This window comes from Mesorhizobium sp. M0491, from assembly GCF_040321265.1.
In the GTDB taxonomy this organism is placed as follows: Bacteria; Pseudomonadota; Alphaproteobacteria; order Rhizobiales; family Rhizobiaceae; genus Mesorhizobium.
Window position 1 is genome coordinate 1 of the sequence record NZ_JAMYRE010000007.1, and the last position, 55,710, is coordinate 55,710.

Here is a 55,710-nt window from a genome sequence, read left to right on the forward strand (position 1 = left end):
CCCCCCCGCCCCCCCCGCCGGGGGGGCGCGCGGGCACCCCCCCCCCCCCCCCCCCCCCCCCCACAACCACACCACCAACACCCCCGGCCCGCCCGGCTGGCCCGCTCCCTTCCCCCCGGGCCCCCCCCCCCCCCCCCCCACCACTTTAGACCGGCTCCGGCTCCTCGAGAGCCTTCAAACGGGCGAGATTTGTGGCTGACCAGACTTCGACCGCGAACCAGTGGCCGGCAGATGCCGGCCCTTCCGATCTGATCTCTCCAGGCCGCAAGCGGCTCGGCTGGGCGCTGATGGCCGTTGCGACGCTTGGCCTGCTGGCGGTCATCGTGCTGGAAATCCTCTACAAGGGCAGCGCCGATACGATCGGCTTCGAGACCTGGCGCCCCGTCGTCTATGCCTATGTTCTGTGGGGCGTGGCGATCGGCGTCGGCCAGGTGCTGACGCGCGGCGAGGACGGCCAACGTGCCCTGTTCCTGCTGCCGGCGCTGCTGTTCACCATCGCCATGGTGATCTTCCCGACGCTGTTCGGATTCTACATCGCTCTCACCGACTGGAACCTCAGTTCCTTCAGTGGCCGCAAGTTCAACGGGCTCGACAATTTCTGGCAGATGCTGGCCGATCCCTACTACCGCAACGCGCTGTTCAACATGGTGCTCTATGTGCTGGCGGTGGCGGTCGAATATGTCATCGCCTTCGGCCTGGCGCTGCTCCTCAACGCCCAGATCCGGGCGCGAAAATTCTTCCGCGTCGTCTTCCTGATGCCGCTGATGCTGTCGCCGGTCGCCGTGTCGTGGATGATCGGCAAGTCGCTGATGGAATACCGGTTCGGACCGGCCGCAACGCTGGCGCGCCATCTCGGCTGGGAAAATCCGGCCTTCTTCTCCGACCCGATCATCGCGCGCATATCGATCATGATACTGGATGCCTGGACCTTCATTCCGTTCATGATGATCATGCTGCTGGCCGGGCTGCAGGCGATGTCGCGCGAGGTGCTCGAAGCCGCACGCGTCGACGGCGCCAGTGCGTGGCAGACCTTCTGGCAGGTCACTTTTCCGCTGATGCTGCCGGTGTCGGTGACGGCGGTGATCCTGCGCATCATCTTCAAGCTGAAGCTTGCCGACATCATCATCACGGTGACGTCGGGCGGCCCGGGCGGCGCCACCGATTCCGTGTCGAGCTTCATCTACCGCGAATATCGCGACCGTTCGAATGTCGGCTACGGAACCATGCTGGCGATGGCCTATCTGGTGATCATCGTCGTGTTCGTCACGTGGCTGTTGAAATTCGCCAATCGTTTTGTCCGAAATGTGAATTGAGCTGAGATGAGCGTTCAGACCACCGAATATGTCGCCTCAGAGATCCGCTCGCCGGCGAGCTTCCTCGCCAGCCGCGTCTTCATCTATGGGGCGCTGGCCTTCTGGGCGTTCATCTGCCTGTTCCCGATCTACTGGACGATCACGACCTCGTTCAAGACCGCGGTCGACGTCACCCAGGGCCATCTCATCCCCTTCGTCGACTTCCAGCCGGACTGGAAGGGCTGGCGCTCGCTCGGTCTGTCGCCGGACTCGATCTTCCAGACCTCGACGGTGCGCGAGGAGTTCCTCAAGCGCTTCATGAATTCGGTGATTACCTCGGTCGGCGCGTCGAGCCTCGCCATCGTCATCGGCAGCCTCGCCGCCTACGGGCTCACCCGCTATCGCTATCATTTCGCCTGGTTCAGGAACGAGGACATCTCGTTCTTCTTCCTGTCGCAGCTGATCCTGCCGCCGGTGGTGCTCGCACTGCCCTTCCTGGTGCTCTACCGCGAGGTCGGCCTGCTCGACACGCGCGTCGGGCTGATCCTGCTCTACACGCTGATGGTGCTGCCGATCGTCATCTGGATCATGCGCGACCAGTTCAACTCGATCCCGGTCGAGCTCGAGGAAGCAGCGCTTGTCGACGGGCTGTCGATCTGGGGCGCCTTCTTCCGCATCGTCATGCCGATCGCGCTGCCGGGCATGGTCGCCGCCTTCATCCTGGCGATGGTGCTGTGCTGGAACGAGTATTTCTTCGCCGCCCTTTTGACCTCGACCGACGCCAAGACCATCCCGGTCATGGTGGCAAGCCAGACCGGCTCGCAAGGCATCAACTGGTGGTCGATGGCGGCGCTCGCCACGGCGGCCATCGCGCCGCTCGCCGTCATCGGCATCGCGTTGGAGCGCTATCTGATCATGGGCATGACCGCGGGTGCGGTGAAGTAGGGCGAGTGGCGCCAGGCTCCATCACTTCGTCATCCTAGGGCGGAGCAAGGAGCGAAGCGACGCGGCGCAGACCCTAGGATCCATGCCGTGACATCGGCGCTCCGCCACGGTGAAGAAACTTTTGACGCGAGGAAAGGCCGCTGCGAACCGCTTCTATCCTGCGCCGCAGCGTTCGTTGGCTGCGGTCACGGCATGGATCCTAGGGTCTCCGCGACGTCGCTTCGCTCCTGCTTCGCCCTAGGATGACGAACTACCAAAGCCGCCCGACAATCTCGTAGCTAGCTCCTCAGAATCATCCGCAGGTGATCGAGGATCATAGCCACACCCTTCTGCCCAAGCTCAGCCGAAGCGTCCTTGGCGCTCGCCGTATACCAGCTCTTGTTGTCGTCGAAGTGACCGGCGTCCACCGCCTCCGGGCATAGCGCCAGCATCAGCGATGTCTCGCCGATGCCGGCATGGTCGAACGGGTACTTGCCGTTCATGTCAGCCGGCATCAGCGGATGAACCTGTACCCAGTTGAAGAAATTTTCACCCGCGGCGTGCCCGGAATAGTAGTCGGCCATCGCCTGCGACCCCCACCAGCCCTCGCCGCGTTCCTTTTCGAGAAAGCGGAAGATCGCCTGGCGACCGGCGGTCTTGAACGCCAGATCGGTCGGCATGCCGGCGGCGAAATTCTCGGTCTGGTGGTGGATGATGGCGTGGATGTTGCGAAAGCCGATGCGCAGCAGGCTGTAGAACAGCTCCTCGCCGAACGGCGCCAGCGCATTGCCGCCGACCTGCACCGAGCCGCTGCCTTCCGGCGGCGCCACCGCATAGCTTGCCGCGCCGTAGTAGAAGGATGGCAGGATGACGACGTCCTTCTCCTTTTCGAACAGTTCCAGCGTCTTGACGACGGCCAGCGTGTCCATGCCGACGGCCATGTGCTCGCCATGGTATTCGAGCACGCCAAGCGGCAGAGCGACCGGCCAATTCTCGGCGATCGCCCTGCGGATCTGGTGTGGCAGCATCAGTTCGTAGCGCATGATCTATTCCATGTTGGTGTGGCGGGCGCGCATTGCTTCAGGCGACGCGCCAATCAATTCCCTGAGCTTCAGCACCATCACCTCGAACAGCAGGAACAGTGCGCCTTCGAACACCGAGCCCATCGGCAGGACCGATGTTTTTTGCGCCCCCTGATCGTTGGCCATGGTCTGCGCGGGAATGAGCAGGGTGAAGTCGGCAAGCCTTGCCGCGCTGGCTTCGGCCTGGGCGGTCAACAGGAGATTGGTTGCACCTGCTTGGCGCGCGACCTGCATCAAGGTCAGCACGGTCGAGGTCTCTCCCGGCCCGGAACTGACCAGGAAGACATCGCCCTGCCCCAGCGGCGGTGTGTTCATGTCGGCGACCACGGAAACCGGTAGGCCCAAATGGTAGAGCCGCATGGCAAAACCCTTGACCTGCAAGGCCTCGCGGCCGCAGCCATAGACGACGATCTGTCGCGCGCCGGCCAGCATTTTGCAGGCGGCGTCGATCCGGCTTTCGTCGATGCGTGCCAGCACGCCGCCGAGCTCCTCAAGCGCGGTCTCGAACAGGCTTTTGCTCTTGTTGCTCACCGCAAACCTGCCATTGAAAATTACCCTGGGATTTGCCGCTCTTGCTGCTACGAACAGCTTGATTTCGTTCATGCTAGCAACCGCGAAAATGCGTGTCCAACGCGCAGCGATGCTTTTGCCGGACCACAGGCATGATAGTGTCATGTCAGACAAATCAAACGAGGCAAACGGCAGCATATGAAGACACGGCATTTCGACCGCATCGGCAATGGCGGCATCAGTTTCACCGAGCTCGGCTTCGGCACGGCGCCGCTCGGCAACCTCTACCGTGCCGTCTCCGACGAGGACGCCAACGCCACGCTGGAGGCCGCCTGGGCGACCGGCTGCCGCTACTACGACACCGCGCCGCTCTATGGGCTCGGCCTCTCGGAAACGCGGCTCAACCCGTTCCTGCGCGGCAAGAAGCGCGACGACTATGTGCTGTCGAGCAAGGTCGGCCGCATCATGCGTGCCTGCCCGCCCGAAGAGCGCACCGGCATCGGCAAATTCTTCGACACGCCGTCGCGCCGCGAGGTGTACGACTACAGCTATGACGGTGTCATGCGCTCATTCGAAGCCTCGCTTGAGCGCCTCGGCGTCGACCGGATCGACATCCTCTTCGTGCACGATGTCGACATCTTCACCCATGGCAGCAAGGAAGCCTCCGACCGGCGCCTCGAAGAGTTCATGCGCTCGGGCTATTACGGCTTGCTGTCGCTGCGCGACCAGGGCGTGATCAAGGCGTTCGGTGGCGGCATCAATGAGTGGCAGGTCGCGCAGACGCTGGCCGAGCGCGGCGACTTCGACCTGTTCCTGCTGGCCGGTCGCTATACGCTCTTGGAACAGGAGGCGCTGACGTCCTTCCTGCCGCTCTGCCAGGCACGCGGCATCGGCATCGTTCTCGGCGGCCCCTACAACTCCGGCATCCTGGCGACCGGACCGAAGCCCGGCGCCTACTACAACTACTCCGAAGCGCCGAAGGACATCCTCGACCGCGTCGCCGGCATCGAGAGCGTCTGCAAGCGCCATGGCGTGCGGCTGATCGAGGCCGCCCTGCAATTCCCGCTACTGCACCCTTCGGTCGTCTCAGTGGTCCCCGGTGGCCAGCGGCCGAGCGAAGTCGAGAGCAATCGCTCGCTGCTCGATGCGAAACTGCCCGCAGCCCTTTGGGCCGATCTCAAGAAGGAAGGCCTTATGCGCCCTGAAGCGCCGACCGCATAAGCCGGCCGCCGTCGCGTCAGCGTCTGGCACAAAAATGAAAAGCCGGGCAAGCCCGGCTTTTCTGGTCGTGTGTACGTGCGTAGGCCACGAAAATGAAAAGCCGGGCAAGCCCGGCTTTTCTGGTCTCTGAAAAGAAAAAGGCGCTTAGTTGACTGCGTCCTTGAGGCCTTTGCCGGCCGAGAACTTCGGCACGGTACGCGCCGGGATCTTCACTTCGGCGCCGGTCTGAGGATTGCGGCCGGTCGAGGCGGCACGCTTTGACACGGTGAAATTGCCAAAGCCGACAAGCCGGACATCGCCGCCCTTCTTCAGTTCGCCGGTGATGGTGGAAAATACCGCATCGACCGCCGACTGCGCGTCACCCTTCGAAATGCTCGCGGCGTCGGCGACAGCGGACACCAGTTCGTTCTTGTTCATAAAAATTCCCTTCCATGAGAACACCGGAACTATCGACTCATCCGGCAGGAAACGGACTGTAGAAAGAAGCGTTGCCGCAACCAAGCCGAAAAGGCAGGAAAAAAACGGAAAAAGCCCGGAAATGCTGGGTTTTTCACATGAAAAAGCCGGGCGCTAGGCCCGGCTCTCCGTTTGTGCGCTGCAACCTTGACGAAAACCAATGCATGGCCCTGAAAACCGTAGCCGGTTTTCGGCAGGGGCCATGCACAAGTCTGAGCGTTAGAGCGTCCTTTGTGCGTCCAGATGGACGCCCGGAGCTCTAATGCGCCAGGGATTTTCCAGCGTCGTCGGCACTGTCTGTCGCGGCCGGCGGATTGACCGGTTCGACCCATTCGATCGGCTCCGGCATACGCACCAGCGCGTGCCGCAACACCTCGCCGACACGTGAGACCGGAATGATCTCCATGCCGTTCTTCACATTGTCCGGAATCTCCGCCAGATCCTTGGCATTGTCTTCCGGGATCAGCACCTTCTTGATGCCGCCGCGCAGTGCGGCGAGCAGCTTCTCCTTGAGCCCGCCGATCGGCAAGATGCGGCCGCGAAGCGTTATCTCGCCGGTCATCGCCACATCCGCCCGGACCGGAATACCCGTCAGTACCGACACAATGGCTGTCGCCATGGCAGCACCTGCCGACGGGCCGTCCTTCGGCGTGGCGCCTTCCGGCAAGTGCACGTGGATGTCGCGCTTGTCGAACAGCGGCGGCTCGATGCCGAAATCGACGGCGCGCGAGCGGACATAGGAGGCCGCCGCCGAAATCGATTCCTTCATCACGTCGCGCAGGTTGCCGGTCACCGTCATGCGGCCTTTGCCGGGCATCATGACGCCTTCGACCGTCAGCAGTTCGCCGCCGACTTCCGTCCAGGCAAGACCTGTGACGACACCGACCTGATCGTCAGCCTCGACCTGGCCGAAGCGGTAGCGCTGCACACCAAGGTAATCGGAGAGGTTCTCCGCCGTGATGCTCACCGTCTTCTTCTTCGTCTTCAGGATTTCGGTCACCGCCTTGCGCCCGAGCTTCATCAGCTCGCGCTCCAGGCTCCTGACGCCCGCTTCACGGGTGTAGGTCTGGACGATGGCGCGGATCGCGTCCTCACCGACGGAAAACTCCTTCGGCTGCAGCGCATGATCGCGGATCACCTTCGGCATCAGGTGCCGCTTGGCGATCTCGATCTTCTCGTCCTCGGTGTAGCCGGCAATACGGATGATCTCCATGCGGTCCATCAAGGGCGCCGGGATGTTCAGCGTGTTCGCCGTCGTCACGAACATGACGCTCGACAGATCGTATTCGACCTCGAGGTAATGGTCCATGAACGTCGAGTTCTGTTCCGGATCGAGGACCTCGAGCAACGCCGATGACGGATCGCCACGGAAGTCCTGGCCCATCTTGTCGATCTCGTCGAGCAGGAAGAGCGGGTTGGACTTCTTGGCCTTCTTCATCGACTGGATGACCTTGCCGGGCATCGAGCCGATATAGGTGCGCCGGTGGCCACGGATCTCGGCCTCGTCACGCACGCCGCCAAGCGCCATGCGGATGAATTCGCGACCGGTCGCCTTGGCGATCGACTTGCCGAGCGAGGTCTTGCCGACGCCGGGAGGGCCGACGAGGCACAGGATCGGCCCCTTCAGCTTCTTCTGGCGGCTTTGCACGGCGAGATACTCGACAATGCGCTCCTTGACCTTGTCGAGGCCGAAATGATCGGTGTCGAGCACGTTCTGCGCAAAAGCCAAGTCCTGCTTGACCTTGGAGTTCTTGCCCCACGGAATCGACAGGATCCAGTCGAGATAGTTGCGCACGACGGTCGATTCAGCCGACATCGGCGACATCGTCCGGAGCTTCTTCAACTCGGCTTCCGCCTTTTCGCGGGCCTCCTTGGAGAGCTTGGTCTTCTTGATGCGCGCCTCGATCTCGGCGGCCTCGTCGCGGCCGTCCTCACCTTCGCCGAGTTCCTTCTGGATCGCCTTCATCTGCTCGTTGAGGTAGTATTCGCGCTGCGTCTTCTCCATCTGGCGCTTGACGCGCGAGCGGATGCGCTTCTCCACCTGCAGGACGGAGATTTCGGCTTCCATGAAGCCCATAGCCTTTTCCAGCCGCTCCTTGACCGAGAGCGTGGCCAGCATTTCCTGCTTCTCAGGGATCTTGATGGCGAGATGCGAGGCAACCGTGTCGGCGAGCTTGGAATAGTCGTCGATCTGGCTGGCAGCACCCACCACTTCGGGCGAGATCTTCTTGTTCAGCTTGACGTAGTTCTCGAAGTCGGTGACGACCGAACGCGCCAGCGCCTCAACCTCGACCTCTTCCTCTTCCGGCTCGACCAGCGCCGCGGCGCGGGCCTCGTGGAAGTCGGGACGGTCGGTGAACGAGACGATTTTCGCACGCGAAGCGCCTTCGACCAGAACCTTGACGGTGCCGTCGGGCAGCTTGAGCAATTGCAGCACATTGGCGAGCGTGCCGATGTCGAAGATGGCATCGGGCTCGGGATCGTCGTCGGCGGCATTCATCTGGGTGGCAAGCAGGATCTGCTTTTCCTGACCCATCACCTCTTCCAGCGCCTTGATCGACTTCTCACGCCCGACGAAGAGCGGCACGATCATGTGCGGGAACACCACGATGTCGCGCAGTGGGAGAACTGCGAAGACGCCGTCGCTGGGTGCCTTGGATACTTTGGCCATTGTCCAACCTTTCATGTCGCGGCTGCCAATCAGCCAACCGCGAATCTTATATTAACGACCGGGGATCGTTCCGCCTACCACCGTTTGTGACGGGAGTTTTACAGCACAGAAATCGGGCACCTCGGCCTTCTCCAGTTAGTTGGATGCACGACCCCCAAAGATCAAGGGGCGCGTCCAAATCCGCACTTCCAACCCGTCCGCGAGTGACACATTTGCGACGCCAAGCCGTACGCCGCGCAAAACCCCTGCGCGACAGCAAAACGGCGCCTTGCGGCGCCGTTCCAGAATTTCGCTGCGGGCTCATGTCAGGCGCTGACATTGCCCTTCTTTTCCTTCTGCTCGGAGTAGATGTAGAGCGGCCGGGCACTGCCGGTCACCACCTCCTCCGAAATCACCACTTCGCGCACGCCTTCGAGCGCGGGAAGCTCGAACATCGTGTCGAGCAGGATCGCCTCCATGATCGAACGCAGGCCGCGCGCGCCGGTCTTGCGCTCGATGGCGCGCTTGGCGATCGCCGAAAGAGCGTTCTCGTGGAAGGTCAGGTCGACATTCTCCATCTCGAACAGCCGCTGATACTGCTTGACCAGCGCGTTCTTCGGCTCGGTCAGGATCTGGATCAGCGCCGGTTCGTCGAGGTCTTCCAGCGTCGCCAGAACCGGCAGACGGCCGACAAATTCGGGGATAAGACCGAACTTCAACAGATCCTCGGGCTCGACCAGGCGGAAGACATCGCCAGTGCGGCGATCCTCCGGCGAAGCGACGACCGCGCCGAAGCCGATCGAGGTCTTCCGGCCGCGATCCGAGATGATCTTGTCCAGCCCGGCGAAGGCGCCGCCGCAGATGAACAGGATGTTGGCCGTATCGACCTGCAGAAACTCCTGCTGCGGGTGCTTCCTGCCGCCTTGCGGCGGCACCGAGGCGACGGTGCCTTCCATGATCTTCAGAAGCGCCTGCTGCACGCCCTCGCCCGACACGTCGCGGGTGATCGAGGGATTGTCCGACTTGCGCGAAATCTTGTCGATCTCGTCGATGTAGACGATGCCGCGCTGGGCCCGCTCGACATTGTAGTCGGCCGATTGCAACAGCTTCAGGATGATGTTCTCGACGTCCTCGCCGACATAGCCGGCTTCGGTCAGCGTCGTCGCATCAGCCATGGTGAAGGGCACGTCGATGATGCGGGCCAGCGTCTGCGCGAGCAGCGTCTTGCCGCAACCGGTCGGGCCGATCAAAAGGATGTTGGACTTTGCCAGTTCGACATCGTTGTTCTTGCCGGCATGCGCGAGGCGCTTGTAGTGGTTGTGGACCGCCACCGACAGCACGCGCTTGGCATAGGGCTGACCGATGACATAATCGTCGAGAACCTTGAGGATCTCCTGCGGTGTCGGCACGCCTTCGCGCGACTTCACCATCGAGGTCTTGTTCTCCTCACGGATGATGTCCATGCAGAGTTCGACGCACTCGTCGCAGATGAAGACCGTCGGACCGGCGATCAGCTTGCGCACTTCGTGCTGGCTTTTGCCGCAAAACGAGCAGTAAAGCGTGTTCTTGGAATCGCCGCTGTTGTTGCCGACCTTGCTCATTTTCATGTCCTTTCATGGCCGCCCGCCGATGGTCTGGCTGAAAGGGCGCATACTCTATCTATCGCGGGAATCCGCCGCCGCCAGTGTGTTCCGGCTCCCGCAACGCATTCCGTACGAAACACAAATCAGAAAACGTGGCAATGATTCGCGACAACCCCGCATAAAGCTAAGCCGCCGAAACTCAACATAGCCTTAACGTAGGCAATCCTGTCCCCCGAGGGAACAGCCAATTGTGGCCGAAATGCCGCAAGACACACCAAAAGCGCGTGATGCCGCCATCCAACTGCCAATAAGCCCTTATGCCACAGCGCCTTCAGGCGGCTCGCGCGACGAAATGACCTTGTCGATGAGGCCGAAATCCCTGGCTTCGTCAGCGGTCATGAAATGGTCGCGGTCGAGCGTCTTCTCGATCTCTTCGTAGCTCTTGCCGGTGTGCTTGACGTAGACCTCGTTGAGGCGACGCTTCAGCTTGATGATATCCAGGGCATGGCGCTCGATGTCGGACGCCTGGCCCTGGAAGCCGCCGGAAGGCTGGTGAACCATGATGCGGGCGTTCGGCGTGGCAAAGCGCATATCCTTGTGGCCGGCGGTCAACAGCAGCGAACCCATCGAAGCCGCCTGGCCGATGCAGAGCGTCGACACGGCCGGCTTGATGAACTGCATGGTGTCGTAGATCGCCATGCCGGAGGTGACGACGCCGCCCGGCGAATTGATGTAGAGGTTGATTTCCTTCTTCGGATTCTCGGCTTCGAGGAACAAAAGCTGCGCGCAGACCAGCGTCGCCATGCCGTCCTCGACCGGACCGGTGATGAAAATGATGCGCTCCTTGAGGAGACGCGAGAAAATGTCGTAGGCCCGCTCGCCGCGATTGGTCTGTTCGACCACCATCGGAACGAGGTTCATGTAGGTTTCGACGGGGTTCTTCATCAGTTGTCTCTTATCTCGCGGTGGGATTCCGGCGCCGGGAATGCTGGCGGATCGGGCAGAATCGGTTCTGGATCGTTATTCCGTAAATAGGATGCCGGCTCATCCTTGTGCAAGGCCGACCCCTCCTAGCCATCTGGGTAAGTCGAATCAAGCTTTCTGACCAAGGATTCGCGGCGGCGGATGCTTCCGCGGGTCCGGAGCCGCATGGCCGGCCGCGCAAGGTAGCAGTTTCTTAACCGCGTCACTTAACGAAATGCGCCGAAACCGCTTTTCTCCGAAACGGCTTCCTCTACAATTCAACGTTGAACTTATGCGTAGAGTTCAACAGGGGGAGTGTCATGCCCGGGAAAACCGCATGCTTCACCATCGCCGGGCTGACCATGCTCGGCACGATTTCGCAGACGGCGGCCGGCGGCCGCGCCGTCGAATGTTATGAACCGGTCCGCAGTCCGGCCGTCTACGACACGGTCTATGAAGACGTGATGATCAGTCCGCCCGGCCAGCAGGTCGACTATATCGCCCCTATCTATGGCACGCGCGAGCGCGTCGTGATGACCGTTCCGGCGCAAGTGACCTACCAGATCGTGCCGGCCGTCACCCGCACCGTCTACCGCACGGTCCGGGTCGATGGCGGCGGCTACTCCTGGGAATGGCGCGTCATCCATGGCCGCAAGGTGCTGTGCAAGGTATGGCACAAGGCGCGCTACGAACGTGTTGCCAAAACCGTGGTGATCCAGCCCGAACGCACGCGGCGCGTGGTCATCCCCGCACAGTACGACAGGATCGCCCAGGAGGTGCTGGTGCAGCCCGAGCAAAGGCGCGTCATCGATGTTCCCGCCTCCTACCAGACCATCGCGCGCCGCGTGCTGGTTCGCGAAGGTTCATCGGGCTGGCGGCGGGTGCATATTCCCAGGCATTGCCAGGATTAGCGAGCATAGCGTAACCTGCGTCGCAGCGGATCTCCGTAGGGCTGAGGGCATGCGCGACCTGGAAATTTCCAATCAGGAATTGTCAGACCTTGCCGAAGAAGCCTTGGCGCTTGCCAAAGGTTACTGGGCCTCCCTCGAGGAACGTCGGACGTATCCCACGACCAGCGGCAAACAGACGACCGAACTGTTCTCGCGGCCTTGGCAGGAGAGCGGCCGCGGACGGGAAGTCTTGCAGGATTTCAAGTCGATCGCGGAGCATGTGCGGCCTTCAACCGGCAGATTCTTCGGTTATGTCGTCGGCTCCGGCGAACCGGTCGGCGCGCTGGGGGAGCTGCTGGCTGCGGTGCTCAATCAGAATGTGACGTCGTGGCGGTCGGCTCCGGCTGCGACATCGATCGAACGCGCCGTGATCGGGTGGTTGGCGGAGGCTGTCGGTTGCCCCGGATTTACAGGCAGCCTGTGCGGCGGCGGCTCGACGGCGAACCTCATGGCCCTGGCGATGGCGCGGGAAGCGAAGCTACCAGCCAACGAAACAGGCGTGCGGCCCTGCGTGATCTATGCTTCCGAGCAAGTGCACATGTCCATTCCAAAGGCCGTCGCGCTGTTGGGGATCGGTAGAAAAAATCTCCGTTTGATCCCTGTCGACGACAAATTCAGGATGCGGACGGATGCCCTCCAGGCGGCTATCACCGTCGACCGCGAGGCCGGAAACATGCCCATCGCCATCGTGGCCACGGTCGGCACCATCATCTCCGGTGCGATCGATCCCCTTCCCGAGATTGCAGACATCGCCCGGAGGGAGGCGCTGTGGATGCACGTCGACGGTGCCTACGGAGGGCTGGCGGCTCTTGCGGCGCCGGAAAAGTTCCAAGGGTTGTCTTCGGCGGATTCGCTGTCACTGGATGCGCACAAATGGCTCTATCAGCCACTCGATTGCGGCTGCCTGCTCTATCGTCACCCGGACATTGCGCGAAAGACTTTTTCGCACAGCGACGACTACGTCAGGATACTGAGCGATGACCCTACGGAAGCATTTGCGTTCTTTGAGGAGTCGATCGAACTCTCTCGACGCTTCCGTGCGCTGAAGCTCTGGATGTCGCTGCAGTATCACGGACGCCGTGCCTATCGCGAAGCCATCGCCCGCGATCTCAACCATGCCCAGATGTTGGCGCAGGCAATCGCGTCGCAGCCGGAGTTGGAACAGCTTGCACCCGTATCGCTAAGCGCAGTCTGTTTCCGCCACCGCTCAAAGAACAATGAAGCGATCCTGCGCCGCGTGATCGCGCGCGGCCGGGTGTATCTGTCGAATGCGACGATCAACGGCCATTTCGCGCTGCGCGCGTGTTTCGTCAATCACCGAACGACCCCAGATGACGTGCAGGCGATTGTGTCCGAAGTCATTGCCGCCGCAGACGAAATCAATCGCTGAGTGAGTCTTCAACCTGGCGGCGTTCAGGCCACTTCCGCCCGCAGCCATGTCTTCAGGCCGGCGATGTCGCCGTCGCCCACCGCGGCCGCAACGCGCCGGCCGACCGCAGCGCCGAATTTGTAGCCATGGCCGGAGCAGGCCGAGACGATCAGGCATTTTCCTCGCTCGTGAGCGAAGAACTTCTCATCTTCGGTGAAGGTGTAGGCGCAGGTGACCACCTCGGTCACCCTGTATTCCTCGATGCGCGCGATCGGCGGCGAAAACAGGTTGCGGATCGCCTCGCCCTCGCCCGCCACCGGCTGACGGTTCCAATCGGCGTCGCTGGTCGGCACCCTGTGCAGCCCGGACCCGAATTTCATGCCGGCGCCGCCGGAGGGCGGGATCACATAGCCGTCGATCGCGCCGCCGACATCGAGGACAACCGGTGCCACCCGCCAGGCGGCCTTGAGGTCGGCCGGCGGTTCGACATAGGCGAGTGCGGTTCGATAGGTCTTCAGCTCGCCGTCCAGTTCCGGAAACAGTTTCAGCACCCAGGCGCCGGCGGCGACAACGATACGGTCGGCCTGCATCGTCTCGCCGCTTTCGAGCACGATGTGGCCGGCTTCGGCGTCGACTTCGATGACCTTGCTGTTTTCGTAGACATTGGCGCCGTTGGCGCGCAGCCAGTTTGCCATGCCGGAGGCTATCTTGCGGCAATGCAGGGCGCCGCCTTCGGTCGAGAAATAGGCGTAGCGAAACGAGCCGGCTTCGAGAAACGGCCAGCGTTTCACTGCTGCATCGGGCTCCAGCAATTCGAACGGAAAATTGCCTTCTTCCAGGCCCTCGCGATATTCCTCGGCCTCGTCGCCCGGTTCGCGCGAAACGCAGACAAATCCGCGCGCATCAAGATGGCTTTCGCCGAGATCGGCCCACATCTCGTCCCAGGCCTGGTAGGCTTCGGTGATCAGCCGGCCATAGCCGGTCCCCGCGCGGTAAGCGCGGCGGATGATGCGATGATGGTCGCCCGACGCGGCCATCGGGTTTGGGATCGGCCCTTGCTCGACGATCGAAACGCTGTGGCCGGCCTTGACCAGCGACCACGCCGTGGAGAGACCGGCAATGCCCGCGCCGACAACGATCACATTCATCAAATCAGACTTTCCGCAGCCGGTCGGCTGGCTCAACGTATTCGATTGCGGGCGCCAACATACGGTCTGGAACCAGGCTGGCAAGCCGCGCTATTGGTCTGGCATGAGCAAATTGACGCCACCCGCCCTGGTCTTTGATCCAGCCACTCGACGCCTGCGGCTCGACCCGCACGAGCCGGCCTTTTTTCAAAACCCTTATGATGCCTATGCTTTCCTGCATGGCGTATCGAATGCATTCTTCTGGGAAGAATTCGGCTTCTGGTGCTTTGGCGGCTTCGACGACGTCAACCGGCTGCTGCGCGACCGCCGCTTCGGCCGCCAGAACCCGGCCGGCATTCCAGACAGCCGCGGCATTGGACAGGACCGCAGCCATCTCAGGGCCTTCGACAGGCTCGAAGCCAATTCGATGCTGGAACTGGAGCCGCCGGTGCACACGCGTCTGAGAACACTGGTCAACCGCGCCTTCGTCTCGCGCCAGGTCGAAAGGCTGCGGCCGCGTGTCGAGGCCTTGGCCAACGACCTGATCGACCGTTTCGAACCAGGCAAGACGGTCGACCTGTTGCCTGCTTTCGCGGCGCCCTTGCCGATCACCATCATTGCCGAAATGCTCGGCGTGCCGGTCGAAATGGGGCCGCAACTGCTCGACTGGTCGCACCAGATGGTTGCCATGTATATGCATGGCCGCACCCGCGAAATCGAAGAGACGGCCAACCGCGCCGCGCGCGAATTTGCGGATTTCCTCCGTGGCTACGTCACCGAACGACGCAGGAATCCCGGCGACGACCTTTTGTCGCTGCTGATCTCGGCGCAGGAGGATGGCCAAAAGCTGTCGGAGGACGAGATGGTGTCCTCGGCGATCCTGCTGCTCAATGCCGGCCATGAAGCGACCGTGCACCAGACCGGCAATGCCGTCCGCTCGATCCTTGCGCAAGGGGGCGATGTCAGCCGCTTCTTCGGCTCGCCCGAGACGACCGCGGCAACGGTCGAGGAATGCCTGCGGTTCGACGCGCCGCTGCACATGTTCACGCGCTACGCCTATCAGGAGATCGAAGTCTCGCCCGGCATCGTCGTGCAGCCGGGGCAGACGATCGGGCTGCTGCTTGGCATGGCCAATCATGACCCGCGCGCCTTCGCCGATCCCCTCGCTTTCCGGCCCGACCGTGCCGACCAGAAGAACGTCTCCTTCGGCGCCGGTATCCATTTCTGCATCGGCGCGCCGCTCGCCCGGCTCGAATTGCAGGTGTCGCTGAAAACCTTGTTCGAACGGCATCCGAAGCTGCATCTTGCCGAAAGCCCAAGCTTCCGCGACACTTACCACTTCCATGGGCTGGAAACGCTCGCCGTCGGCTTTTGACGATCGCGAACCTGGGGCTGCCTCAGCCAGTTTCCGGCAAAATAGGACGGCGACGCTTTGCCTGACATGACCGAGTTGAAATTCGCCTTCCTGGAAGAGCCGCCATTCTGCTTCACCGGCGCACCGGGCGAGGTCTCAGGCTGTGACGTCGAGCTTGCGCGCAGGCTCGGTGACATGCTCGGATTGGCGAGCTTTAAGCCGATCGAAACCGAATTCGCTGAGCTGCTGCCTGGGTTGGTCGAGGGCCGTTGGACCATGACGACCGGCCTGTTCTTCTCCGAAGAGCGCAGGCAGCTTGTCGACTTCACACGGCCGATATGGGCGTTGCAGGACGGGTTGCTGGTCGCGGTGGACAATCCGTGCGGCTTTCGCGGCTACCAATCCATTGCCGAGGACGGAACAGCGTTGATTGGTGTCATAAACGATCAGGTTCAGCACCTTACGGCGCTGCACAACGGAATTGCGCCTGGGCAGATCAGGATGTTTGCAACGCAGGCGGATGCGGCGGACGCAGTGGCCAACGGCGTCGTGCACGCCGATGCCAGCGTCGCCATGGCGCATCGAGGCTATCTGACCCGGCGGCCCGAAATGCGGCTTGGACTTGTCGAGGTTCCCTCGATTGAAAAGCAGCCGTCGGCCGGTGCCTTCGCGATCGCCAAAGGCAATTCAGCCCTGCTCCGGCGCATCGATGCTTGCCTCGATGAATTGGTGGGCAGCGACTGGCACCGACAGATGATGGCGCGATACGGATTCTCGGACAGCGATATCGATCGCATCGTTTGATCCGCACATCTGTTGTTGTTCGACCATGATCTTTACCCGAAAACCGGCCTCCACTTTTCGGGATCATGGTCTACAGCTTGATCACATATTCCTTGCGAGTCGTTTCAAGCACTTCCCAGCTGCCTTTGAAGCCGGGCCTCAGCACGAAGCTGTCGCCGGCCCGAACGGTGCGCGCTTGCCCACCGTCCTCCGCGATCACCGAAACGCCGGACAGGATGTGGCAAAACTCCCACTCGTCATAGACGATGCGCCATTTGCCCGGGGTCGATTCCCAGATGCCGGCGTAGAGGCCGCCGTCGCGCTCCTCGACATTCCAGGTGCGGAATTTGGGATCGCCCGAGATCAGCCGGTCCGGCGCCGGCGCGCCAGATTCAGGCTCGACGGCGTCAGTCGCTATTGTCAGGTAATGCGCGGACAAGAACTTGCCTCCATGAAAGAGCCGGCTTCGCGTCGGCTCACCCCCACCCCGGCGCTGCGCGCCGACCCTCCCCACAAGGAGGAGGGTAAAAAAGATCAGACCTTGGCAAGCGCCTGTTCGAGGTCGGCGACGATGTCGTTGACGTCCTCGATGCCGATCGAAAGCCGCACCGTGTCCGGTCCTGCGCCGGCCTTGACCTTCTGCTCGTCGGAAAGCTGGCGGTGCGTGGTCGAGGCCGGGTGGATGACCAGCGACTTGGTGTCGCCGACATTGGCCAGGTGCGAGAACAGTTCGAGCGCCTCGACGAATTTGACGCCGGCGTCATAGCCGCCCTTGAGAGCGAAGGTGAACACGGCGCCGGCGCCAAGTGGTGAGTATTTCTTCTGCAGGGCGTTGTTCTTGTCGCTGGGCAGGCCGGGATAGTTCACCGAGGCAACCTTGGGGTGGTTGGACAGCCAGGCAGCAACCGTCACGGCGTTGTCGCAGTGGCGCTGCATGCGCAGCGGCAAGGTTTCCAGGCCGGTCAGGATGAGGAAGGCATTGAACGGCGAGATCGCCGGGCCGAGATCGCGCAGGCCGAGCACACGCGCGGCAATGGCGAAAGCGAAATTGCCGAAGGTTTCGTGCAGGACGAGGCCGCCATATTCGGGGCGCGGTTCCGACAGCATCGGATATTTGCCCGACTTCGACCAATCGAAGGTGCCGCCATCGACGATGGCGCCGCCGATCGAATTGCCGTGACCGCCGATGAATTTGGTCAGCGAATGGACGACGATGTCGGCACCATGCTCGATCGGCCGGATCAGGTAGGGCGAGGCCAGCGTGTTGTCGACGATCAACGGCAGGCCGTGCTTGCGTGCGATGTCGCCGATCTTCTCGATATCGACGAAGGTGCCGCCCGGATTGGCCAGGCTCTCGATGAAGAGAGCCTTGGTCCTGTCGTCGATCTGGCTTTCGAAGGTCGAGATGTCGTTGGTGTCGGCCCAGCGCACCTCCCAGCCGTAATTCTTGAAGGCATGGCCGAACTGGTTGATCGAACCGCCATAGAGCTTGTTGGCGGCAACAAAATTGTCGCCAGGCTGCATCAGATTGTGGAACACGATCACCTGCGCGGCATGGCCGGAGGCGACCGCAAGAGCCGCCGTGCCGCCTTCGAGGGCCGCCATGCGCTCTTCCAGCACCGCCTGGGTGGGGTTCATGATGCGGGTATAGATGTTGCCGAAAGCCTTCAGTCCGAACAGTGAGGCGGCATGGTCGGCATCGTCGAAGACGAAGGAGGTCGTCTGGTAGATCGGCGTGGCGCGAGCGCCGGTCGCCGGGTCGGGCTTGGCGCCGGCATGGACGGCGAGCGTGTTGAAACCTGGCGTGCGGGTCACTGAAAACCTCCCTGAAAAACCTTCTGAAATTCGCCGGGCATTCTTGGCGAAGCCCGGCCTCGAATGCAAAGAAGAAAATACCCTTCCGTGCAGGACCTTCTATCAAGCGGCAGGAAAATACGGCGTTTGCCGGAATAATTTTGCGCTTTCGCCCCTCGCCTATTTCTGGCGGACGCCAAAACTCTGGAAGCCAGAGCGCATCAGCGGCTTCTTCGACGACAGCACGCCGGAATTGACGCCGGTCCAGCCGATCTCGCCGGACAGCTTGCCATATTCGATTTTGGGGCAGCGGTTCATCACCACCTTGATGCCCGCGGCCTCGGCGCGCGCGGCTGCCTCGTCATGGCGCACGCCAAGCTGCATCCAGATGACTTTCGGCAGGGGATCGAGCCGCAACACCTCGTCGACGATGCCGGGCACTGCCGCCGGCGCGCGAAAAATGTCGACCATGTCGACCGGCTCCGGAATATCGGCGAGCCTGGCATAGGTCATCCGACCGAGTATCTCCTTGCCGGCCTGGCCGGGATTGATCGGGAACACCGAAAAGCCCTTGGCCAGCAGATATTTCAGCACGAAATAGCTTGGCCGCACATCATTGGCGGACGCGCCGACCATGGCGACGGTCTTCACCGAATTGAGGATGCCGGCGATGTAGGTGTTGTCGTAACTATCGTGGATCATGCCTCGTCCTCATACAACGCCTCGTCGAGAAAGCCATCCGGGTCATTGCTAAAATCGCGCAGCATGCGGAAGTGGTCCGTGTCGCGAAAGTCGGCGGGTTCCAGCCCGAACCGGCTGATGCGGAACAGCCGCGCGCCGGGACAGGCCATCAGCAGCGGCGAATGCGTCGCCATGATCACTTGCGCGGTGCCCGACTGGTCCATGCGCCGCAGCATCTTGAGCAGTTCGATCTGGCGCGTCGGGGACAGTGCGCTCTCGGGTTCATCGAGGATGTAGATGCCTTGCCTGCGGCAGCGCTCCTCGAAAAATCGGATAAAGCCCTCGCCATGCGACCAGGACAGGAAGTCCGGCGGCGCCCCGCCAGACTCCAGCGCTGCCTGATCGAGATAGCGGGCCACGGAGTAGAAGGATTCGGCACGAAAGAACCAGCCGGCGGTGACTTTCGGCAGCCAGTGACCGCGGAATGTGTTGGCCAATGCAGCACCACTCTTGTCGATGGCGCTGGAATGGTCCACCGGCCGATAGCCCTTGCCGCCGCCGACCTCATCATAGCCGGCCAACGCGCCGATCGCCTCGAGCAGCGTCGATTTGCCGGTGCCGTTCTCGCCGACAATGATGGTGATCGGCGTGGTGAATTCGAGCTCGAACTCATGGCCGCGAAACAGCGGCAGGTTCCAGGGATATTTTTCCCAATCCTCGACCCGCGCGGGATCAAGCAGGATACGCTTGAGGTAGGGAGCTTTGAGCCGCGTCAGCTGCTTGCGATGGGCCATCAGCCGGGGAGCGAAATCGTGCCGTCTTCCGCGATCGGAAAGGCCGGATTGTGCGCCACTTCCCAGACATGCCCGTCGGCGTCGGCGAAGTAGCCGTACCAGCCGCCCCAAAAGGCCCGGCCGGCCGGCTTGACGATGCGGCCGCCGGCTTTTTGCGCCCTGGCGAGCACGTCGTCGACTTCGGCGTCGGAGCGGGTGTTGTAGGCGAGGTAGACCGCCGATGGCGCCGCGGCCAAGGCAATGCCGGAATCCTCTTCTGCGCTGGCACGTGGGAACAGGCCAAGAATGACGCCGCCCATCTGGAAGAAGGCGACACCGTCGGTGATACCGGCATGCCGCTTCAAGCCCATCGCCTCGTAGAAGCGCACCGCACGGTCGAGATCGTCGGTAGCAATGGTGATGATGGAGATGCGCGGTTCCATGACGTTCTCCTTACTCGTCCTTCCATTCCGGCTTGCGCTTGCCGATGAAGGCACCGATGCCCTCCTCCGCGTCGCGTGCCAGCATGTTCTCAACCATGATCCGGCCCGTATAGGCATAGGCGTCCGCCAGGCCCATCTCGGCCTGCGCGTAAAAAGCCTCCTTGCCGGTCTTGACAACCAAAGATGATTTGGAAGCAATGGTTTGCGCGTATTTGGTGACAATCTGATTCAGATATTCGCGCGGCACGACACGGTTGACCAGGCCGAATTCCTTGGCGGTCGCCGCATCGATCGTCTCGCCGGTCAGCAGCATCTCCATCGCATGCTTGCGCGAGACATTGCGCGACAGCGCCACCATCGGCGTCGAGCAGAACAGGCCGATGTTGACGCCCGGCGTGCAGAAAGTCGCCTCATGCGAAGCGATCGCCAGGTCGCAGCTGGCGACCAGCTGCAGCCCGGCGGCGGTGGCCAGGCCGTCGACTTCGGCGATGACAGGCAAGGGATGGCGCACGATGGCCTGCATCAGCGTCGCACAAGCGGCAAACGTCTCCGCGAAGAAGGCCTTGCCATGATCGGCGTCAGTGCGGCGCGCCGTCATTTCCTTGAGATCATGGCCGGCGCAGAACACCTTGCCGGATGCCGACAAAACGATCACGCGAGCCGCCTTATCGGCCTTGGCGCGCTCGAGTTCGGCCGTCAGCGCCGCCATCACCGCCAGCGACAGGGCGTTGGCGGGCGGATTGGCGAGTGTGAGGCGCAGCACGCCCTTGTCCAGTCGTGCAACAACCGGACCCTCAACGGCGGCAGACTTGATGGCAAGGATTTCGGCCATGGATAAGGTCTCCGCGATTCCGCTGGGGCTGCCAGAGTATCTAATACCGGATCAGGTTTCGTCCAACACCGATCGCTTGCACCAGGGGACGAAGATTGTCAGAAATGCCGCGCCGCGCCCATACAGGTAGGCCAAAAACGAGAGACCGACATGCCCGCCCAAACCAATTTGAAGCCGGTGCTGACCGCGCAACAAGTCAATGCGCTGCTGGAGACCGTCTATCCGCAGCTCAATGAGCAGTTCAAATATTTCGAGGCGATCGACGTGTTCCCCGGCGGCTGCACCGTGCGGCTCAACGCCGGCGAGCGGCACTTGCGTCCGGGCGGCACCGTATCCGGCCCTTCGCTGTTCACGCTGGCCGACATTGGCGGCTACGTCTGCGTGCTCAGCCATGCCGGGCCGGATGCGCTTTCCGTTACCGTCAACCTCGACATCAATTTCGTGCGCAAGGCCGAGGCCGGACCGATCGATGGCCATTGCCGCATCCTGAAGCTCGGAAAGAGCCTGATGGTGTTCGACATCGACATCGTCGCCGGCCCGGACCGGCACACTGTGGCGCACGCCACCGGCACCTATTCGATCCCGCCAAAGCGAAATGGCGATGTGGTAAAATAATACCTTTTAACTAAACTATTGTTTTTGCAGTACTTTACCTGCTATCCACCGTTTCGTGCACCTTGACGCCACAAACACCCTCGCCTATAAGCCCATCACGAAGCAGCGGCCCGCAAAGGCCGCCGTTTTGTTATTGGCGGCGGGCAGCGTCCTTCCGACAATCCAAGCAACAAGAAACGCCTTCCCTCGTGAAGGTCAGAACCGAGAGCAGAAAACATGACAACCTTTTCGCAGAAGCCTGCGGATGTGGTGAAGAAGTGGATCCTGATCGACGCCGAAGGTCTCGTCGTCGGTCGTCTGGCCACCGTCATCGCCAATCATCTTCGCGGCAAGCACAAGCCGACCTTCACCCCGCATGTCGACGACGGCGACAACGTCATCGTCATCAATGCCGACAAGGTGGTGTTCACCGGCAAGAAGTTCACCGACAAGGTCTATTACTGGCACACCGGCCACCCAGGCGGCATCAAGGAGCGCACCGCGCGCCAGCTGCTCGAGGGTCGTTTCCCCGAGCGTGTCGTCGAGAAGGCCGTTGAGCGCATGGTCCCGCGTGGCCCGCTCGGCCGTCGCCAGATGAAGAACCTGCGCGTCTATGCAGGTGCCGAGCATCCGCATGTCGCCCAGCAGCCCGTCGTGCTCGACGTGGCCAAGCTGAACGCCAAGAACAAGAAGGTCGCATAAGATGGCTGAGCTTTCCTCGCTCGCAGAACTGGGCGCCGCCACCGGCAACACCAATACCCAGCCGGCGGCCCCCGTCCACGTCCAGAAGCTCGACAAGTCGGGCCGCGCCTATGCCACCGGCAAGCGCAAGAACGCCATTGCGCGCGTCTGGGTGAAGCCGGGTTCCGGCAAGATCATCGTCAACGACAAGGAATTCGCGACCTATTTCGCGCGTCCGGTCCTGCAGATGATCCTCAACCAGCCGATCATCGCCTCCAACCGCGCCGGGCAGTACGACATCGTCGCGACAGTTGTCGGCGGCGGTCTCTCCGGCCAGGCTGGCGCCGTGCGTCACGGTATCTCCAAGGCGCTGACCTACTACGAGCCGACGCTGCGCGCCGTGCTCAAGAAGGGCGGCTTCCTGACCCGCGACAGCCGCGTCGTCGAGCGCAAGAAGTACGGCAAGGCGAAGGCCCGTCGTTCGTTCCAGTTCTCGAAGCGCTAAACGCTCCGCAGCTTCAGACCATCGAAAGGCCGCCTCCGGGCGGCCTTTTTGTTTGCGGCTCGGCAGTCACCCCATCCGCGCCTGCGGCGCGACCTCCCCTCGACGGGCAGGTCGGCGCGTAGTGCCGGTGGGGTGATGGCGCCGTCACAAAACAGGTCAGGCCTTGCCGCCCTTGATATAGTCGATGAACGCCCGCAGCGGGGCCGGAACCAGGCGCCGGCCGGGATAATAGAGGAACGGTCCGGGAAAACTCGGCCACCACGGTTCGAGAATGGGCTCAAGCGCGCCGCTTTCGAAGTAAGGGCGAAGCCAGCCCTCGAAGAGGCCGATGATGCCTGTGCCCGCGATGGCCGTATCGACGGCAAGATCGGTCGCGCCGCCGATGCGCACGATCAGCGGCCCTGTCGGATCGACCCGCACCACCTCACCGTCGCGCTCGAACTCCCAGGGCAGCATCGCACCGCTGGCAAAGCGCCCGCGCACGCAAGAGTGGCCAAGCAGATCGCTCGGGTGTTGCGGTCGCCCATGGCGAGCAAGATAGGCAGGGCTGGCGGCGGTGGCGAAGCGCTGCACGCGCGGTCCGATCGGCACCGCGATCATGTCCTGCTCCAGCCGCTCGTCATAGCGGATGCCGGCGTCGCACCCGGCCGCCAGCACATCGACGAAGTTCTCATCGGCGATCACCTCCAGCCGGATGCCGGGATAGGCGGCGAGGAAACCCGGCACGATATCGGGCAAGATCAACCGCGCGGCGCTGACCGGCACATTGAGACGCAGCGAGCCCGCCGGCCTGTCGCGAAAGCCGTTCACCACGTCCAGCGCCGCCTCCACCTCCGACAGCGCCGGGCCGAGCCGCTCCAGCAGGCTGAGGCCCGCCTCGGTGGGAACAACGCTGCGCGTCGTGCGATTGAACAACCTGACGCCAAGCTGCACTTCCAGGCGACGCACCGCCTCACTCAACCCGGAGGCGCTGCCGCCGCTCGCACGCGCGCCATCGCGAAAACCGCCGGCGCGCGCCACCGCCACGAAGGCGTTCAGATCGCTGAGGTCCATCATTGTTCGCCATTCCGCACGGCCTGTGTGGATTGTACCGGATTATCACGAGGTTGGGCAGCGCCTATCTCTGCCTCCTCAAAGGAGATCAATCATGTCCAACATCCAACAATCCGGCACCTTTAAGCTCGGCAGTCATACCGTGAAGCGGCTCGGCTACGGCGCCATGCAGCTCGCCGGTCCCGGCGTTTTCGGACCGCCTAGGGACCATGACGCGGCATTGGCCGTGCTGCGCGAGGCGATTGCGCAGGGGATCGACCATATCGACACCAGCGACTTCTATGGCCCGCACGTCACCAACCTTTTGATCCGCGAAGCGCTGGCGCCCTACCCTGACGATCTCGTCATCGTCACCAAGACCGGCGCCCGGCGCGGCGCGGATGGATCGTGGTTGCCGGCCTTTTCTGCCGAAGCGCTGACCCAGGCGGTGCATGACAATCTCAGCAATCTCGGGCTCGATGTGCTCGACGTCGTCAACCTACGCATCATGTTCGATACCCATGGTCCAGCCGAGGGATCGATCGAAGCGCCGCTCACCGTGCTGGCCGAGCTTCAACAACAGGGCCTGGTCAGGCACATAGGATTGAGCAACGTGACGCCGGCCCAGATCGCGCAAGGACGCGGGATCGCCGAGATCGTCTGCGTGCAGAACCAGTACAATCTTGCGCATCGCGGCGACGACGCCCTGATCGACGATCTTGCCCGCGACGGCATTGCCTATGTGCCGTTCTTCCCGCTCGGCGGCTTCAACCCGCTGCAATCCTCCACCCTGTCGGACGTCGCAACGCGCCTCGGCGCCACGCCAATGCAGGTTGCGCTCGCCTGGCTGCTGCGCCGCGCGCCCAACATCCTGTTGATCCCCGGTACATCGTCGGTCGGGCATCTCAGGGAGAACCTCGCGGCTGCCGAACTGGTACTTTCAGATGATGTGCTGGGAGAGTTGGATGGGATGGCGACGGCGGCTTGAGGCGCAGGACCTGCATGCAGCTATGGAAGCTAAGGCCGTCTTCGGACGGCCTTTTTAGGGCTCGGCAGTAACCCCGCCCGCTTCGCGCCGACCTCCCCATCAAGGGGAGGTGGGGCGCCGCGCTTTACATCCAGACTACTACCTGGTCGTGCAGGCCCCCGGCGGATCGAAAATAGCCGCGACCTCCTACCTCCCCTCGATGGGGAGGTCGGCGCGCAGCGCCGGGTGGGGTGATGGCGCCGGCGTTCCCAAGGTGGGGTGACTGCGCCAGCATCGGATTGCTAATTGATACTGGCCGTATTCGCCGGCTCAACGGGCCGCGCCTCGTCCGCATAGGGCACGCGAAAACCATTCGCCGCCAGCCAGCCGATGGCCGCCTTCGGCTCGTCGGTCTGGATGATGGTGGCGCCGCGATCGGCCCAGAAACCCCAGGCTTCGCGCGGCAGGCTGGCCTGTATGGCCAGTTCGTCACCGCGGCCGCCCGCCAGGAAGCCGCCCGGTTTGTTGGCGATGGCGTAGGTGTCGGCCCAGATGTGCCAGTTGCCCCTGACCGCGGCCGCGCGCATGCGCGTGCTGAACAGCGGCCCGCCGGCTTCGGTCAGCGTGTCGGCGCCTGCCCGCCAGTTGATGAGCTCGATCGCGCGCGGCGAAAAGGCATGGTCGACCGTCCGGGCGAAGCCGGCATCACGCACCGCATCATCGGCGATGATCGGCATGAACTGGAAGCCGCCGCCGATAGCGGCCATGGCGGCCTTAACCGTGGTGATCCTGGCCTGGTTCCACAAATTCTCCTTGACGATGACCTGCTCGGCCAAGCCGAGATCGCGAGCCACCGCGATCATGCCCGAGAGGTCGCCGACGTCGAGCTTGTTGTCGAGGTTGATGAGGATCCTGTCCCTGGTTGCCATGAGCATCTCGCGCAGCGTCGAAACCGTCTCATTGGTGACGGCGCCGGTGCCCTCGATCACCAGCCTGCAGGTCTTCAGTTCGGCCAGTGTGTATTTGACCACCTCGCCCTTGCAGGTCGTGGTGCGGTCGAGCCAGCTGTCATGCATGACGACGAACTCACCGTCCTTCGAGCGCCTGATATCGACCTCGACGATTTCTGCGCCCATCGCGATCGCCCCCTCCACGGCGGCAATCGAATTTTCCGCGTAGAGCGTCTTGCCCGCCTGCATGCTGCCGGCGCGATGCGCGACCACCATGACGTGGTCGCGCCACTGGTTGGCGTGCTCGAAGCGGTCAAGAATCTGCCTGGCGCGGGTCTCGCCGGCCAATGACTGGCCAGAAAAGGCCGCAAGTGCCGAGGAAAACAGAAGGCTCAGCCAGATGGTCCGCATCGAGAATCGCTCCTTGCCGGATCGAAATCGGGATAGGCGACCCTCGTGACATCCAGGTGAACGAAGCCGGCTAGCGGTTGTTCGCGGGGAGTGCGCGTCAGATGCGTTTTGAGAGCCTGCGGAACCACGCCATGGCCGGCATCTCAATGAGGCGCCAAGTGATCCAGGAGGCGGCAATGGTGGCGGCGAGCATGACGGCGATTGCCACCGCTCCCATCCAGCCGGCACCGAAGCCGGTGGCAGGCTGGCCGCGCAGCGTGAAGTCGCCGATCAGGCCGAGGCCGAGCTTGCGCTCGACGAGCCCGGCGACGTTGATCATGCGCGCCTGAACGAAGACGTGGACCATGTAGATCGAGTAGGACAGCGCGCCGAGGGTCAGCATGAACGGGGCTCTCAGCAAGGCGCTGATCCAGCCGCCTTCATGGGCGAACAGAAACAGCGCCAGCGCGAACACCAGGGGGGCCGCGATGCCAAAATCATTGTCGCCCGCCAGCGAGACGAAAAGCACGATGACCGCCACCATGACGATCTCGGCAAGGGTCCAGGCCATCCGCGGGCCACTCCTGGCGAGGACCTGTCGCGCCCCTGCAATGGAATCATGCTGAAACCAGGCCAGCAAGGCGCCGAGCGAGAAGCCATACAGGCAGCGGATGAAGCCGAAATCGAAGGACACATCCATATGATGGGTCGAGAAGCCGAGCAGGAACAGCGGTGCGGTGACGGCGGCGGCAACGAACCATATCCAGGCGCGCGCGCCGGCGACGAAGACCACGCCGGCAAACAAGAGATAGGCGAAGAACTCGGCCGAAATGCTCCAGCTCGGCGCATTCCAGGTCAGCTGATCCTCGAAGCCGACACCCTGGAGCAGGAGAAGATTGGCAAGCAAACTCTTGAGATCGAAGCCGCCGGTGAAGGGAGCAGCCCCGGTTCCATGCAGTTGCGGCAGCATCAGCCGCAGCAGCTCGAAGCCGGCAAAGGCGGCAAGCATGAGCAGGTGCAGCGGGTAGATGCGGCCGAAACGGACCAAGGCGAAGCGCGCGACCTGTTCCGGCTGGTTCAGCCGATCGCCGTAGCTGCTGGCGATGACGAAGCCGGAAAGGACGAAGAAGAAATCGACGAACTGGTAGGACGAACCGATGAAGGCGCTTTGCGAAATCGTCGAAGCGGTCGGAAAGTGAAACAGCGCCACCAGAAGCGCGCAGATGCCACGCCACGAATCGAGCACCAGGAAGCGTTCACCGGCGACCGTGCCGGTGTGGGTCGACGCCGCGGCACGGGTGGGGTTGAGAAACGCGGTCTGCGTCATGATGATACAATCCTGTCTTGCCGTGGCACTCGGGCAGCGCCATTCCGTCTCGCCAAGCTGTGACTGGCATCTTCCGTGCCGGTTCTGTAGTTGTTGCAACCCGATGAAAAACGAGGATCCGTAATGGCGAACAACAACATCGACAACGCCTTCACCGCCCGTTCCAAAACGGGCGCCGCGTTCGAGCCGACCTATTCCGGCGCGCTGTCGTTCATGCGGCGCAAATACACCAAGGACGTGAAGGGCGCGGATGCTGTGGTATGGGGTATTCCCTTCGATGCCGCCGTCACCAACCGGCCGGGCGCCCGCTTCGGGCCGCAGGCCATCCGCCGTGCCTCGGCGATCCTCGACAACGACCCGCAATATCCGTTTTCACGCGATCTGTTCGAGCATCTGGCGGTCGTCGACTATGGCGATTGCCTGCTCGATTCGGGCAATCATCAGAAGACACCCGGCACGATCGAACGTGAAGCGGCCAAGATCCTGAAGTCGGGCGCCTTCCTGCTGACGCTCGGCGGCGATCATTTCGTCACCTGGCCGCTGCTCAAGGCGCATGCCGCCATCCATGGTCCGCTCGCCTTGGTGCAGTTCGACGCCCATCAGGACACCTGGCCGGACGACGGCAAGCGCATCGATCACGGATCCTTCGTAGGCCGTGCCGTCAAGGAAGGCATCATCGATCCCGACCGCTCGATCCAGATCGGCATCCGAACTCATGCGCCCGACACGTTCGGCATCAAGATCCTCCATGGCCATGAAATCGAGGAGATGCGGGCGTCCGATATCGCCTACGCCATCGTTGACCGCACCGGCGGCAAGAAGACCTATCTCACCTTCGACATCGACTGCCTCGATCCGGCCTATGCGCCGGGAACCGGCACGCCGGTCGCCGGCGGACCGTCCTCGGCGAAAATCCTGTCAACGCTGCGCCAGCTCAACCAGATCGATATTGTCGGCGCCGATGTCGTAGAGGTTGCGCCGGCCTATGATCACGCCGATATAACGGCGATCGCCGGCTCGATGGTGGCCATGCAATATCTCGGCCTGCTGGCTGAGCGAAAGGCCCGGCTTGAAGAGTTGAACAACGGCAACCACAATGGTGCCGCAGTGATTCAAGGTCAGGGCATATAGTGTTGAAATACCAAGGAATTTGATCAACCCATGAAACCGAAAATCTTCATCGACGGCGAACACGGCACCACAGGCCTGCAGATCAGGGCGCTGCTTACCGAGCGCAGTGATCTGGAGATCATTTCCATCCCGACCGAACGCCGCAAGGAAACGGCGGCACGCGCCGAGTTCCTCAACGCCGCCGATGTCGCGATCCTGTGCCTGCCCGACGACGCGGCGAAGGAAAGCGTCTCGCTGATCGCCAACGACACCACCAAAGTCATCGATGCGTCGACCGCGCATCGCGTGGCGGAAGGCTGGGCGTATGGTTTCGCCGAGATGGACAAGGACCAGGCAAAGGCGATCGCCTCGGCAAAACGCGTCGCCAATCCAGGCTGCTGGCCGCAGGGACCGATCGCCACGCTGCGGCCGCTGGTCACATCAGGCCTGCTGCCGGCGGATTTCCCGATCACCGTCAACGGCATTTCGGGCTATTCGGGCGGCGGACGGCCGATGATTGAGGACTATGTCGCCAAGGGCGAGGACGCCTCGGAATTCCTGCCCTACGGCCTCACCCTTCAGCACAAGCACGTGCCGGAATTGAGGGCCTATGCCAGGCTGTCGCATGATCCGATCATGCAGCCGGCGGTCGGCAATTTCGCGCAAGGCATGATCACCGTCGTGCCGTTGCAGCTTGGCGGCCTCGACCATGTGCCGACCGGTGCGGAACTGCATGCGGCGATTGCCGACCATTTCGCCGCTATCAAGGGCGGCGTGGTCGAGGTGGCGCCCTATGCGCATTCGGAGCGCATGCCGGAGATCGATCCCGAGGTCTACAACGGCACCAACCGGATGAAGGTCTATGTCTTCGCCAATGACAAACGGGCGCAGGCCCTGCTGCTGGCGGTCTACGACAATCTCGGCAAGGGTGCCTCGGGCGCCGCCGTGCAGAACATGGATCTGATGCTCGGCCTCTGATGGACACGCCCGCCTTTCCGGCGCGCTGGAAAGTCAGCGCACCCGAACTCATTGCCGAGACCTTTTCGAGCCGCATCTGGAAGGTTTTGCGCGCAGACGGCTCGCCGGCGATCGTCAAGGCGCTCAAGCCTTTCGACGACGTCGCCGACGAGTTGCGCGGCGAGCATTATCTCGCCTGGCGACGCGGCGAAGGCGCGGTGCGCCTGCTCGGCCGCGACGGCCACAGCATGCTGCTCGAATATGCCGGTGAGACCTTGTTGGAGCAGGTGCTCGACCAACAGGGCGACAACGCCGCCACCGAAATCGCGGCCGAGGTGATGGCGAAACTATTTTCACAGGGGAAAGACCCCTTCCCGCCCGAGCTTCAGCCGCTCCGGGAACGGTTTTCAAGCCTGTTCAAGAAGGCGACAATCGACCGCGATTCGGGCCATGACAGCCTCTATGTCGAGGCCGCCATCATCGCCGATCGACTGCTGGCCAATCCGCACGATATCAGGCCCCTGCACGGCGACCTGCATCACGAAAACATCCTGCACGGGCCGCGCGGCTGGCTGGCGATCGATCCGAAGGGCGTTCTCGGCGACCCCGGCTTCGACGCCGCGAACATGTTCTACAACCCGCTCGACCGGGACGAGCTTTGCCTCGATCCGGAGCGGATCGCGCATATGGCCGAGATCTTCGCCAAAACACTGGGCCAGACGCCACCAGCCGTCCTTGATCATGCCATCGCCTATGGTTGCCTGTCGGCTGCCTGGCATCATGAGGACGACAATGAGGTCGAGGAGAGCCGCGAATTGTCGATCGCCGAGGCGATCCGGGCGGTGCGGGCAAGCTTCTGATCGCGGGCTGCGGCGCGGTAATCGCTTGTTCACAGCGATGGGCTACTGACTGGCCTCGGCTCCACTTCGGGATTTGTCATGGTCAGCGCGATTTCGGGTTCCTCCCAGGCAGCCCAGTATTCCTCGTCGAGTTCCTCGAGCAATGCAGCCCAGGAGGCCGCGCTCGAAAAGCAGATCCAGGACCTGGAAGACCAGGCCAAGGCGATCACGGATCAGGTAAAGGCTGCCCAGGTGCAGCAGGATATCGCCGTGGCCCAGGCCAGGCTCGATGCGCTCAAGGCCGCCGACAAGGTAGCCAAAGCCGCTCAGGACCAGTCCGCGCCGTCCGCCGCGGCGTTGCGGCAGGCGGAATTCGATGGCGAGAAGACGACATCTACAAACGAATTCTGGATGTAGTTGGCCGATCGGTTCGAGGTCAGGCCCTGCGTGCGATTTCGTGCGGCAAGGGATAGGCGCCCTTGGTGCCGCGCCAATGGGCGGCTGCAAACCCCAGGACGATGAGCGCAAATCCCTGATGGGTCAGCGCCATATGCAGCGGCACATGCATCAGCAGCGTGCCGATGCCGATCGAGGCCTGCACCAGCACAGCCAAGAACAGCAGCGTCGCGCGGCGCGCATGCGTTGTTTCAGGCAGCCGCCGGCGCGTGGCGATCATGTGCCACAACGCCACGACGAATACCGTGTAAGCGCCAAGCCGATGGACGAACTGCACCGTCTTCGGGCTCTCGAAGAAGTTGCGCCATGCCGGCTCGAGGATCAGCAGATCGCCCGGGATGATCTTGCCATCCATCAGCGGCCAGGTGTTGTAGCTGAGGCCGGCGTCGAGCCCGGCGACCAGGCCGCCGAGATAGATCTGGATCAGCGCCAGCAGCACGATGAAGCCGGCCAGCCTCTGCGTCGACCTATCGGCGGCAGGCTCGGAATGCGGCGCCAACCCTCGCGCGACCACCATGGTGGCGGTGAAGATCAGCGCGGCAAGCGTCAGGTGGGTCGCCAGCCGGTACTGGCTCACGGACACACGGTCGACCAGTCCTGAAGCCACCATCCACCAGCCGATGGCGCCCTGCAGGCCGCCAAGCAGGAGAATGCCCACGAGTTTCGGGCCCAGGCCGCGCTCGATGCGGCGCGTCGCCCAGAAAACCAGCAGCGGCAACGCAAAGACCAGACCGACGCTGCGCGCCAGGATGCGGTGCGCCCATTCCCACCAGAAGATCGACTTGAAGGCCTCGATGCTCATGCCCTTGTTGAGCTCGGCATATTGCGGGATCTGCTGATAGAGCTGGAATTCCTCTTGCCACTCGGCGTCGTTGAGCGGCGGGATCACGCCATGGATCGGCTTCCACTGCGTAATCGACAGGCCGGAATCGGTGAGCCTGGTGGCGCCGCCGACCAGCACCAGCGCAAACAGCACCAGAAGCACCACATAGAGCCAGCCGCGCAGCAGCGCCCGGTTATGCAGGTCGCGGTCGCGGGCGACGTATGGCGCGGCAGCTGATATGGCAGCCATGATCTTGTCCCGGCAGGTTGATTTGGCGGATTGGTGGACCATCGCACCCGTGCTGGCAAGACCATACGGCGCGGCACGCCGTCGCGCCGCGTCTCACCGGTTGCACAGTCTCGCCTCAAGGCATATGCGAGGCCAATACCCCTTGAGCCTGCCAAGCCGCCTGTGCAAATTCCGGCATGCTCGATCAGGAGACCAACCATGCCCCTGCGTCTCAAAAAGCTGATCGGAATGTTTCTGCTGGTGGCGCTGGTCATCGTCTATGCGCTGGTCGCATCGATCTTCGCGGTCGCCCGGCTGTCGGAGTCGGGTCCGTGGGTGCATTTCCTTTTTTTCTTGCTCAGCGGCCTGCTCTGGGTGCTGCCGGCGATGGGCATCATCAAGTGGCTGATGCTGGAGCCGAGAGCCAAGCGCTAGGCGAAAACGCCAGCGTCAGATGGTGACGACCATCTTGCCGGCGTTGGCGAGCGGCGTCGTCACGCCCGACAGCATGGTGCGGATGTGGGCGAGGCTCTGGTAGCGGCCGTTGACGGAGATGCGCGGCAAGGCGTGCAGGAACCCGGCATGCTCGGCGCGCAGCACGCCGTGGCGCGTCGTCACGGCGGAGGTATAGCCGGCGTCGCGGGCAAAGCCCACTTCGCGGCAGCCGACGGCGCTGGCATAGCCATAGGGATAAGCGAAATGGCGGGGCATTTCGCCCAGTTCGGCCTGCAACATGGCGCGCACGGCGCCAACCTCGTGCCGGGCATCGGCTTCGGAGAGCCGCTTCAGGTTGCTGTGGTTGATCGTATGGGCGCCGATCGTCACCAGCGGATGCGCGGCGATGCGACGGATTTCATCCCAGCTCATCAATGTGCGCAAGCGTGGGCCGTCGGCGTCGATGCCGTTTGCGCGAGCCAGGTCACGCAACACGGCCTGCAGGTCCTCCTCGCGGACTTCCGAGGTGAGATAGGCGTGCAGGCGTGCATTGGCCTGCAATTTCTTCGCGGGGGTCGAGCAATCGATCGTCAGGGGACCGTTCGGCCGCGTCAGAGTGAGGGTATCGCGCGCGTTGACGATGTCCTCGACAACGTCCCACCACAGGTCGGCTGTGCCGTTGATCAGCCCGGGCGCGACATAGATGGTGATCGGCGCGCCGTGCTTCTCGAGCACCGGCAGCGCCTCGACCATGTTGTCGCGATAGGCATCGTCGGCGGTGATCGTGGCAAACTGACCGCCTTTGCCGCCCACCTTGATGCACTCCACCGCTTCGTCCATGGAGACGAAGGCATAGCCATGCGCCTTCATGTCGGCGATCATGGCGTCAAGGAAGCCGGGCGCGATATTCAGATGCCGGTTGACGCTGTCCGGCTTTTCCGGCGTCGCGGTAACACGGTGCAGCATCAGGATGGCGCCAATGCCGCCGATGAACGGCTTGGCCAGCGGTGCAAGGCCGGTATAGCGGGCGACGTTCAGCGCCAGTTTCCGGATTGCCTCCCCGCCGTCGATCATTCATTCACCTTTTGCGCCTAGGCTGATCCAAGCACGGAATGCGCCTATGCGAACCCCCAAATCGCGATCAATACGCCCTAAGGATTGAGGTATGGTTGACGCAACTGCGTCATTTGACGGCAATCGGCTTGCGGCGACCGAGGCATCGTCGCGGGCCTTGCCACGGGACCATGCCGACCTGTCGATTTCAGTGGCGTCCACGGACGGACTCGCGGCCTATGCCGAGTTCTGCCGCTCGGCTTTGTTTGGGCCGGCGCAGAGTGCTGCCTGGGTCCAGAATTGGGCGGCCGAGACACGACCGGACCTGCTTGTCGCGACGCTGAGTGTCGAGGGCAAACCGGTTTTTTCGCTGGCGCTGGAGGTTGCCTCCAAGGGGCTGTTCCGGATCGCCCGCTTCATGGGTGGGCGCCACGCCAACGGCAACTTCGTCGCCGCGGACCCGAACTGGCTGGCCAAGGCGGATATACCGGCCCTCCGATCGGTACTGGCGGCCATCGCCAAGGCACGCCCGGACATCGATCTGGTCGCGCTCGAGCGGTTGCTGCCCGATCTCGACGGCGTCGCCAATCCGCTCGCATCGCTCGACCATTTTTCCAGCCCCAATCTGTCGCTAGCCGTCGATCTCGCCGGCGGCTTCGATGCGCTGCTTTCCCGCGCCAGCGGCAAACGCAAACGCAAGAAGCACCGGTCGCAGATCCGGAAATTCGAGGCCGTAGGCAGCTATCGGCGCATTGAGGCCCGCACCCCCGACGAGGTGGACACGCTGCTCGACGCCTTCTTCGAGATGAAGGAGCTCCGCTTCCGCAAGATGGGCATCGCCAATGTTTTTGGCGACGCGCAGGTACGCGGCTTCTTCCGCGCGCTGTTCATGCAGGCGCTTGCCGAGGACAAGCCTTCGTTCGTGCTGCACGGACTCGCGGTTGCCGGCAAGCTGCGCGCCATCACCGGTTCAAGCCGCTCGGGCAAACGCCTGATCTGCGAATTCGGAGCGATCGCCGAGGACGATCTCGGGCACGCCAGCCCCGGCGACTTCCTGTTCTTCGACAACATCCAGGAAGCCTGCGAGACTGGTTTCGAGGTCTATGACTTTTCGGTCGGAGATGAGCCTTACAAGCGGCTGTGGTGCGATATCGAAACGCGGCATTTCGAAGTGCTGGTCCCGTTGACCGTGAAGGGCCGCATGCTGGCGCTGACGCTTCGGCAAGGCGCGCGGCTGAAAGCCTTCGTCAAGAACAGCCCGATGATCTGGAAGCTGACCAAGGTGCTGCGCCGCAAAGCCGCCGGTCAGGCAGCGCCCTCGGAAGAAGATAGCTGACGCCATGAAGCCGATCATCCGCACACTGTCCCTGCAGGAACTGGGGCTTCTCGTCGACTGGGCGGCCGCGGAAGGCTGGAACCCAGGTCTTGAAGACCCGGCGATGCTCCAGGCGGCGGACCCCGAAGGCTTCATCGGCGCCTTTGTCGGCGACGACATGGCTGCGGCAATTTCGGCCGTGGCCTATGGAAGCGAATTCGGTTTCATCGGCCTCTACATCTCCCGGCCTGACATGCGCGGCATGGGCTACGGCAAGACGGTGTGGGACGCCGGCATGAAAAGGCTCGTTGGCCGGACCGTCGGCCTTGACGGCGTCGCCGAGCAGCAGGCCAATTACCGGCGCAAGGGCTTCGCACCGGCCTACGAGACCATCCGCTTCACCGGGCGCAAGGCAGGCCCGGCGGTCAGGGACGATGGGCTGCGGATGATTACAAAGCAGCTCCTGTCCGACATCGTCGCCTATGACTCCCATTGTTTTCCGGCGTCACGATGGGCCTTCCTGCAGGGATGGCTGCAGGAACCGCATCATGGACTGGCGGCGATCGGTTCGCGCGGCGTCACCGGCTTTGGTGTGGCGCGCCGCTGTCGATCCGGCTTCAAGATCGGCCCGCTGTTTGCCGACGACATGGAAACCGCTTTGCAACTCCTGGAGGGACTGGCCGGTGCCTGTGAGGGCGGCGAGCTGCACATCGACGTCCCCGCCGATAACACCGGCTTCATAACTGCGCTCGATGCGGCCGGCTTTGCGCCGACCTTCACCACCACGCGCATGTACAAAGGTCCTGCCCCGGAACTGGACCTGCAAAGGGTGTTCGGCGTAACGACGCTTGAACTGGGATAGATCGGGCGAACCGCAGAACGGTTCCGCCAAGCGATCCGCGGCTCCCTCAGGCAGCGGCAGTGCGCCGTCCCGGCACCGGATTGCCGGGCGGTTCGTGGCCGAGCGGCGTCACCAGCGTCAGGTCGGGGTAGCCGTTCTCGATCAGCTTGACCGCAGCCTGCGTCACCTCATCGTCGGCCTCCAGCATGGAGAGAAAGACCTCGGTGGCATCGCCGGTCAGGCGGCCGATGCCTTGCGCGTCGGCCGGTCCGCACTCGACCACGACCAGGTCGTAGGCTGTCGTCAGCGACTGCATGATGATCGGCAGCCGGTCGGCGGCACGCATGGCACGAACCGGATCGGCGGTTCCGACGGGAATGACGTGACAGTCCGAGTAGAGATCGGCGTGGATGACGTCGCTGAACTGCGCTTCCGAAGCGAGCAGGTTGGTGATGCCCGGGAAAAGGCCGCTGTCCAGCATCGGCCGCGAGGCGGCCCCCGACGCGGTGAGGTCCAGCAACAGCACGCGCAGCCCGGCGTCGGCGACCTCGCGCGCCACCAGGATCGCGGATGCAGCCGCCTCGTCGCCTTCCGGCGAGACGAATATGGCGCGCGCCGCACCGCTGGAGATCAGCTTTTCGGCAGCTTTCTCGATATCGATCTCGCCCAAGGTGGAACGCGCCGGTTCGGGCTCGACAGCCGTTTGCTCTGTCGCCGCAGTTGCGGGCATTGCGACCACATCCGGCGCCTCGGCCATGGCCGGCATCGCGGCGGCATAGGGCTCCGCATCTGCTTCATCCGCAGGTTCAGGCAGCTCCTGGCGAACGACGGGGTCCTGCAAAACGGCAGGCTCCTGGCGGAGAAATGGCTTGGCGACCGGCGCCTGCGCCACACGGGGCATTGCGACCTCATCGATCCGTTCGAAACGGGAACCGCTCGCCGGCCGCATCGCGCGGCCTGAAAACAGCTCCCGCAGAAGCGTCACGATGGCCATGATCAGCAGCGATGGGGCGAAAGCCGCGCCGACGATCGGCCCGACCTTCGGGAAATAGGCCTCGGAGGGAACAGAAGCCTTCGAGGCGATCCGGGCGTCGACCGGCAGATAGTTGCGATCCTGGCGCGATGCCGCTTCGCGGTAGTTGGTCAGGTAGAGCTCGAGTTGCTGTCGCTTGGCGGTCGCGTCGCGCTGCAGTGCGTCGAGATCGACCTGCTGTTCGCCGGCCTGCGCCGAAGCGGCCTTCAACGTGTTGACGTCTGCGACAAGCTGGTTCTCGCGGGCCTTTGCGGTCTCGGCCTGCATCAACAGGCCTTTCATGATCTTCTGGGCCTCGCTGCGGATCTGCGCGTCGAGATCGGACAGTTGCGATTTCAGCGCGCGAATGCGCGGATGATTGCCAAGCAGTGTCGTCGACAGATCGGCGATGTTGGAGCGCAATTCGACCTGTCGCTCACGCAAGCGTTGGATCAGGTCCGATGACAGAACCTCCGGCACGGCATCCAGCGAACCGCCATTCTGCAGCGCCCTGCGCACACCGTCGGCGGTCGCTTCCGCAGCGGCGCGGTTGGCGCGCACTTTCGACAGTTCGCTCGACAGTTCTGAAAGCTGCTGGGTGGCCAGCACCGAATTGTTGCCACCCATCAGAAGATCGGACTGGGCGCGATAAGCGGCGACCTTCGCCTCGGCATCCTTGACCTGCCGCTGCAGGTCGGCGATTTCCGGCGCCAGGAAGTCCGCCGCGGCGCTGTTCGATTCGAGCTTGGCCGCCCCTTGCCCCGCTATATAGGCGGCGGCGATCGCGTCTGGTGTGGCGGCCGCGAGCTTGGGATCTTCCGATGAGAACTCGATGGCAATGATGCGGGTCTTCTCGACGCCATAGACGTTGAGCTTCTCGTGCATTTTCTTGAGCACGCGCTCTTCCGTCGGAATTTCCATCGGGTCGCTTTTCAGGCCGACCAGGACCAGAGCGCGGCTCAGCGCCGACATGTCGAGCGCTTCATTGAACTCGGGCAGTTTTTCCAGACCGAGCTTTTGCGAGACCTGCTTGAGGATTTCGTTCGAGGAAATGATCTGGACCTGGGTGGCGACGCCCTGTTCGTCGAGAATAGGCTTGTCGGTGTCGTTGTTGTTGCTGGCCGGCCGCGTGTAGATGGATTCGCGCGGCGCGATCTCCACCTGCGTCTCGGCTTTGTAGTGCCGGGTTGCCAGCGAGGCGAAAGCGAAGGCCAGCCCGGTTGCCAACAGGACGACGAGGACTATACGCAGCCAGTTCCTCGCCAGGCTGGCGAAGAGCTGCCTGAGATCGACATCGACATCTGCGGCCGCGGACTGAACGGACATGCATCCCTACTCCGATACTGGGTCAGCACGCACCGTAAACAACTATGGTAACTCAGCCGTTAAGATCGTGGTAAGTTTCCGTTAGGGTTTACTGGCGGGTGACAAACAAAACCGCCAAAAATCACAAAAACTGTTGCCGATGCGCCACGTGTCGGCCGCTCCCTTTACCGGCCATTAACCCTAACAGGATGATAACGGACCTCGATCCCTAGAGTTGCTGCGACGTTGCAGCGACCAGTCGAAGGTACCTGTCCGGCCATGAAAAGCACTGCTTCCCTGTTTCGCGCGCTGCTTGCCGTATCGATGCTGGCTGGCTGTTCCAGCTACCGGCCGACGCCGGCCGCCTTCCATGAGGTGCTCGATCAGCCCTACCGTCTTGGCGCCGGCGACCGCGTCCGCGTGACCGTGTTCGAGCAGGACGGGCTGACCAACACCTACAGCGTCGATCAATCCGGCTATCTCTCCTTCCCGCTTGTCGGCGCCATACCAGCGCGCGGCCACACCGCGCAGCAAATGGAAAAGGAGATTGCCGACAAATTGCGGCAAGGCTATCTGCGCGATCCCGACGTTTCGGTCGAGATCGACCGCTACCGCCCGATCTTCGTCATGGGCGAAGTGGGTGCCGCCGGCCAATATTCCTATGTTCCCGGCCTGACGGTGCAGAAGGCGATCGCCATTGCCGGCGGCTTCACGCCGCGCGCCAACCAGGAAAGCGTCGACATCACCCGCGACATCAACGGCAAGGTGATGACCGGCCGCGTGGTCACCTCCGACCCGTTGCTGCCGGGCGATACGGTCTACGTCCGCGAACGTCTGTTCTGACAGATACCAAGTGGCGGACAGGCTCAGGATCGTCCATTGCTTTCGCTCACCCGTCGGAGGAATTTTCCGGCATGTGCGCGACCTGGCCGAGGCGCAGGTCGCCGCCGGGCATTCCGTCGGCATCGTCTGCGATTCGACGACAGGCGGCACGTTCGAGGAACATCTGTTCGAGCAGATGAAGGACTTGCTGGCGCTCGGCATTCATCGCACGCCGATGCAGCGCCACGTCGGTCCCGGCGACCTTGCCTCGGCCTGGCGCACGTACAGGATCATCAAGGAATTGCGGCCGGACGTACTGCATGGGCACGGCGCCAAGGGTGGCGCCTATGCCCGTCTGTTCGGCTCATTGTTGCGGGTATCAAGGTCTCGCGTAGCCCGCCTTTATTCGCCGCATGGCGGCTCGCTCCACTATGACGAGAACACGACCACCGGAAAGCTGTTCTTCGCGCTCGAGCGCTTCATGGCTCGCTTCACCGACTATCTGCTGTTTGTCTCGGACTATGAGCGGCGGACCTATCGCCACAAGGTAGGCGAGCCGCCCATTCCCAACACCCTCGTCTATAACGGCCTGCGCGCCACTGAATTCGAGCCGGTGATCACCGCGCCGGACGCAGCCGACCTGCTTTATATCGGCATGATGCGCGACCTGAAGGGACCGGACATCTTCATCGACGCATTGGCGCTCGCCGGCCCGCGGTTCGGCCGCGCGCTGACCGCGGTGATGGTCGGCGACGGCGACGACCTTCCGCGTTACCACGGGCAAGTGAAACGCCTCGGGCTCGAGCGCCATGTCCGCTTCCTGCCGCCGATGCCGGCCAGGGAGGCCTTTGCCCTTGCCGCGCTTATCATCGTTCCCTCGCGCGCCGAAGCCATGCCCTATATCGTCCTGGAAACGCTTGCCGCGGGAAAGTCGATGATCGCAACCGCGGTCGGCGGCATTCCGGAGATATTCGACATCGGTTCCCCCGCCCTGATCCGACCTGACCCGATCGAGCTCGCGGACAGGATGAGCCAGGCGCTGGCCGACCCGGCCGCCTATCGCGACCTGATGCCCGATAGCGCCAACCTCAAGGCACGCTTCGGCGCCGATGTGATGGCCGCCGACATCGAGAAGGCCTATTTCGCCGCGCTCGACACGTAGGCGCAGGACCAAGCCGTTCCAAAGCCATGCGTTGTTTCAAGGGTTTCTTAGCTCTCTTTTGCTATGACCGGGGGGAAGCTTGCGGAAAGCCCTCATGAACGAGATCGACCCCGCGCGCCGCTTTTCAGCAGAGGCGGTGCGTAAATTCGACGGCCCGGCCGACGGCGACACGCCAAGCGGCATGAACGATGTCGCCCGCCAGGTCGCCTCGCAGTACCGGCGCGATACGATGTCGCCGATCATGGTCAGCGGTGTCCTGCGCATGGTCGAATTCGGCTTGCTGTTCCTGTCCGGACTCGCCGTCTATTTCCACTATGTCGGGTTCTTCAACTATCTCGCCTGGCAATATCCGGTGACGATCGCAGCGGGCTCGTTCCTTGCCGTGGTGCTGCTCGACGTCACCGACTGCTACCAGATCGTCGCCCTGATGCGGCCCATCGCCAATTTCGGCCGCGTGCTGCTCGTCTGGGCCGGCACTTTCGCCCTGATGGCGCTGACGGCATTCGTCATGAAGATGTCGCAGGACTATTCGCGCCTTTTGTTCGGCAGCTGGTTCGTCATCGGCTTCGTTCTCATCTTCGGCCTCAGGCTGGTGATGTCGAAGCTGATCCGGGCCTGGGCGCGCGATGGCCGCATGGAGCGGCGCGCCGTCATCGTCGGCGGCGGCAAGGCGGCGGAAATCCTGATCCGCTCGGTCGAAAAGCAGCCCTACAACGATATCCGCATCTGCGGCATCTTCGACGATCGCGGCGACAAGCGCTCGCCGCCCATCGTCGCCGGCTACCCCAAGCTCGGCACCATTTCGGAACTGATCGAATTCGCCCGCATCGCCCGCATCGACATGCTGATCGTATCGCTGCCGCTGACCGCCGAATCGCGCGTTCTGCAGTTGCTGAAGAAGCTGTGGGTGCTGCCGGTCGACATCCGGCTTTCGGCGCATTCCAACGCGCTGCAGTTTCGCCCGCGCGCCTATTCCTACATCGGCGCGGTGCCGATGCTCGACATCTTCGACAAGCCGATCAACGACTGGGATTCGGTCGCCAAGCGCGCCTTCGACATTGTCTTCAGCCTGATCGGCATCGTCGTGTTCTCGCCGGTGATGCTGGCGACCGCCATCGCCATCAAGCTCGACAGCAAGGGGCCGGTGCTGTTCCATCAGAAGCGGCACGGTTTCAACAATGAGATCATCGAGGTCTACAAGTTCCGTTCGATGTATACGGACAAGGCCGATCCGACCGCCAAGCAGACGGTGACCAAGAACGACCCGCGCGTCACCCGCGTCGGCCGCTTCATCCGCAAGACCTCGATCGACGAGCTGCCGCAGTTCTTCAACTCGCTGCTGGGTTCGCTGTCGCTGGTCGGTCCACGCCCGCATGCCATCGCCGCACAGTCGCATAATTTGCTCTACAACGAGGTTGTCGACGGCTATTTCGCCCGCCACAAGGTCAAGCCCGGCGTCACCGGCTGGGCGCAGATCAATGGCTGGCGCGGCGAGATGGACACCAACGAGAAGATCCGCATGCGAACCGAGTATGATCTCTTCTACATCGAGAACTGGTCGCTGCTGTTCGATTTGCGGATTCTGTTCCTCACGCCGCTCCGGCTGCTCAACACGGAAAACGCCTATTGAGCGCGATCAGCCATGATCTGCCGCGCGCGGCGGTCAACGCCAAGCTGGTCGCGCTGATTTCCTCGGGCGCGGTCTTCCTCGGCATTCTGCTGTCCGGCTTCGTCATCAGCGAGCCGGCGCCCTATGAGCTCTACATGGCCGGGCTGATCGCCATCTGTGCGCTTTTCGGCTTGCGGATTTCCCGCGCGGCCACGCCGCTGCTGGTGCTGCTGGTGACGATGAACATCGGCGGCATGATCTCTATGACGCAGATGGCGGACCTCGCCAACACACCGCTCTATCTCGCCGTCTCGCTGTTTCTCGCCTTCAGCGCGGTGTTCTTCGCATCGATCACCGCCGTACAGCCGGGCCTCTACCGATTGATCTTCATTGCCTATGTGGTTTCGGCCGTGGCCACCTCGCTGCTTGGCATTGCAGGCTACTTCCATGCCTTTCCGGGCGCGGAGATGTTCACCAAATACGATCGTGCCGCCGGCGCCTTCCAGGACCCGAACGTGTTCGGCCCCTTCCTGGTGCTGCCCGGCATCTATCTGCTCTATCTGCTTTTGACCGGACCGGTGACACGCATGCCGCTGCTGGCGGTACCACTGCTGATCATCACCGCCGGCATCTTCTTTTCCTTCTCGCGCGGTGCCTGGGGCATGTTCGCCGTTTCGGCCGTCCTGCTCACCGGCTGCCTGTTCCTGCAGAGCGCCAGCGGAATGTTCCGGCTGCGCGTGGTGGTGATGACGATTGCAGCACTGGCGCTGCTGGTCGTCGCCATGATCGTCATCCTGCAGCTGCCCGGCGTCTCGGAGATGTTCTCCAACCGTGCCCATCTCGAGCAGAGCTACGACACCGCCCGCCTCGGCCGTTTCGCCCGCTACGGCATCGGCTTCCAAATGGCGATGGAGCATCCGTTCGGCATCGGCCCGCTGGTCTTCGGCACGATCTTCGGTGAAGACACCCACGACATCTGGCTGAAGATGCTGATGGATTATGGCTGGCTCGGCTTCGTGTCGTTCCTGGCGCTCGTCTTATGGACGATAGCAGCCGGCTTCCGCATCCTGCTGCGCGACCGGCCGTGGCAGCCCTATCTCCTGTGCGCCTATGTCGCCTTTATCGGCAATATCGGGCTCGGCACCTTCATCGACATCGACCACTGGCGCCACGTCTATCTGCTGCTCGGCCTGATCTGGGGCGCCATCGCGCTGGAATACAGCCATCAGCGGCTGTTGCGGCCTGCCTTGCAGGGCTCGCCGGCACCGGCAATCGCAGCGGGATAAAAGTCGCGGAATTCGGTTGACCCGCACGGGGTTATCACGATACATCGCGACCGGTCCGGAGTGTAGCGCAGCCCGGTAGCGCACTTGACTGGGGGTCAAGGGGTCGTCGGTTCGAATCCGGCCACTCCGACCAATTCAAAGCAGGACTTGCCCCCGAAGTCCGCCCCTCCAGATGCCCCGGTCAGCCCGGCCAAATCTCGGATCTGGGCAACCATGTCCTCTCCCATTTGAACTCCGGCTTGGGCGCCAACTCTACCCTTGGCACACATCAACCCATTCAGCCCCAATGAGCTCAACCATGCGCTGCGGCGCAATCCGCACGGCGGCGTTGGTGGCGCCGGCGGCAGGCACCACCTCGTCGAATTCGCGCAGCGACACGTCACAATAGACCGGCAGCGGCGCCGGCAGGCCGAACGGGCAGACGCCGCCGACCGGATGGCTGGTTGCTTCGACAACCTCGGTGGCGTCGAGCATACGCGGCTTGCCGCCGAACTGGTCCTTGAACTTGCGGTTGTCCAGCCTGGCGATGCCGCTGGTCACCACCAGCATGGTGTGGTCGCCGACGCGCAGGCAGATCGTCTTGGCGATCTGTGCTGGCAGCACGCCATGCGCCTCAGCCGCCAGGGTCACCGTCGCCGAGCTCACCTGCGTGACGATGACATGGATGTCGGGCGCATGGGTGGCGAAGAAGGCACGAACGGATTCCAGGCTCATATCTAAAAACCGACGGTTCAAAAACGTTGTGGAGGGCGGATTAGGGTCCAGCAGCCAGGGCCGCGGCACGCATAGGCACGTGCGATAGACAGATCGGCAAGTGCCAGGCTGAAGCAAAGCGCTGCGGCAGGTACAAAGAAACCCGCCAATGGCCTTGGCGGGTTCTCTGGAATGCGTGGTGCAGATCTACGCCAGTGATCGACCTTGCGCCGCCGGCGTCGGCGCAGCCGGGGTGATCAGAGCCTCCTGGGGAAGGTGAAGCGCGGACACAATACGACGCAGCTTCGACGGGTCGGTCACTCTCCCGCTTTCGATATCCTCAATCTCGTCCACCGCCAGGCCGCATGTCAGGGAGAGCTCTTCCACGCTGTAACCGCGGGTCTCCCGCATCGCTCTGAGGGTGTTGTAATCTGGCCCGCTCCCGTTGGTTGCCGGTTCGGAGTGGGGTTCGCTTTTCGCATTATGGGGCATTGGCAACTCCAGACTGAAAGAGTTTGATCAAATGAGGAGTGTTGCCTGAGACGGTCGGGAAGATGCCCTCTCGCCGGCGATTTGCCAAGAGCCAAAAGGGCCGTCACGGGATCGTGAACCAGGTGCCTGGCGCGGTCCTCTCGCGCACACGTCGCGATCAAGTTGTTTTGAAGGCCTGATCGGGCTTTTGCCGGCAGTTTCGCCGCGCCCATTCGTTATCTCCGGGTCGCTGGCGTGAAACCATCCGGTTCCAGCCAGCTCGTTCCCGGAAGGATTTTTTGCAATGAACTTGAAGACAGTCATGGTCGTGCTCGGCACGATTTCCAGCCTTTCCGTCGCCGGCGCGGGCGCCGCCCAAGCCGCAGACGCGCTGCGTGTGCGCGGCACGGTGGTCAGTTTTGAGCCCACGCTGCTCACCGTGAAAACCCGCCGGGGCGATACCGACGCGATCAAGCTCAAGGCCGGCTGGAAGATCTCGGGCGTCGCCAACGCCTCGGCAAAGGGCATTAAGCAGGGGGATTTCCTCGGCATTGCCTCCGTTTCGAAAGCGGATGGCGGCAGCGGCGCCCTGGAGGTGGTGGTCTTTCCGGCCGCGCTGAAAGGCACTGGCGAGGGTGACCGCCCCTGGGACCTGCAGCCAAACAGCCGGATGACCAACGGCACAGTCGCCGACGTTACCGACATAAGCGGGCGATCGGTCACGCTGACCTATGACAATGGCCAGACCAAGAAGATTTCGATCCCCGACACCACGCCCGTCGTGACCTTCGCGCCGGCGACGCCGACCGACCTCAAGCCGGGTGCGACGGTCTTTGTCACCGCTGAGCGGGGCAGTGACGGCGCGCTGAGCGCCAGCCGCGTCGTGGTCGGAAACAACGGCGTCGTGCCGCCGATGTAGTGGGACGGGCGGCCAATGGCCGCCTCTCGATCTTGCCGTGCATGGTGGCGGGAGGCTGAATTGGGCAGAAACAGTACAGAAACAAAATTCTACAATCGGGAAATACTGACGAAAAAATTCAGGCGCGTAATTCCATTCGCGGCGGCCGGGCTATCGCCCCGATCCATACGCCCGCGAAACAAAAGGAAACGATCCATGAAGAAGTCCCTCCTCTCGGCCCTCGGGCTTGCAGTTGCATTGGCTTTCACGGTGCCCGTCATCGGTGCGACGAGTGCGGATGCCGCCCCGATGGCAAAGCATCATCGTCACCACCATCATCATCGCCACCATGTCCGCCACCACCATCATCACCGCCACCACCACCATGTGATCGGAAACAAGGCCTAAGCTCCGCAGACCGCCACCGAGAAGACCGGCCTTGGCTTCCTGTCCAAGGCCGGCTACTCCGCCCCGCGAGGCTCGATCGCGGATCGACAATTCATGCAAATCCAATGCGCGACGCCGGTGAGATCGTCGTCTATCCCGGCGCTGGCTATGGCACCACCACCAATCCGGCGTTCACCGGCGAAATCGAGCGGCCCTGGCGGCTTGACCAATCCGCATTCCTGCGCCGGCGACACAGAGGTGCTGGGCGCCTCTATGCCGACACGCTCCTCGCCAGATGCCGGAGCGACAACAGACATGGCCGATCGCAAGGAAAATGACGGATCACCTTAGGGCGAGCCGTCACTTCTTCTTGCTCGTATCTGTGGGATTTGGGTTTTAGAATTCAGCGCCGGCTGAACAGCAGACTGGCGACAAGACCGAGCACCACAAGGCCCACCGCGGCGGCAGCCGCCGGATGGTCGCGGGCCGACTTCTCGATCACCCTGCCCTGTTTGCGGATTGCAGGCATGGCATCGTGCAGGCGGCCGGCAAGATCGGAATAGGTGTCGAGCGCGGCATCGCGACCGTCCTCGTAGTAGGCGCCGCCTCGCTTCGCCACAGCCCTCTTCAAGCTGGCCAGTTCCTTGCTGAGAACCGCGACCTGCCTGTCGAGATCGATGTCCGAGAGGGTCGAAAATGATGCCATGATGTGTTTCCTTCACTTGCAGAAGGAAACGTAACGCCTCACCGGAAGACGGGTTCCGGTTTCGAACTATCGATGTCGCGTCGGGCTGCGGTCAGCGCACCTGGTCAAGCAGGCGCTTGCATTCCAGGAGGTCGAACAGCGCCTCCTGCAGCAAGGCCCTGTTGTCGCGCGAGAGTTTCGATGCATCCGGCTGCACCGGACCGTCCTCGTCGCTCTTGCCCAGGCCGAAAAAGCGGCGGCTGGGCTTCACCCGCGGCTGGCCGACCAGTTCGTCGTCCATGCCACGCGGCTGGGCCGCTGGCGTCAGCGGCACTTGGTCAGCCTGCCTTCGCTGTGAGATCGCCTCGACGGCGGCCATGTCGCCATTGCCGATCGCAACCAGGAAATGGTTGCCGTTCTCGCGCAACAGCTTCTGCACGCCCTTGATGGTGTAGCCCTGGTCGTAGAGCATGTGGCGAATGCCCTTGATCAGTTCGACATCCTGCGGCCGGTAGTAACGACGGCCGCCGCCGCGCTTCATCGGCTTGATCTGGTTGAAACGCGTTTCCCAGAAACGCAGCACATGCTGCGGCAGATCGAGATCTTCGGCGACCTCGCTGATGGTACGAAAGGCGTCGGGGCTCTTGTCCATGGGCGAATCCTCACGCTGGACGATGATCCGGCCTACCTGCCGAATCGGGGCTTATTTCAGCGGTTTATGAAGCAATATTCAAGCCCGGCGTCATGGCGGCGGCAGTTTTCAACCGCGCAATGGACTACTTGCCGGTTTTGGCCTTGCCGCTCTGATGGGAGCGCAAGATACGGCTCTTCAGCACATTCGACGACTTGAAGGTCATCACCCGACGCGGCAGGATCGGCACTTCCTCGCCGGTCTTGGGATTGCGGCCGATGCGTTCGTTCTTGGAGCGGACGTGGAATGTCGCGAAGGACGACAGCTTCACCGTTTCGCCGCGCACGATGGCTTCGCAGATTTCATCCAGCACCGCTTCGACGAGCTCGGCCGATTCAGTGCGCGACAGGCCGACCTTCCGGTAAACTGCCTCGGCAAGGTCGGCGCGCGTAAGTGTCTTTCCCCCCATGCGACCGTCCCATCAGCTCAAAACATAAAATTCGGCACAACAACGGCAGAGCCTAAGTAATTGATCCGTCAAGGTCAAGGACCGAAACTGGACCGTTCGGCACTTACCAGCGAACCAGGACAGCGCCCCAGGTGAAGCCGCCACCCATCGCTTCCAGGAGGACGAGATCGCCCTTCTTGATGCGGCCGTCGGCGACGGCCACCGACAGCGCCAACGGCACGGAAGCAGCCGAGGTGTTACCGTGCAAATCGACCGTAACCACCACCTTTTGCTCAGCTATCCCGAGCTTCTTGGCGGAAGCGTCAATAATTCGTTTATTGGCCTGGTGGGGCACGAACCAGTCGAGATCATCGGCCGAGATACCGGCTTGCGCGAACGTCGCCTCGATGACGTCGGTGATCATGCCGACCGCATGCTTGAAGACTTCGCGACCCTCCATCCGGAGATGGCCAACCGTACCCGTGGTCGACGGCCCGCCGTCGACGAAAAGCTTGTCCTTGTGCGTGCCATCGGAGCGCAGGCTGGCCGCCAGAACGCCATGGTCGGCGATCGTGCCCGCCCCCTCGCCTGCTTCCAGAATCATGGCGCCGGCGCCGTCGCCGAACAGCACACAGGTCGAGCGGTCGCTCCAGTCGAGGATGCGCGAGAATGTTTCCGAACCGATCACCAGGACACGCTTGGCCAGGCCGCCGCGGATGTAGAGATCGGCGGTGGTCACGGCATAGACGAAGCCCGAACAGACCGCCTGCAGGTCGAAGGCAAAGCCGTGATGCATGCCGAGCCGGTTCTGGATCTCGACGGCGGTGGCCGGGAATGTGTTGTTTGGCGTCGAGGTCGCCAGCACGATCAGATCGATGTCGGCGGGCGTGAGGCCCGCATTGGCAAGTGCGGCACGTGCCGCTGCTTCCCCGAGCGAAGCCGTGGTCTCGTCGTCACCAGCGATATGTCGCTGGCGAATACCGGTACGCTGGGCGATCCACTCGTCAGAGGTCTCGACCATGCCTTCGAAATCGGCATTCTTCATGATTCGGCGGGGCAGCGCGGCGCCCGTGCCGCGCACGACTGATCTGATCAAAGTTCTTTCCTATTCCTTTGCGTCGGTGACGACGTCGGATTTCCTAGCTGACAGGGCACGCGGGTTGCGCGCATGAAACAGGTCCAGATCGGCCTCGATGCGGTCGAGTAGGTTGTTGCGGACCATGTCATAGCCGAGTTCGATCGCGGCGGCGAACCCGTCAGAATCAGCACCGCCATGGCTTTTGACGACGATGCCGCTCAGCCCCAGGAAAACGCCGCCATTGGAGCGGCCGACATCCATCTTTTCGCGCAGGCGATCGAAGGCGCCCTTGGCGAAGATATAGCCGATCCTGGCCATCAGAGTCCGGCTCATCGCGGCGCGCAGATAGCCACCGATCTGGCGCACCGTGCCTTCCGCCGTCTTCAGCGCGATGTTGCCGGCAAAGCCTTCGGTGACGACGACGTCGACCACGCCCTTGCCGATATCGTCACCCTCGACGAAACCGTGATAGTTCATCGAGGCCATGTTGGCTTCGCGCAGCATGCGCCCGGCCTCCTTGACCTCTTCCTGGCCCTTGATCTCCTCGACGCCGACATTGAGCAGGCCGACGCTGGGCCGGGCTATGCCGAAGACCGAGCGCGCCATGCCGGTGCCGAGAATGGCAAAATCAATGAGCTGTTGCGCATCGGCCCCAATGGTCGCGCCGACGTCCAGCACCACGCTTTCGCCGCGCAATGTCGGCCAAAGGGCTGCGATCGCCGGGCGATCGATGGTGGCCATGGTGCGCAGGCAAAATTTCGACATCGCCATCAGCGCGCCGGTGTTGCCGGCGGAAATGCAGGCGTCGGCCGTGCCGGCCTTGACCGCTTCGACGGCCTTCCACATTGATGACTTCCAGCGGCCGTGGCGCAGCGCCTGGCTCGGCTTGTCGTCCATCCTGACCGCAATTTCGCAATGGAAGAATTCACTGATCTCGGCGAGCTTGGGAAATTTGGCAAGCTCCGGGCGCACGACCTCCTCACGCCCGAAGATGACGAAGCGGATGTCGGGACGACGGGTCGCGACCGTCATGAGCGCTGGAATGACCACGGCTGGTCCGTGATCGCCGCCCATGGCATCGATGGAAATCCTGATCACGCGGTATTTATCTCACGGTTAGGCGGCAGGTCGCTTTAGCGACCGCGAAGGTTCGGCGAAAATAACGGTTTTGGGCTGCCGCACAACCGACTTTTCCGTCGCGGGCGAGCTTTTCAGGATTTTCCCAGCAAGGATCGCAGTTTTTGCTGAAATTCATTCTCCGCCGGTTCGTTCTCGCTGCCGGTGTTGAGCGATGCGCCCTGCTTGCGCGGATAGGGGTCGATGGCGAGCCCGAAATACTGTTCGGCGATTGCCCCGACATCGATCGTGTCACCGGAAAATGTCTCTGGACTGTCAGGGCCTTCCGCGTCGAGCAGGATCTCGCCGCCACCATCGAAACCCTGCCGTCCAAGCTTGGAATCCTCGGGCAGCAGCAGCGCTTCGACCGGTTCGTCGATATGCGCCTCGACAGGCTCGAGCGTGACGATGCAGGCCTGGGTGATGTCGGCTTCGACGCGACCGCTTATCTTCACGCCATTGCGCTTCCACGACGCGACCAGAAGCTCGGCGCGATAGGATTCGACCAAAATCAGCCCGTGCTCCTCGGCCAGTGCCGCACGCTGCGCGGCATCGGCCTCGATAACCAGCGGCAGGCCCTTCTGCGGCAGGCGCGTAACGTTTGCCCGGAAGGAGACCGGGCTTTGCGGGTCAACATGCTTCATTGTTCAACCTCCTTGGCGGCGGGAAAGGTCAGCGTGCCGGAGACAATCGATTCGGATGTCTGCGCGGCCAGATGACTGCGCGCGTCGGTAACATAGTTGGCCAGCAGCGATGCTTCCAGCCAGGCGCCCGCGTCGGGCCGGACATTGCGGGCAAGAGCCGCGGTCAGCCCTTCATGGTCGTTTCTTTTCAGGGCATCGTCATAGGCAGCGGTTCGGCCATAAAACATCTTTGCCAGCTTTTTCATGCGTTTGGGCACGCCCACGTCGCCAATGCCCAATTCCCGCAACGAATGGTCGACGTCGAGGAAGAACTCGTCGATCAGAACCTGGGCGACCTCTTGCGCCGCACCGCCCTCCCCGCGCAACCTGTGCTGGAACAGGAACATGTGCAGCGACAGCATCTCGAAACGGCCAAGCGGCGTGTCTGGCACATTCCAGTGGGAATAAAACACGGTCTGCCGCGCCGCCGCCACGATTTGTGCGTAAAGCGCCTCGGTGATAGCGCGGTTGGCGTAGCGTTCGCGGCCAAAAAAGCGCTGGAACATTGGGGATGGTCTCCTGGGGACCGTTTGTTGAAGTGGGCTTGTTGCATCGGCAAGCAAGCTGGTTTACCGGTTTCGCGGCCCAGCGCAAGTTGCGGCCAGCTAATGGAGTTGTTGTTGCGCGCGCTGAATTTCAAGTCGACCTTCTCGTCCAGGCCCGCCGGCGCGATCTCGCTGCTGATGATCGTTTCGGCACTGTCCGCCTGCCACACCTCCAAGATGATCGGCGACCTCAGCCCAAGTGAGACGCTGACGCAAGGTTACGTCATAGACCAGCAGGCAATCGACCTGGTGCCGGTCGGTTCGAGCCGCGAGCAGGTGCTTCTGGCGCTCGGCACGCCGTCGACGACCGCGACCTTCGACAACGAGGCCTTCTATTACATTTCGCAGACGCGCAAGCGCTACGTCGCCTTCGACAAGCCACGGCTGATTGACCAGCATGTGCTGGCGGTCTATTTCGGCGCCGATGGCCGCGTCACCCAGATCGCCAATTACGGGATGAAGGACGGCAAGATGTTCGACTTCATCTCGCGCACCACACCGACCGGCGGCAAGGACCAGAACTTCCTCAGCCAGATCATCAACGGTGCCAGCAAGCTGGCACCCAGCATTCCGGGCGGCGGCGTCTAATTCCTTTCGGCTTCCATTTCGGAAGCCTCATCATCTCAGGCGACCAAAAACCCGCGGGAGCGATCCTGCGGGTTTTTGTTATGGGGATCGTTCACCGGTGTGGCCGTGGCCAAGGAAACGCGAGCCGAGCCTGGATGAGATGCTTGCACACCACGCACTGGAGGACCTAGGCGAAGCGAAGCGCTGAAGGGTCGACGTTGTCATCGCTTCAACAAAAAACCCGCGGGATCGCTCCCGCGGGTTCTGTTTTCGAGTGGATGCTTTTGATCAGCCGTGCGCGAGCACGGCCAGCAGCAAGAGCGCCACGATGTTGGTGATCTTGATCGCCGGGTTGACGGCCGGACCGGCGGTGTCCTTGTAGGGGTCGCCGACCGTGTCGCCGGTCACCGAAGCCTTGTGCGCTTCGGAACCCTTGAGATGCTTGACGCCGTCCTTGTCGACAAAGCCGTCTTCGAAGGACTTCTTGGCGTTGTCCCAGGCACCGCCGCCAGAGGTCATCGAGATGGCGACGAACAAGCCATTGACGATGACGCCGAGCAGCGAGGCACCAAGGGCGGCAAAAGCGGACGCCTTCGAACCCGAGATCAGCAGCACGCCGAAATAGACCACGAGCGGCGCCAGCACCGGCAGCAGCGACGGGATGATCATTTCCCTGATTGCCGCCTTGGTCAGCAGGTCGACCGCGCGTGCGTAGTTCGGCTTCGAGGTGCCAGCCATGATGCCCGGATCCTCGCGGAACTGCTTGCGCACTTCCTCGACGATGGCGCCCGCCGCGCGGCCGACGGCCGTCATGGCGATGCCGCCGAACAGATACGGGATCAGACCGCCGAAGATCAGGCCAGCGACGACGTATGGGTTGGAGAGATCGAAGGAGATCTCGCCCATGCCCTGGAAGTAGGGATATTTGTCGCCATTGGCGGCAAAGAACTTCAGGTCGTTAGAGTAGGCGGCAAACAGCACCAGTGCGCCGAGACCGGCCGAACCGATGGCGTAACCCTTGGTCACCGCCTTGGTGGTGTTGCCGACCGCGTCGAGCGCGTCGGTGGACTGGCGCACTTCCTTGGGCAGGCCGGCCATTTCGGCAATGCCGCCGGCATTGTCGGTGACCGGGCCGAAGGCATCGAGCGCAACGATCATACCGGCAAGACCGAGCATCGTCGTGACGGCGATCGCCGTACCGAAGAGGCCGGCAAGCTGATAGGTCGAGATGATGCCGCCGACAATGACGATCGCCGGCAGCGCCGTCGATTCCAGCGAGACCGCAAGGCCCTGGATGACGTTGGTGCCGTGACCGGTGACCGACGCCTGGGCGATAGAGTTGACCGGGCGCTTGTTGGTGCCGGTGTAGTATTCGGTAATGACCACGATGAGACCGGTCACCACGAGGCCGACCAGGCCGCATATGAACAGGTTCTTGCCGGTGATGACCATGCCGGCGACGGTGCCGATCTCGCCCCAGCCGAGGGTGACATGGGTGGCGACGCCGAGGCCGACGATGGACAGCAGGCCGGTGACGATCAGGCCCTTGTAGAGTGCGCCCATGATCGAGCCGTTGGAACCGAGCTTGACGAAGAAGGTGCCGACGATCGAGGTCAGGATGCAGGCGCCGCAGATAGCGAGCGGATAAAGCATGGCTGCACCCAGAACGGCGGTACCGCCAAAGAAGATGGCAGCCAGAACCATGGTGGCGACAACGGTCACCGCATAGGTTTCGAACAGGTCAGCGGCCATGCCGGCGCAGTCGCCGACATTGTCGCCGACATTGTCGGCGATGGTGGCCGGGTTGCGCGGATCGTCTTCGGGAATACCGGCTTCGACCTTGCCGACGAGATCGCCGCCGACGTCGGCGCCCTTGGTGAAGATGCCGCCGCCGAGACGGGCGAAGATCGAGATCAGCGATGCGCCGAAGCCGAGCGAGACCAGCGAGTCGATGACGATGCGATCATTGGGCTGGAGGCCCATGAAGTGGGTCAGGATGAGGTAGTAGATCGAAACGCCGAGCAAGGCCAGGCCAGCAACCAGCATGCCGGTGATGGCGCCCGATTTGAACGCGATGTCGAGGCCGGCAGCGAGGCTGTTCGATGCGGCCTGCGCCGTACGAACATTCGCGCGAACGGAGACATGCATGCCGATGAAGCCGGCGGCGCCTGAAAGCACTGCACCGATCAGGAAGCCGATCGCGGCGGTGATGGACAGCAGCCACCAGGCGAGCACGAGGACGACGACGCCAACGATGGCGATGGTGGTGTACTGACGCGCCAGATAGGCCTGTGCGCCCTCGCGGATAGCCGCGGAGATTTCCTGCATGCGTGCATTGCCCTGATCGGCCGCAAGGACCGAACGTGTCGCCCAGATGGCGTAAAGGATTGAAAGCAGGCCGCAGGCGATGACGGCGGAAATAATTGTCATTGCCGGATTTTCCTCGATTGATGGCCCAAAAGAACCCCTCCCTGGGCCGTTGAGACAAAGACCGGATTCCGTGCACGGAATCCGCCTCTTCGCAGCGGTGTATGCGAAACAGGGCTGCGAACGTCAAGATATTGTTCGGTTTTTGCCCGGCTTTCGCCTAAATGGTTGGGGCCAAGCGGCGGCTGCCGTTAGCACTCTCCTATTAGATCGATTGAAATTGGCCTTGACGCAAGACGCGGCTACTCGGTCTCCCGGCCCATGCGGCGCGCCGTGTAGCGCTCGATCGCCGATAGACCGTCATAGATCAGCACGGCAAGGGCTGCCACGATCAGGCCGCCCTGCAGGACGAAGGCGAGATTGTTGGACAACAGCCCGGCGATGATCACTTCGCCCAGCGTTTTGGCTGCCACGGTCGAACCGATGGTCGCGGTGGCAAGACTGATCACCACCGACAGCCTGATGCCGCCGAGAATGATCGGGGCGCTGAGCGGCAGCTCGACCTTGGTGAGCCTTTGCCAACCGGTCATGCCGGCGCCGCGCGCCGCTTCGACGACATTGGCCGGCAGCGTCGTCAGGCCGGTCAGCGCATTTTCGAAGATCGGCAACAGGCCGTAGAGAAACAGGGCGATCAGCGTCGGCTTCTCGCCGAAGCCGACGGCCGGCACCGCAAGCGCCAGCACCGCCACCGGCGGAAAGGTCTGGCCGATGTTGACCAGGCTGCGCGATAGCGGCAGGAATTCGGCGCCGGCCGGCCTGGTGACCAGGATGGCAAGCGCCACCGCGACGATGGTTGCGGCCACGGTGGCGATCAGAACCGTGCGCAAATGCAGCAATGTCAGTGTCAGCAGGCTGCCCTGATTGTAGATCACCGGCGCATTGTTTTCGGTCAGCGGCTTCAGCAGCGGCTCGAACCAGCCCGGATTGGTGACGAAGGCAACGAGCAGCACCACCAAGGCTAGCCTGAGCAGCGATGGAAGCCAGGCCTTCATGCCGGCCTCGCCGCGCGCTTCACCAGCCCGTCGATGGTCACGCGGCCAAGCGGCTTGCCGTCGGTGCCTGAGACCGGCAGCGCCGGCCGGCCCGACCACAGCAATTCGGCCAGCGCGTCGCGCTGGCTGGCATCGCCGGGGATCGCCTCGCCTTCGGCGGAGCCCTTCTCCACGGCATCGCGGACCCGGCCGAGCGACAGCAACCGGAACGGCCTCTCGCTGGCGCCAACCAGGGTCTCGACGAAGGCGCTTGCCGGCTTTGCCAGGATCTCGGCTGGCTTGGCGTATTGCACCAGCTTGCCGGCATCCATGACCGCGATCTTGTCGCCCATATGCACGGCCTCTTCCATGTCGTGGGTGACGAGGATGATGGTGGTGCCGAAGCGCTTCTGGATCGCCAGCAGATCCTCCTGCGCCTTGGTGCGGATGATCGGGTCAAGGGCGCCGAACGGTTCGTCCATCAACAGCACGTTGGGCTCGGCGGCGAGTGCGCGGGCAACGCCGACGCGCTGCTGCTGGCCGCCGGACAGTTCGTGCGGATAGCGCGGCCCGAAGGCTTCGGGATCGAGCTGATAGAGCGTCATCAGCTCGTCGACCCGGGCCTTGATACGGTCCTTGTCCCAGCCAAGCAGCACCGGCACGGTGGCAATGTTCTGTGCCACCGTGCGATGTGAAAACAGGCCGTGGCCCTGGATGGCGTAGCCGATGCTGCGGCGCAGCTCGTAACCGGGCAGCGAACGATTGTCGGCGCCGTCGAGCTTGATGATGCCCGAGGTCGGCTCGACCAGCCGGTTGATCATGCGCAGCAGCGTCGTCTTGCCGGAACCGGACGTGCCGACGATGACGGCGATGGTGCGCGGCTCGATGACCATCGACACGTCATCGACCACGGTCGTCGCGTCATAGCGCTTAGTGATGCCTTCGATCTCGATCATGCCGTTTCAACCCTGCGCTTGGTGGCGGTCATTTCGATCACCGCATCGAGGATGATGGCGGCGGCAAAGGCGAGCGCGACCGTCGGCACGGCGCCGAGCAGCACAAGGTCCATTGCCGTCTGACCCACACCCTGGAAGACGAACACGCCGAAACCGCCGCCGCCGATCAGCGCGGCAATGGTGGCGAGGCCGATGTTCTGCACCAAAACGATACGGATGCCGGTGAGGATGACAGGAAAAGCCAGCGGAAACTCGATGCCGAACAGGCGCTGCCTGTCGGTCATGCCCATGCCGCGCGCCGCGTCGTTGGCCGCGCGCGGCACGCCGGCGAGACCGACCACCGTGTTGGCCACCACCGGCAGCAGCGAGTAAAGGAACAACGCGACGAAGGCGGGAGCGGTGCCGATGCCGCGAATACCGAGCGCGGCAGCCCCCGGCACATGCGCGGCAACCCAGCCGAGCGGCGCGATCAGCAGGCCGAACAGCGCGATCGAGGGAATGGTCTGGATGATGTTGAGCACGTTGAGAACCCCGGCCCGCAGATTTTCGACGCGATGGCACAGGATGCCGAGCGGCAGGCCGACGATCACCGCGGCGGCCAGCGAACCGAGCGCCAGCGTCACATGCTTGGAGCCCTCCGCCCAGAAACTGTCGGCGCGGTTGAAATA

At 62.8% G+C, this 55,710-nt stretch carries 57 protein-coding genes and 1 tRNA gene (1 of these 58 only partly in view); 26 read left to right on the forward strand and 32 right to left on the reverse strand.

Annotated elements, in window-relative coordinates; translation table 11 throughout:
* The first annotated feature begins 191 nt into the window (after window positions 1-191).
* Entirely contained in the window at window positions 192-1,313 is a 1,122-nt protein-coding gene (locus NKI69_RS10400; protein ID WP_023810292.1) for a carbohydrate ABC transporter permease, read from the forward strand.
* A 6-nt stretch (window positions 1,314-1,319) separates the two neighbouring features.
* The gene (locus NKI69_RS10405; protein WP_023810291.1) at window positions 1,320-2,237 is read left to right on the forward strand and encodes a carbohydrate ABC transporter permease; all 918 of its coding nucleotides are present in this window, start codon (window positions 1,320-1,322) and stop codon (window positions 2,235-2,237) included.
* A 278-nt stretch (window positions 2,238-2,515) separates the two neighbouring features.
* Here NKI69_RS10405 and NKI69_RS10410 read toward each other — a convergent pair whose 3' ends face one another.
* The gene (locus NKI69_RS10410; RefSeq protein WP_023810290.1) at window positions 2,516-3,259 is read right to left on the reverse strand and encodes a creatininase family protein; all 744 of its coding nucleotides are present in this window, start codon (window positions 3,257-3,259) and stop codon (window positions 2,516-2,518) included.
* Between the two features lie 3 nt (window positions 3,260-3,262).
* Window positions 3,263-3,901 carry an SIS domain-containing protein gene (locus tag NKI69_RS10415; protein ID WP_502900170.1) on the reverse strand — a complete coding sequence of 213 codons (639 nt, stop codon included), beginning with the start codon at window positions 3,899-3,901 and terminating at the stop codon, window positions 3,263-3,265.
* A gap of 105 nt (window positions 3,902-4,006) precedes the next feature.
* Between NKI69_RS10415 and NKI69_RS10420 the strand changes: the two genes are divergently transcribed.
* Window positions 4,007-5,029 carry an aldo/keto reductase gene (locus NKI69_RS10420; RefSeq protein ID WP_023810288.1) on the forward strand — a complete coding sequence of 341 codons (1,023 nt, stop codon included), beginning with the start codon at window positions 4,007-4,009 and terminating at the stop codon, window positions 5,027-5,029.
* A 144-nt stretch (window positions 5,030-5,173) separates the two neighbouring features.
* On the opposite strand, the gene hupB is transcribed toward NKI69_RS10420, so the two are convergent.
* The 4 genes from hupB to NKI69_RS10440 form a co-directional block, all read right to left on the reverse strand.
* Window positions 5,174-5,446: a DNA-binding protein HupB gene (gene hupB, locus NKI69_RS10425; protein ID WP_023810287.1), complete on the reverse strand. Its 273-nt coding sequence runs from the start codon at window positions 5,444-5,446 to the stop codon at window positions 5,174-5,176.
* 298 nt (window positions 5,447-5,744) lie between these two features.
* The gene (gene lon, locus NKI69_RS10430) at window positions 5,745-8,156 is read right to left on the reverse strand and encodes an endopeptidase La (RefSeq protein WP_023810286.1); all 2,412 of its coding nucleotides are present in this window, start codon (window positions 8,154-8,156) and stop codon (window positions 5,745-5,747) included.
* A gap of 305 nt (window positions 8,157-8,461) precedes the next feature.
* Complete coding sequence (clpX, locus tag NKI69_RS10435; protein WP_013532190.1) at window positions 8,462-9,736, reverse strand: ATP-dependent Clp protease ATP-binding subunit ClpX; 1,275 nt, start codon at window positions 9,734-9,736, stop codon at window positions 8,462-8,464.
* Between the two features lie 297 nt (window positions 9,737-10,033).
* Entirely contained in the window at window positions 10,034-10,663 is a 630-nt protein-coding gene (locus tag NKI69_RS10440) for an ATP-dependent Clp protease proteolytic subunit (protein WP_023810285.1), read from the reverse strand.
* Window positions 10,664-11,001: 338 nt separating this feature from the next.
* Here NKI69_RS10440 and NKI69_RS10445 point away from each other — a divergent pair, with 338 nt between their 5' ends.
* Window positions 11,002-11,592, forward strand: coding sequence for a hypothetical protein (locus NKI69_RS10445; RefSeq protein ID WP_023810284.1), 591 nt, complete (start codon window positions 11,002-11,004; stop codon window positions 11,590-11,592).
* A gap of 49 nt (window positions 11,593-11,641) precedes the next feature.
* Window positions 11,642-13,021, forward strand: coding sequence for a pyridoxal phosphate-dependent decarboxylase family protein (locus tag NKI69_RS10450; protein ID WP_023810283.1), 1,380 nt, complete (start codon window positions 11,642-11,644; stop codon window positions 13,019-13,021).
* A 23-nt stretch (window positions 13,022-13,044) separates the two neighbouring features.
* Here NKI69_RS10450 and NKI69_RS10455 read toward each other — a convergent pair whose 3' ends face one another.
* Window positions 13,045-14,148, reverse strand: coding sequence for an NAD(P)/FAD-dependent oxidoreductase (locus NKI69_RS10455; protein ID WP_128305447.1), 1,104 nt, complete (start codon window positions 14,146-14,148; stop codon window positions 13,045-13,047).
* A 103-nt stretch (window positions 14,149-14,251) separates the two neighbouring features.
* Here NKI69_RS10455 and NKI69_RS10460 point away from each other — a divergent pair, with 103 nt between their 5' ends.
* Window positions 14,252-15,502 carry a cytochrome P450 gene (locus NKI69_RS10460; RefSeq protein ID WP_023810282.1) on the forward strand — a complete coding sequence of 417 codons (1,251 nt, stop codon included), beginning with the start codon at window positions 14,252-14,254 and terminating at the stop codon, window positions 15,500-15,502.
* A 66-nt stretch (window positions 15,503-15,568) separates the two neighbouring features.
* Window positions 15,569-16,285 (forward strand): transporter substrate-binding domain-containing protein, encoded by a 717-nt coding sequence (locus NKI69_RS10465; protein WP_031212921.1) that lies wholly within the window; start codon window positions 15,569-15,571, stop codon window positions 16,283-16,285.
* Between the two features lie 70 nt (window positions 16,286-16,355).
* On the opposite strand, the gene NKI69_RS10470 is transcribed toward NKI69_RS10465, so the two are convergent.
* The 6 genes from NKI69_RS10470 to NKI69_RS10495 form a co-directional block, all read right to left on the reverse strand.
* Window positions 16,356-16,703 carry a cupin domain-containing protein gene (locus tag NKI69_RS10470; protein WP_023810280.1) on the reverse strand — a complete coding sequence of 116 codons (348 nt, stop codon included), beginning with the start codon at window positions 16,701-16,703 and terminating at the stop codon, window positions 16,356-16,358.
* A 95-nt stretch (window positions 16,704-16,798) separates the two neighbouring features.
* Window positions 16,799-18,079, reverse strand: coding sequence for an O-acetylhomoserine aminocarboxypropyltransferase (locus tag NKI69_RS10475; RefSeq protein WP_023810279.1), 1,281 nt, complete (start codon window positions 18,077-18,079; stop codon window positions 16,799-16,801).
* A gap of 159 nt (window positions 18,080-18,238) precedes the next feature.
* Window positions 18,239-18,760, reverse strand: coding sequence for a CoA-binding protein (locus NKI69_RS10480; protein ID WP_023810278.1), 522 nt, complete (start codon window positions 18,758-18,760; stop codon window positions 18,239-18,241).
* A complete protein-coding gene (locus NKI69_RS10485; protein WP_023810277.1) occupies window positions 18,757-19,533 on the reverse strand; it encodes an AAA family ATPase in 777 nt (258 codons plus the stop codon). The genes NKI69_RS10480 and NKI69_RS10485 overlap by 4 nt, the downstream gene beginning before the upstream one ends.
* A complete protein-coding gene (locus tag NKI69_RS10490; protein WP_352721202.1) occupies window positions 19,533-19,955 on the reverse strand; it encodes a VOC family protein in 423 nt (140 codons plus the stop codon). Before NKI69_RS10490 ends, NKI69_RS10485 begins: the two co-directional genes overlap by 1 nt.
* Before the next feature lie 10 nt (window positions 19,956-19,965).
* A complete protein-coding gene (locus NKI69_RS10495; RefSeq protein ID WP_352721204.1) occupies window positions 19,966-20,787 on the reverse strand; it encodes an enoyl-CoA hydratase in 822 nt (273 codons plus the stop codon).
* 150 nt (window positions 20,788-20,937) lie between these two features.
* On the opposite strand from NKI69_RS10495, the gene NKI69_RS10500 reads away from it, so the two are divergent.
* The 3 genes from NKI69_RS10500 to rpsI all read left to right on the forward strand — a co-directional run bounded on the left by NKI69_RS10500 (window position 20,938) and on the right by rpsI (window position 22,567).
* A complete protein-coding gene (locus NKI69_RS10500; protein ID WP_023810273.1) occupies window positions 20,938-21,402 on the forward strand; it encodes a PaaI family thioesterase in 465 nt (154 codons plus the stop codon).
* 216 nt (window positions 21,403-21,618) lie between these two features.
* Window positions 21,619-22,083 carry a 50S ribosomal protein L13 gene (gene rplM / locus NKI69_RS10505; RefSeq protein ID WP_013532205.1) on the forward strand — a complete coding sequence of 155 codons (465 nt, stop codon included), beginning with the start codon at window positions 21,619-21,621 and terminating at the stop codon, window positions 22,081-22,083.
* 1 nt (window position 22,084) lies between these two features.
* Window positions 22,085-22,567 carry a 30S ribosomal protein S9 gene (gene rpsI / locus NKI69_RS10510; protein WP_023810272.1) on the forward strand — a complete coding sequence of 161 codons (483 nt, stop codon included), beginning with the start codon at window positions 22,085-22,087 and terminating at the stop codon, window positions 22,565-22,567.
* 156 nt (window positions 22,568-22,723) lie between these two features.
* Here rpsI and NKI69_RS10515 read toward each other — a convergent pair whose 3' ends face one another.
* Entirely contained in the window at window positions 22,724-23,623 is a 900-nt protein-coding gene (locus NKI69_RS10515) for a LysR family transcriptional regulator (protein WP_023810271.1), read from the reverse strand.
* Between the two features lie 91 nt (window positions 23,624-23,714).
* On the opposite strand from NKI69_RS10515, the gene NKI69_RS10520 reads away from it, so the two are divergent.
* The gene (locus tag NKI69_RS10520; RefSeq protein WP_023810270.1) at window positions 23,715-24,587 is read left to right on the forward strand and encodes an aldo/keto reductase family oxidoreductase; all 873 of its coding nucleotides are present in this window, start codon (window positions 23,715-23,717) and stop codon (window positions 24,585-24,587) included.
* Between the two features lie 281 nt (window positions 24,588-24,868).
* On the opposite strand, the gene NKI69_RS10525 is transcribed toward NKI69_RS10520, so the two are convergent.
* Window positions 24,869-25,927, reverse strand: coding sequence for a glycerophosphodiester phosphodiesterase family protein (locus NKI69_RS10525; protein WP_023810269.1), 1,059 nt, complete (start codon window positions 25,925-25,927; stop codon window positions 24,869-24,871).
* A 97-nt stretch (window positions 25,928-26,024) separates the two neighbouring features.
* Window positions 26,025-27,233 (reverse strand): acyltransferase family protein, encoded by a 1,209-nt coding sequence (locus tag NKI69_RS10530; protein ID WP_352721206.1) that lies wholly within the window; start codon window positions 27,231-27,233, stop codon window positions 26,025-26,027.
* 123 nt (window positions 27,234-27,356) lie between these two features.
* Here NKI69_RS10530 and speB point away from each other — a divergent pair, with 123 nt between their 5' ends.
* The 4 genes from speB to NKI69_RS10550 all read left to right on the forward strand — a co-directional run bounded on the left by speB (window position 27,357) and on the right by NKI69_RS10550 (window position 30,556).
* Window positions 27,357-28,364, forward strand: a complete 1,008-nt coding sequence (gene speB / locus NKI69_RS10535) for an agmatinase (protein ID WP_023810267.1) — start codon at window positions 27,357-27,359, stop codon at window positions 28,362-28,364.
* 30 nt (window positions 28,365-28,394) lie between these two features.
* Window positions 28,395-29,321, forward strand: a complete 927-nt coding sequence (gene argC, locus NKI69_RS10540; RefSeq protein WP_023810266.1) for an N-acetyl-gamma-glutamyl-phosphate reductase — start codon at window positions 28,395-28,397, stop codon at window positions 29,319-29,321.
* The gene (locus tag NKI69_RS10545; protein ID WP_352677836.1) at window positions 29,318-30,160 is read left to right on the forward strand and encodes an aminoglycoside phosphotransferase family protein; all 843 of its coding nucleotides are present in this window, start codon (window positions 29,318-29,320) and stop codon (window positions 30,158-30,160) included. The genes argC and NKI69_RS10545 overlap by 4 nt, the downstream gene beginning before the upstream one ends.
* Window positions 30,161-30,238: 78 nt before the next feature.
* Window positions 30,239-30,556 carry a hypothetical protein gene (locus tag NKI69_RS10550; protein ID WP_023810265.1) on the forward strand — a complete coding sequence of 106 codons (318 nt, stop codon included), beginning with the start codon at window positions 30,239-30,241 and terminating at the stop codon, window positions 30,554-30,556.
* A 19-nt stretch (window positions 30,557-30,575) separates the two neighbouring features.
* Here the strand turns inward: NKI69_RS10550 and NKI69_RS10555 are convergent, their stop codons facing one another.
* Window positions 30,576-31,667: a COX15/CtaA family protein gene (locus NKI69_RS10555; protein WP_023810264.1), complete on the reverse strand. Its 1,092-nt coding sequence runs from the start codon at window positions 31,665-31,667 to the stop codon at window positions 30,576-30,578.
* Between the two features lie 198 nt (window positions 31,668-31,865).
* On the opposite strand from NKI69_RS10555, the gene NKI69_RS10560 reads away from it, so the two are divergent.
* Window positions 31,866-32,081: a DUF2842 domain-containing protein gene (locus tag NKI69_RS10560; RefSeq protein WP_023810263.1), complete on the forward strand. Its 216-nt coding sequence runs from the start codon at window positions 31,866-31,868 to the stop codon at window positions 32,079-32,081.
* Between the two features lie 15 nt (window positions 32,082-32,096).
* Here NKI69_RS10560 and NKI69_RS10565 read toward each other — a convergent pair whose 3' ends face one another.
* Complete coding sequence (locus tag NKI69_RS10565; RefSeq protein ID WP_023810262.1) at window positions 32,097-33,155, reverse strand: polysaccharide deacetylase family protein; 1,059 nt, start codon at window positions 33,153-33,155, stop codon at window positions 32,097-32,099.
* 91 nt (window positions 33,156-33,246) lie between these two features.
* Here NKI69_RS10565 and NKI69_RS10570 point away from each other — a divergent pair, with 91 nt between their 5' ends.
* Window positions 33,247-34,470, forward strand: coding sequence for a GNAT family N-acetyltransferase (locus NKI69_RS10570; RefSeq protein WP_023810261.1), 1,224 nt, complete (start codon window positions 33,247-33,249; stop codon window positions 34,468-34,470).
* 4 nt (window positions 34,471-34,474) lie between these two features.
* Complete coding sequence (locus NKI69_RS10575) at window positions 34,475-35,311, forward strand: GNAT family N-acetyltransferase (protein ID WP_023810260.1); 837 nt, start codon at window positions 34,475-34,477, stop codon at window positions 35,309-35,311.
* A gap of 46 nt (window positions 35,312-35,357) precedes the next feature.
* On the opposite strand, the gene NKI69_RS10580 is transcribed toward NKI69_RS10575, so the two are convergent.
* The gene (locus NKI69_RS10580) at window positions 35,358-37,628 is read right to left on the reverse strand and encodes a GumC family protein (protein ID WP_352721210.1); all 2,271 of its coding nucleotides are present in this window, start codon (window positions 37,626-37,628) and stop codon (window positions 35,358-35,360) included.
* A 258-nt stretch (window positions 37,629-37,886) separates the two neighbouring features.
* On the opposite strand from NKI69_RS10580, the gene NKI69_RS10585 reads away from it, so the two are divergent.
* The 5 genes from NKI69_RS10585 to NKI69_RS10605 all read left to right on the forward strand — a co-directional run bounded on the left by NKI69_RS10585 (window position 37,887) and on the right by NKI69_RS10605 (window position 42,619).
* Window positions 37,887-38,450 (forward strand): polysaccharide biosynthesis/export family protein, encoded by a 564-nt coding sequence (locus tag NKI69_RS10585; RefSeq protein WP_013532220.1) that lies wholly within the window; start codon window positions 37,887-37,889, stop codon window positions 38,448-38,450.
* Between the two features lie 10 nt (window positions 38,451-38,460).
* Window positions 38,461-39,591, forward strand: a complete 1,131-nt coding sequence (locus NKI69_RS10590; protein ID WP_128305462.1) for a glycosyltransferase family 4 protein — start codon at window positions 38,461-38,463, stop codon at window positions 39,589-39,591.
* Between the two features lie 94 nt (window positions 39,592-39,685).
* Complete coding sequence (locus tag NKI69_RS10595; RefSeq protein ID WP_128305463.1) at window positions 39,686-41,221, forward strand: undecaprenyl-phosphate glucose phosphotransferase; 1,536 nt, start codon at window positions 39,686-39,688, stop codon at window positions 41,219-41,221.
* Entirely contained in the window at window positions 41,218-42,486 is a 1,269-nt protein-coding gene (locus NKI69_RS10600) for an O-antigen ligase family protein (RefSeq protein WP_128305464.1), read from the forward strand. Before NKI69_RS10595 ends, NKI69_RS10600 begins: the two co-directional genes overlap by 4 nt.
* Before the next feature lie 56 nt (window positions 42,487-42,542).
* Window positions 42,543-42,619, forward strand: a tRNA-Pro gene (locus tag NKI69_RS10605).
* Window positions 42,620-42,738: 119 nt separating this feature from the next.
* On the opposite strand, the gene NKI69_RS10610 is transcribed toward NKI69_RS10605, so the two are convergent.
* Both NKI69_RS10610 and NKI69_RS10615 read right to left on the reverse strand, forming a co-directional pair.
* Window positions 42,739-43,200, reverse strand: coding sequence for a YbaK/EbsC family protein (locus tag NKI69_RS10610; protein WP_352721213.1), 462 nt, complete (start codon window positions 43,198-43,200; stop codon window positions 42,739-42,741).
* Between the two features lie 186 nt (window positions 43,201-43,386).
* Entirely contained in the window at window positions 43,387-43,671 is a 285-nt protein-coding gene (locus NKI69_RS10615) for a helix-turn-helix domain-containing protein (RefSeq protein WP_127320647.1), read from the reverse strand.
* 283 nt (window positions 43,672-43,954) lie between these two features.
* Here NKI69_RS10615 and NKI69_RS10620 point away from each other — a divergent pair, with 283 nt between their 5' ends.
* The gene (locus NKI69_RS10620) at window positions 43,955-44,569 is read left to right on the forward strand and encodes a hypothetical protein (protein WP_352721215.1); all 615 of its coding nucleotides are present in this window, start codon (window positions 43,955-43,957) and stop codon (window positions 44,567-44,569) included.
* Window positions 44,570-45,060: 491 nt separating this feature from the next.
* Window positions 45,061-45,273: a hypothetical protein gene (locus tag NKI69_RS10625; protein ID WP_352629799.1), complete on the forward strand. Its 213-nt coding sequence runs from the start codon at window positions 45,061-45,063 to the stop codon at window positions 45,271-45,273.
* A 65-nt stretch (window positions 45,274-45,338) separates the two neighbouring features.
* Here the strand turns inward: NKI69_RS10625 and NKI69_RS10630 are convergent, their stop codons facing one another.
* The 7 genes from NKI69_RS10630 to NKI69_RS10660 all read right to left on the reverse strand — a co-directional run bounded on the left by NKI69_RS10630 (window position 45,339) and on the right by NKI69_RS10660 (window position 50,082).
* Window positions 45,339-45,641, reverse strand: a complete 303-nt coding sequence (locus tag NKI69_RS10630; protein WP_352629796.1) for a hypothetical protein — start codon at window positions 45,639-45,641, stop codon at window positions 45,339-45,341.
* 91 nt (window positions 45,642-45,732) lie between these two features.
* Window positions 45,733-46,272, reverse strand: coding sequence for a MerR family transcriptional regulator (locus tag NKI69_RS10635; protein ID WP_023810244.1), 540 nt, complete (start codon window positions 46,270-46,272; stop codon window positions 45,733-45,735).
* Between the two features lie 124 nt (window positions 46,273-46,396).
* Window positions 46,397-46,720: an integration host factor subunit alpha gene (locus NKI69_RS10640; RefSeq protein ID WP_352721218.1), complete on the reverse strand. Its 324-nt coding sequence runs from the start codon at window positions 46,718-46,720 to the stop codon at window positions 46,397-46,399.
* 103 nt (window positions 46,721-46,823) lie between these two features.
* Window positions 46,824-47,795, reverse strand: a complete 972-nt coding sequence (locus NKI69_RS10645; RefSeq protein ID WP_023810242.1) for a beta-ketoacyl-ACP synthase III — start codon at window positions 47,793-47,795, stop codon at window positions 46,824-46,826.
* 9 nt (window positions 47,796-47,804) lie between these two features.
* Window positions 47,805-48,875, reverse strand: coding sequence for a phosphate acyltransferase PlsX (gene plsX / locus NKI69_RS10650; protein ID WP_023810241.1), 1,071 nt, complete (start codon window positions 48,873-48,875; stop codon window positions 47,805-47,807).
* A 113-nt stretch (window positions 48,876-48,988) separates the two neighbouring features.
* Window positions 48,989-49,537 (reverse strand): YceD family protein, encoded by a 549-nt coding sequence (locus NKI69_RS10655; RefSeq protein ID WP_128305722.1) that lies wholly within the window; start codon window positions 49,535-49,537, stop codon window positions 48,989-48,991.
* The gene (locus NKI69_RS10660; protein ID WP_023810239.1) at window positions 49,534-50,082 is read right to left on the reverse strand and encodes a ubiquinol-cytochrome C chaperone family protein; all 549 of its coding nucleotides are present in this window, start codon (window positions 50,080-50,082) and stop codon (window positions 49,534-49,536) included. The genes NKI69_RS10655 and NKI69_RS10660 overlap by 4 nt, the downstream gene beginning before the upstream one ends.
* Before the next feature lie 114 nt (window positions 50,083-50,196).
* Here NKI69_RS10660 and NKI69_RS10665 point away from each other — a divergent pair, with 114 nt between their 5' ends.
* On the forward strand, window positions 50,197-50,709 hold the full coding sequence (locus tag NKI69_RS10665; protein ID WP_023810238.1) for an outer membrane protein assembly factor BamE: 513 nt from the start codon (window positions 50,197-50,199) through the stop codon (window positions 50,707-50,709).
* A 267-nt stretch (window positions 50,710-50,976) separates the two neighbouring features.
* On the opposite strand, the gene NKI69_RS10670 is transcribed toward NKI69_RS10665, so the two are convergent.
* The 4 genes from NKI69_RS10670 to NKI69_RS10685 form a co-directional block, all read right to left on the reverse strand.
* The gene (locus NKI69_RS10670) at window positions 50,977-53,118 is read right to left on the reverse strand and encodes a sodium-translocating pyrophosphatase (RefSeq protein ID WP_128305721.1); all 2,142 of its coding nucleotides are present in this window, start codon (window positions 53,116-53,118) and stop codon (window positions 50,977-50,979) included.
* A 239-nt stretch (window positions 53,119-53,357) separates the two neighbouring features.
* Window positions 53,358-54,107: an ABC transporter permease gene (locus NKI69_RS10675; RefSeq protein ID WP_128305720.1), complete on the reverse strand. Its 750-nt coding sequence runs from the start codon at window positions 54,105-54,107 to the stop codon at window positions 53,358-53,360.
* Entirely contained in the window at window positions 54,104-55,042 is a 939-nt protein-coding gene (locus tag NKI69_RS10680) for an ABC transporter ATP-binding protein (RefSeq protein WP_352721221.1), read from the reverse strand. Before NKI69_RS10680 ends, NKI69_RS10675 begins: the two co-directional genes overlap by 4 nt.
* Window positions 55,039-55,710 carry the 3' portion of an ABC transporter permease gene (locus NKI69_RS10685; RefSeq protein ID WP_023810234.1) on the reverse strand. It continues 492 nt past the right edge of the window, so 672 of the gene's 1,164 nt are visible here — the last part of the coding sequence; its start codon lies beyond the right edge, outside the window; the stop codon is at window positions 55,039-55,041. Before NKI69_RS10685 ends, NKI69_RS10680 begins: the two co-directional genes overlap by 4 nt.

Coding starts and splice junctions, on each gene's coding strand:
- NKI69_RS10595 (WP_128305463.1), top strand. CDS start 39,686: ATGAACGAGATCGACCCCGCGCGCCGCTTTTCAGCAGAGGCGGTGCGT.
- NKI69_RS10555 (WP_023810264.1), bottom strand. CDS start 31,667: ATGGCTGCCATATCAGCTGCCGCGCCATACGTCGCCCGCGACCGCGAC.
- NKI69_RS10675 (WP_128305720.1), bottom strand. CDS start 54,107: ATGAAGGCCTGGCTTCCATCGCTGCTCAGGCTAGCCTTGGTGGTGCTG.
- NKI69_RS10640 (WP_352721218.1), bottom strand. CDS start 46,720: ATGGGGGGAAAGACACTTACGCGCGCCGACCTTGCCGAGGCAGTTTAC.
- NKI69_RS10485 (WP_023810277.1), bottom strand. CDS start 19,533: ATGGCCCATCGCAAGCAGCTGACGCGGCTCAAAGCTCCCTACCTCAAG.
- NKI69_RS10420 (WP_023810288.1), top strand. CDS start 4,007: ATGAAGACACGGCATTTCGACCGCATCGGCAATGGCGGCATCAGTTTC.
- NKI69_RS10480 (WP_023810278.1), bottom strand. CDS start 18,760: ATGATCCACGATAGTTACGACAACACCTACATCGCCGGCATCCTCAAT.
- NKI69_RS10565 (WP_023810262.1), bottom strand. CDS start 33,155: ATGATCGACGGCGGGGAGGCAATCCGGAAACTGGCGCTGAACGTCGCC.
- NKI69_RS10625 (WP_352629799.1), top strand. CDS start 45,061: ATGCGCGACGCCGGTGAGATCGTCGTCTATCCCGGCGCTGGCTATGGC.
- NKI69_RS10660 (WP_023810239.1), bottom strand. CDS start 50,082: ATGTTCCAGCGCTTTTTTGGCCGCGAACGCTACGCCAACCGCGCTATC.
- NKI69_RS10520 (WP_023810270.1), top strand. CDS start 23,715: ATGTCCAACATCCAACAATCCGGCACCTTTAAGCTCGGCAGTCATACC.
- NKI69_RS10655 (WP_128305722.1), bottom strand. CDS start 49,537: ATGAAGCATGTTGACCCGCAAAGCCCGGTCTCCTTCCGGGCAAACGTT.
- speB (WP_023810267.1), top strand. CDS start 27,357: ATGGCGAACAACAACATCGACAACGCCTTCACCGCCCGTTCCAAAACG.
- NKI69_RS10455 (WP_128305447.1), bottom strand. CDS start 14,148: ATGAATGTGATCGTTGTCGGCGCGGGCATTGCCGGTCTCTCCACGGCG.
- NKI69_RS10550 (WP_023810265.1), top strand. CDS start 30,239: ATGGTCAGCGCGATTTCGGGTTCCTCCCAGGCAGCCCAGTATTCCTCG.
- argC (WP_023810266.1), top strand. CDS start 28,395: ATGAAACCGAAAATCTTCATCGACGGCGAACACGGCACCACAGGCCTG.
- NKI69_RS10530 (WP_352721206.1), bottom strand. CDS start 27,233: ATGACGCAGACCGCGTTTCTCAACCCCACCCGTGCCGCGGCGTCGACC.
- NKI69_RS10575 (WP_023810260.1), top strand. CDS start 34,475: ATGAAGCCGATCATCCGCACACTGTCCCTGCAGGAACTGGGGCTTCTC.
- rpsI (WP_023810272.1), top strand. CDS start 22,085: ATGGCTGAGCTTTCCTCGCTCGCAGAACTGGGCGCCGCCACCGGCAAC.
- NKI69_RS10670 (WP_128305721.1), bottom strand. CDS start 53,118: ATGACAATTATTTCCGCCGTCATCGCCTGCGGCCTGCTTTCAATCCTT.
- hupB (WP_023810287.1), bottom strand. CDS start 5,446: ATGAACAAGAACGAACTGGTGTCCGCTGTCGCCGACGCCGCGAGCATT.
- NKI69_RS10560 (WP_023810263.1), top strand. CDS start 31,866: ATGCCCCTGCGTCTCAAAAAGCTGATCGGAATGTTTCTGCTGGTGGCG.
- NKI69_RS10610 (WP_352721213.1), bottom strand. CDS start 43,200: ATGAGCCTGGAATCCGTTCGTGCCTTCTTCGCCACCCATGCGCCCGAC.
- NKI69_RS10460 (WP_023810282.1), top strand. CDS start 14,252: ATGAGCAAATTGACGCCACCCGCCCTGGTCTTTGATCCAGCCACTCGA.
- NKI69_RS10630 (WP_352629796.1), bottom strand. CDS start 45,641: ATGGCATCATTTTCGACCCTCTCGGACATCGATCTCGACAGGCAGGTC.
- NKI69_RS10500 (WP_023810273.1), top strand. CDS start 20,938: ATGCCCGCCCAAACCAATTTGAAGCCGGTGCTGACCGCGCAACAAGTC.
- rplM (WP_013532205.1), top strand. CDS start 21,619: ATGACAACCTTTTCGCAGAAGCCTGCGGATGTGGTGAAGAAGTGGATC.
- NKI69_RS10450 (WP_023810283.1), top strand. CDS start 11,642: ATGCGCGACCTGGAAATTTCCAATCAGGAATTGTCAGACCTTGCCGAA.
- NKI69_RS10440 (WP_023810285.1), bottom strand. CDS start 10,663: ATGAAGAACCCCGTCGAAACCTACATGAACCTCGTTCCGATGGTGGTC.
- NKI69_RS10615 (WP_127320647.1), bottom strand. CDS start 43,671: ATGCCCCATAATGCGAAAAGCGAACCCCACTCCGAACCGGCAACCAAC.
- NKI69_RS10405 (WP_023810291.1), top strand. CDS start 1,320: ATGAGCGTTCAGACCACCGAATATGTCGCCTCAGAGATCCGCTCGCCG.
- NKI69_RS10490 (WP_352721202.1), bottom strand. CDS start 19,955: ATGGAACCGCGCATCTCCATCATCACCATTGCTACCGACGATCTCGAC.
- NKI69_RS10415 (WP_502900170.1), bottom strand. CDS start 3,901: ATGAACGAAATCAAGCTGTTCGTAGCAGCAAGAGCGGCAAATCCCAGG.
- NKI69_RS10410 (WP_023810290.1), bottom strand. CDS start 3,259: ATGCGCTACGAACTGATGCTGCCACACCAGATCCGCAGGGCGATCGCC.
- NKI69_RS10570 (WP_023810261.1), top strand. CDS start 33,247: ATGGTTGACGCAACTGCGTCATTTGACGGCAATCGGCTTGCGGCGACC.
- NKI69_RS10495 (WP_352721204.1), bottom strand. CDS start 20,787: ATGGCCGAAATCCTTGCCATCAAGTCTGCCGCCGTTGAGGGTCCGGTT.
- NKI69_RS10525 (WP_023810269.1), bottom strand. CDS start 25,927: ATGCGGACCATCTGGCTGAGCCTTCTGTTTTCCTCGGCACTTGCGGCC.
- NKI69_RS10445 (WP_023810284.1), top strand. CDS start 11,002: ATGCCCGGGAAAACCGCATGCTTCACCATCGCCGGGCTGACCATGCTC.
- NKI69_RS10635 (WP_023810244.1), bottom strand. CDS start 46,272: ATGGACAAGAGCCCCGACGCCTTTCGTACCATCAGCGAGGTCGCCGAA.
- NKI69_RS10515 (WP_023810271.1), bottom strand. CDS start 23,623: ATGATGGACCTCAGCGATCTGAACGCCTTCGTGGCGGTGGCGCGCGCC.
- NKI69_RS10585 (WP_013532220.1), top strand. CDS start 37,887: ATGAAAAGCACTGCTTCCCTGTTTCGCGCGCTGCTTGCCGTATCGATG.
- lon (WP_023810286.1), bottom strand. CDS start 8,156: ATGGCCAAAGTATCCAAGGCACCCAGCGACGGCGTCTTCGCAGTTCTC.
- NKI69_RS10680 (WP_352721221.1), bottom strand. CDS start 55,042: ATGATCGAGATCGAAGGCATCACTAAGCGCTATGACGCGACGACCGTG.
- NKI69_RS10580 (WP_352721210.1), bottom strand. CDS start 37,628: ATGTCCGTTCAGTCCGCGGCCGCAGATGTCGATGTCGATCTCAGGCAG.
- clpX (WP_013532190.1), bottom strand. CDS start 9,736: ATGAGCAAGGTCGGCAACAACAGCGGCGATTCCAAGAACACGCTTTAC.
- NKI69_RS10620 (WP_352721215.1), top strand. CDS start 43,955: ATGAACTTGAAGACAGTCATGGTCGTGCTCGGCACGATTTCCAGCCTT.
- NKI69_RS10465 (WP_031212921.1), top strand. CDS start 15,569: ATGACCGAGTTGAAATTCGCCTTCCTGGAAGAGCCGCCATTCTGCTTC.